Consider the following 57,671-nt stretch of genomic DNA (forward strand, 5'->3'; position numbering starts at 1 on the left):
TCCTTCAGATTCGACCTCGCGGTCGACACCCTTGTCTTAAGCTATGGCTACTACTGCCTTCGCCATTCGGGACTTGAACCCTAAAGATAGCGCCCATGCTGGGCGCACTACAAGAAAAAGCACCTGCAGAGGGTGCTTTTTTCATTCGGATTCTAAAAAAGATGCGATCTTTATATTGTCCCAAGGATATTCCCTAGGCGCTTGCCCTCATCTATTCGAGTTTTTCGGCATGCAAACTTTCATTTTCTATTCTCCTACTGTTTCCCTTCTCGATACTTTTAGGTAAGAGGACCATAGTCATGGCTGCCGTTACACAATCAAGCGCCGCTACAAAAATAAAATTAACCGGCAGACTATACATCAAGGCTAAAACAATCGTAACCACACAAACGAACATTCTACCTGCGACCGTTGATTTCGCAAATTGAATGTTATTTTCCAAACCCGACCTCACATAGTAAAAACCAATACATACTAGCAGCATCCCAAAAAATTGAAGCCATACTGTGGCATCATCCATAAACTGAAGCATTGGCTGAATGAGTTTTGGAAAAAAGAGAAGAGATCCACCTAAAACAAGAATGTATAATCCATAATAAAACATTAACTTTGAAACTTTGTACATGAGGCTGACCACCTTCAATTATAATTTTAATCCATTAATTACCATTGTAATTGCTGTGTTGCTTATATACAACTCCGTTTGTTACGATTGTTCTCTGCTACCTGTATGACATAGATCGACAACGCATCTGACGCGAATTCATTAGCGAAAATTTGAAACATGCCGCTTCAATTTTATGGTAAAGTAAGTGTAATCGACATTTTTTGGAAACATCCGAAATTACTAACAGTCAGATGAGGTTCGAAATGGATCTACACTTAGATATGAAAACCATGCTGCTGACATTTGTCATCGGGCACCTGTTTACTGCCGTGTTCATTATCGCCTATTGGCGTCAACATAAGAACGAAAGTACAATACGATATTTATTCTATGCAAAATGTATACAAGCCACGGCGTGGCTGATTTTAATTCTTCGTGGCGGTGTACCGGATACACTTACAGTATCCCTTTTGAACTCGTCACTTTTTATCGGTTATGCGCTTGAAACCATCTCTGTACTGAAAATTCAGAATGTCCTGAGCAAGCTGACACGAAACATGTATATCGCTTTGACCATTACCAATATTGTCGGCTTTCATGGCATCCTTCTTTTCTACAATGAAGAGAAGTTCAGAATTGCCTTTGTTTCTATGGGTATAGCTGCGGGACTCCTACTTCCAGCCTACAGAATGATTCGAAGACAAGCCTCATCCACATTGACCCAGATGATCGGCTATTTTTATCTAACAATCTTTGCTTTGCTTCTAGTTAGGGCCGTCAGCGCCTTATTCTTCGATACCTTGATGAACTTTTATCCTACTAACGGCAGCCAGACCATCATACTGCTAGCCCAATATTTCGCTATGATTGCGGGAAATACAGGGATCATTCTCTTGATGAAAGAACAAACAGACCAAGCCTTGCTTCGACTGGCCAATTATGACGATCTGACGGGTACATTGAACCGCAGGACGTTCATCTCACGTACCAATCAATACATTGCCGCTTATGCGAAGAAAAAGAAACCGATCACCTTGCTGCTTTTTGATATTGATAATTTCAAATCGATTAATGATACGTTCGGCCATGACGTAGGGGATCGGGTGCTTGTTGATCTCACAACACGAATGAAGGAACAGTTGGGTCCAGATGATCTATTCGCTAGATATGGCGGAGACGAATTTGCCATTATCCTGCCTGGCATGGATGAAACGGAATCCTCGCGTTATTCCGAACAGCTTAGACAAGCCGCAGAAGGAGCGCACGTTCCCGGATTAAAACACTCTTATACAATCAGTTTGGGTGTTCTCACGATCATCCCCGATGAAGAGACACATCTCGAGGAACTTTACTCCACTTGTGACAAAGCGCTCTATCGCGCAAAAAGAAACGGTCGAAACGGTGTATTTCGAGGCTCTATGGAAAGACAAGTTGTACATGCTTAGGTAGGATTGATGTTCAGGGCATAGATTTGAAATCAGGCTGTCGCTTATTAGCGGCAGCCTTTTGTGACAAACTATCAAACACTTCCCTTTTTGATAACATGGACGACAATTTTCCTGATACTTTTCAATCCATTCTTGTTAATTTAATCCTAAGCACAACTAACCCTGACAGAGAGTAGGTAGGTAGGATGATTTCTCTCAATGATAAGCCCATGTATCTAGCGCAATTCGCAAAGTTAATCCAAATGGATGAACATCGGCTATTTCGTATATGCAAGGGGATCGAGGAGAATGGGTATAGATTTAACCGAAACGAACACGGGCACATCGATCTGTCGGAGAATGATATTACGGTCGTGTTGAGTTTTTGTTGGTGAAGGCGGCGGAGCGGAGCATATAGAGGTGGTGCGGCTGCGTTATAGCTTGGATAGCTTTGCAGAGTCCACTTATTTGATATATTCTGTACTATGTACAATAAAAAAATCAAAGGGGCCCTTGTATGTCAACAGTTATCGGAATCGGCACCAAAGAAAATCCTTGGAAATTACAGACGCCTCCACAAACTTCAGAGTATGAGATGTATAAAGACGAAAAAGACGGCAAAGCCATTATTGTTTGCACGGTAGGTAAAACCGTTTTGCATTACGACTACCGCTGCATTGATGACCTACACGCCATGCTCAAGCAGCATGGGGATTGGATCGAACTCGGCAGCGCGGATGAGCAGAAGCCAGCCAAAGAAGGCACCGTCGAAGCTTGGGGACGCTCTCCAGAAAACCCAATTGGCGGTTGGTACGGCTTGAAGAAAGGTTTTCGCGGCAGATTCGGCATGTATGTCCCTCCGTTGATGGAGGCATTAGGGCTTGCCGAAGTTGAGCATAATCCAAGGAACAATCGTATACGAGCCTTGTAAGAAAGAGGGAGGGAACGAGGATACGCTATTTGCGGCTGATTCCGTGAGAATGGACATCGAAGGGAACTACAGTACCTTATTTTGCCGATAACCGCTATAAATCGCTAAAATCGAACAAATAGAGCATCCACGTTCCGCTTGGAGAAAATTTTAACCGTTTTCGGCAAAATAGAGCATCTACGTTCCCTCCGCTACCTTATCATGCACCATGTGATCAAATATTGAGAGGGGCTACCTCCCTGATATCGGTTAACCAATCGATCGTTTACCAAAATAAACGGCTACGCCGTCCTCTTAGGACGGGAGCGTTTATCTAGAAATATAGCCAACTTATTGTGTGAAACACATAAATTCTTATATTTTAAAATAAGGCTGTCCTGAAAACAGTAGAGCCTGAGCGCTAACTCGGTCTATAGGACATTTTTTGAAAAATTAAACATTTTTGAATTGAGCCAGTTGGAAGATATATGACATTTTTGACTAAACTTCTCTTTTCTTGATTGGGTGAGTAAAAAACTGAAATAAGCAAAATAATAGACCTCCTTAGCCGATTGGCCTGCCGAGGTCCTTTTAACTTGTTCCGAACTGCTGCCGAACTACAACAAATCGCTCAATTCCCTTATTAAGTTGAAACTTCACTTCTCTACCAATATGTTTTTTATATAACTGGGTAATACTAAGGAAGCCTGAAACGTTTCAGGGTTGATATACTTCGCATCCTGCCACTGCAAACGATTCAAATCTGCCTGAAGAGGATCCCCCTTTTTTGAAGCAAGGACAAAGCTCCATATCCCGCCGGGAAATGTTGGGATAGAACATAAATAGGGTTGTACGATTGGAAACAACTTGTTCAAGCTGCGAACCGTATTCTTAAAAATAGTCGAGTTGTAATAGGGAGAGCCTGACTGAAACACGACTATGCCGTCATCCGTCAAACTATCGTAAACATATTGATAAAATTGTTGTTTATACAGACTGGTTGCTGGTCCGTAGGGATCTGACCTGTCGACAAGAAGTACATCAAACTTATTTTTTTGTTCTTGAATCCACTTATACCCGTCCCTATATATCATACGGATACATCCTTCCCGCTCATGGGTGCCCTCTTTAGTCATCCATGTCCGGCATATGTCAACAACTCTCTGATCAATTTCCACTACATCGATCTGCTCCACACTTTCATACTTCAGCGCTTCGCGGGACGGGCCGCAATCGCCCCCGCCGATCATGGCCACTTTTTTCGGTTCGTTATGCGTGGTCATAGCAATGTGCGTAATCATTTCGTTATAAATAAAGCCATCCTTGGTCGTGACCTGAGGGGTTCCATCAAGAACAAGCATACGGCCGAAACCTTTCGTATCAACGATACTTATTTCTTGAAACGGCGATTGTTCGTAATAGAGCAGCGCTTCGACCTTATAGCCGACCTCCATATCAAGCTCCGGTATATCGTCCCATAGCCAAAGGTCTTCATTTGGTTCTTTGTAATAGCCCGTCAATGAATACTTTTTGTTCGTCACGAGCTCGTCCCCCTGTTCGACCATTTTGAAACTCTATCCAGTAATAGCCCGTCAGATCCGTTATTTTCACCTGTTACGAAATCTTTCATATAATAAGAAAGGTATTTGCCATAACCGCTGTCCGTTTGTGAAAGCAGTTCCTCAACAAAATAAATACCGTTAGGAATCTCATCAAGAAGCAGTGTGGATATGGCCCCATAGATGCCGCATGCTACTTGGAAATAGGTGGCGTTCGTCTTATACTCGGAAAATATGTGTTTATTGCTCATGACGTTGTACATAAAACGTTCCTTATCTTTATAAACGAGAAGCACGCCTACCAAATCTTCTCCCTCCAGTTCGGCTTCTGCAGGGTCTAGCACCTTATGATTCCAATTCCAAAGATCGTCAGCATTGCTGAGATTGGTTCGGATTATTTCCGTCGTATAATCATTCACTCGATAAATAAAGCCTGTCTCCATGTTATAAGCATTTCCCAAAGAAAGAACCTCTTCATGGGGCATCAAACATCCGTAAAACTGTTTGTTTCCGAGCGATACTTTAAACTCTAGCTCATATACATCATGATAAAGAACTATAGGCATATTTTGTTTCATAAACATCGGATAATTTAATATGGCTTCATCTAAGAAGCATTCGGGAGACCATGTGGAATACACTGTTTTTTTCTGAACTAGCGACCGATCGACATAAAATGAATTATCATGCTCGACGATATAGCAGCCAAGCGGTGTTTCGCCGGGAACTTGCTTCATCATGTCCAAAGCCATCCACTGCACGACGCCTGGATTCATGCCGGATCCGATAATCGCTTTCATATTCGTGAAGCGTCCTCTATTTTCTTGGAAAATGCGGTATCGTTCCAACAATGTAAATCCTTCAAGCTCTTCGTTTTCGTCTACCATTGCATTTTCTAAGGCAGAATTAATATACGGAATGCCCAATGCATCGCAGCACTCCAGCATCTCGACGGTATCTGCCCAAGATATGTCGACGACAAGCGTTGTCTTCGTATGGGTTAAATGCTGTCGAAACATTTTCAGATTACTCAAATCGAACTGATGTAACGTAACTGCATGGCTTAAATGGGGAAGAAATGATTCGTAATAGGCCATGTCCTTTTGTTTTCAATCGATCAAATGAATCTTACAGCGACTGATAAACCGATAGACAGGATCATTGACATCCTGAAACGACTTGTCTAATATAGCAAGAATGGATTTAGCAACTCCCCCAGCGCTGCCAAGAATACTAATGATTAATTTTTGATTGTCCACATCTGCTCATCTCCTGTTTATCCAAAATTTTCTGGCATTCAGTAATGTCCCCTCTCTCCTACTATTCTTTGTTGTTATCATTCATAGAATATGTAAAATTAGTATGATTCGACAGAGTCAGCTATCTTGTAAGGATTAAAATTCTTCTAAAATAGAAAGAACCCGCTCCATGAGCGGGTTCCTAAGTCACTTATTGTACATGTATCTCCATGACACATGTTCTTCCATTACTTTGTATTCGTAAGTTCATTCATCTTTTCTTGTGATTCCTTGTATATACGTACAAGAGATTGAACCTTATCAAATTCATAATCACCAGGGCCATAATTATCCATAAACATTTTTTTCAAAATTCCTGAGTAAAAGATAACTCTTTGCTCAAGCAAATCATGTTCCATTTTGATAATATCCTCAATTGAATGATTTCCAATGAATTCTTCTGTCTCATCAATGGGATCTTTCCATTGACCTCCCCTGCTCTCGGCAGGATTAGCCCCCTCTAGCTCTCTCGATTGCTCTAGATCTATGGATGTTCTTAAACTCGATAATGCAATATTTTCTTTCGCAAGCATGATTTGAAAATGTTTATTTTTGAATAGATCAATAATAACGAGTCTGCATAACTCTCGATTTTGGAGAAGAATTCCGTCAAATGGATGGATCGTCCAGTTACCATGTTTCAGAAATAGATTTAACTTGAAAAGTTCGCTGCCATAGACATATTCTATGTTAATATTTGAATCCGAAATGATTTCAAAAGAGAAATCTAACATATATGAAACCTCCTGAAACGATAAGCTTTGGCAACTCCGACTAGTTGTTTTTATTTGCTTCCTACGACCCATCTTAAACCCCAGTTAAATGCCTTATCCATTTCGGGATGTCCCTGATAATGCCGGACGATTCGTTCAATACTGAACGTTTCATCCTTTACATTTTGAATCAAAGCAATTGCACACATGGGGAGACTGTTGTCGTGCTCATCGAGTTTAACAATGATGTCTGGACCGCCATTTTGTTTAATGGTTACAAGGCCATCAGCCTCAGACCATCTCGTAACACCCTCATAGATGAATGTGAAAATAAGTATACGCCTGAAATCAGCAAGCTTGGTTCCATTAATTCGAATATTCTCACCCGTTTTAACGGAACCTGTGCGATCATCACCATCGAGAGAAATATAGGGTTCTCGCGTAAGCGACCCAAATGTCTCGCCTAATGCCTGAATTAACCCTTTTCTGCCATCCTTTAGTTCATAGAGGCAAGCTAAATCAAGATCGATCCCACTAGGTGCTTTATTCCAAAATCCATGGCTATTTGATGGTTGTTGATTCCAATTCAGGTTGATTAAGATTTCCCCAAGATCTCCCGATTTCTTCTCGAGGTTGATCTTATCCCCCTTTTTTGTTAATACGATTTTAGGAAGGTTGATCTTTGGTACCTTGTCTTGTTTCGGTTCAGACGGCGTGATCAAAATTTCTTGCGCTTTTACCGATTGCTGATCATTTTTCACAACAACACCATAGCTCTCACAAAGAGCTTTAAGGCCGCCAGCGTATCCAGCACCGATGGCGCCAAACTTCCATTCACCGTTGTATCTATATAATTCTCCTAAAACAATAGCCGATTCTATGGAGAAATGGTTTCCCAAGTCATAACGAAGTATTTCTTGTCCTGATGCTTGATTAATGAGACAGATATATACGTCACTGACCCCACTGAAGTTTTGACGCCTTACTTCACTTTCATAGATCGTAAGCGTAAAAGCAATCTTGTCAACAGCTGGTAGAACTCGTTTCAGATCGATATGAAGTTGTCTTTTACTTGCCTGCTTCTCTATGTATGTGATAAAACGATTGCTCGGGTTTCCATAGTATATAAGATCTTCATCACCACGAACCTTACCGTTCTGCGCAAGCAAAAAGGCCGAAGTATTGAGCTCTATTTGATTTGGAGCATTCCAACCGATAAAGACAGTCAGATTGGAAAGCGTTGCATGTACTTTCGTTAAATCTGCCTTTTGTCCTTTGACAACAGCAACGACGGTCATGTTGACTTCACCCTTCTTTATAAAGATGTAAACATTAGGGTGGCCACCAGTAGGCTAACCACCCCATACAACGCAACTTCTAGCTCAAGCCATAATTAGTAACTAACGCAGCCAAACCACCTGCGAAACCACTACCAACCGCTTGGAATTTCCAATCGCTTCCTAGACGATAAAACTCACAGAAGACGACAGCTGTTTCAATAGAAAAGTCTTCACCCAAATCATATCTTAGAATCTCATTCTTATTAGCTTCATTCACTACCCTTACGAATGCGTGGCTAACCTGTCCAAAATTTTGAGTACGTTGATTCGCATCATGAATCGTAACCGTAATGCCAATACGAGAAATTGTTGATGGGATTTTCGAAAAATCAATCAAAATTTGCTCATCATCACCATCACCTTCACCCGTACGATTGTCTCCTGTATGAGTGACAGCACCATCATAGGCCTTAAGGTTATTATAAAAAACAAAATCAGCTGCCGATTTCGCTTTACCATCTTCATGCAGGAGAAATGCAGATGCATCGAGATCGAAATCTCCACCGCCATTATATTTATTGGTATCCCATCCAAGTCCCACAATGATTTTAGTTAGACCTGGGTTTGTTTTGGTTAGGTCAATGCGTTGACCTTTGGATAAATCGATCGACATTGTGATCTCACCTTTCAGGTAAAATGATAGACATTCGGCTTCTAAAACTAGTATATAGGGTTGTCTAAGTAAACCGCAACGATTCACTTCCTAAAATATGAATTCTGAAACGGAAAGGCACGAGAGTAACTCCACTCTCATTATCTTCACTTCTTCACCATTCACAAGCGAAACATCACTGCCTATTGCCACATTGGCCTGCACGCATTTGCACAGGCGAACATTGTATATACTCTGGAGTGTCTGATTGGCTCAAAGACAGTATTTCGCGAGCTAGATGCTGGTGATAAGCATTTTATAGTGCTACGCGGGCCTTGATACGGCTACGCCGTCCTCTTGGGACGGGAGCGTTTATCTAGACATATAGCCAACTTATTGTGTGAAACATATACAATCTTATATTTAAATAAAGGGGATAGAAGATTGAACATAAAAGGGCGAATCCGCAAGGTGAAAATAGATATGCAAGTTCTACGAAACTTAAAAACTATGAGAGCCAAAACAGACATACCGGGCGTACTGATCGACAAACGATACGCCCCTCGGATATTAAGACGCGGCAAGAAACCTGAACTGACCGGAAGAATTGTTGAATCAGGTAATCGTGAATATAACTCGGCTCGGAAGGAGTTCAATACCTTCTTTAACAAATTCCCGCGGGTGATCGTTTTTGCACAGAAGACGCAGGACGTAGTCAACGCCTTACGTTGGGCTCGTCATCATAACGTACCTCTCCGAATGCGTTCCGGCCGTCATAATTACGAGGGATTGTCGGTCGTCGACGGCGGTATTGTGATCGACGTTAGCGATATGAATCAGGTCGATGTGGACCGCAGAAACCGTACGGTCACGGTACAGACCGGACTGCGGGACTTCCGCATAGACGAGATCCTTGCGTCTGAGGGCTTAGCGATTCCGACCGGTCTTTGCCCTACTACAGGCATCGCCGGGTATACTTTGGGCGGGGGTCAAAGCAGTCTTGCCCGGCCGTTCGGTTTGGCTATCGATAATCTGCTTGAGTTGGAGATGGTCGACGCCAACGGCCGAGTTCTCCACGCCAACGCTGATCGGCATGCGGATTTGTTCTGGGCGTCGCGCGGGGGAGGAGGAGGCAACTTCGGCATCTGTACATCGTTCCGCTTTCGAACGCATCGCATCGACTCAGTCGCTTACGCCAACATCAGCTGGAATCTGACAGACCTGGTACCGGTTCTGAAAGCTTGGCAGAACTATACGGTTCCCGGCTCTAGCGAGAGGCTTACCCCCCTCCTCACAATTGCTTCAGGACAGCAGTCGACACTCTTGATGCAAGGTCTTTTCCTAGGACCGGTTGCACAATTGCGCCGGTTACTGGAGCCACTGCTTCGAGCCGGCTCACCACAAAAGGTGTATATCGAAGAAATCCCTTGGCTAGAGGCAGTGGGGAGGATAGCGGTTACCCAGCCGAGGTCTGAACCTTTCAAGAGTGTAGGCCCTTTCGTCAATCGCTTGCTGCCGGACGAGGCAATCACTACAATTCAACGCTTTATGAACAACCCGCCCACCTACTCGGCCTCCATATTTTTCCACGGTCTAGGCGGCGCGGTCGCCAAGGTGCCAAGCAAGGCTACAGCCTATTTCTACCGGAAGGCTTTATCGAACATGTCATTCTTTGCCACTTGGAAAACACAGGGAGGGGCTGCAAGAGGTATCAGATGGGTAGAGAACTTTCGCAGTGCGATGCTTCCTTATACCCAAGGTGTTTATGTCAACACACCGGACCTCTCGATCAAGAATTGGCCCAAGGCTTACTACGGCAACAATTTCGAGCGCCTGACACGAGTGAAGGCCCGCTACGACCCGAACAATATATTCAACTTCCCGCAGAGCATCCCGCCAGCCCGTCGGTAGTTTCCGACAAGAAGGATATTATCCATGCCGCTTTTGCATTTATTAAAAGAACTCGTCCATAAGCTGGTAGTAAAGAACTTTTGATTCATCTAATTCTACTAGACCATAATGATCAAGAAAGGCATGTATATGCTCATTACCAAAGTTATATGTTATACTTCTGATTGCCAAGGCTAAATCCTGATACCTGTCTGCAACCCCGGCCCTACCCCAATCAATAAATCCATGAACCTTCCCATTATTTATAATGATATTAGGTAAGCAGCAATCGCCATGAGTAAAAACCAAGTCCTCAGTAATGGGCTTTTTGCTAATTAGTTCATTAAATAATTCTTTTGCCTTTAATCCTTGTCTATGTTGGTCAAAATTTTCTTCATCAACAAGATTATTTTCTACTCGCTTTTTGGCTTCCTCTATCTTACTGTGTAATCTTTGGTTAAAAGGGCAACTTGCAACTTGTATTTCATGAACTGCTCTCAGACCATAAGCCAATTGCTTCATTAACTGTGGTAACATCATTTCGAATGACTTTTCAGAAGCATTAATACCTACGATTTCAGTTATGAGTAAGTATTCATTAGAATCGTCTTGACCGTAATAAACAACCTCTGGGACGGGCAATTTGCCTTGTAACCATTTTAATCGTTCTTTCTCATTCAATAGGCTTTCAACAGCTGTGAGGGATTGAATTTTTAAGTATAGATTAAATGAAGTGCCTATCAATAAGTACGTTTTTGATTCTGAATGACCAATAGTAATTCTTCTCCACGTATATCCGTTTGTTATTTTAGATAAGTTCTCTGGAAGTGTAAATTCCTGCATGATTGTTCCCCTCACTTTCACCGCTAAGCATCTTTCATACTTAAACAGTTCACCAAAACTTGCTGAAAATATGCTTTGTATGTCCATTCATGAATTACCTGCCTTACATTATCCCACTGTATTATATCACCAATTTACAAATTCAGACTGAAAATTGAGGTACGGGTCTACACTCTTAAGGAGCATATATATGATTAGTCTGAATGAACGCCAAATTCATCACATCCAACATGTATTCCCCTGTTTCTCTCATGTTCGCTACGAAAACTGGAAATCGGCAAATATCCTTACCATCACACCTACTACGCCACACGCCGTTCGTGAGGGTCATTTCCTTCAACATGCTATGTTTATTATTAGCGGTTCTATTCGGATATTTAAAATTAGTCCAACGGGTAAAGAGATTAGATTGTACCGCGTGCAAAGCGGTCAATGTTGTGTACTGATGATGGCGAGCATACTAGGAGAAACGGAAAACGAAGCATCTGTTTCGATCGAGACCGAGACTGTCGTCTTACTGCTCCCTGTTTTAGAATTCAGGAGTTGGATGGACACGATCAAACCAATTAGGCAATACATATACAAACAATTTATTGATCGGATGACGAATGTTACTAAACTGCTTGAAAATGTCGCTTTCGGGTCAATTCCCTATCGAATTGCGGAATTTTTATTGATAGAATCAACACTGTCTGAATCCTTACAAATTACGCATGAACAACTGGCTGTTGAACTAGGGACGGCCCGCGAGGTAATTACTCGGAGCTTAAAAGATTTTGCAAATCAGGGAGCCATTGCATTGAGACGAGGAAGGATCACCGTTTTGGACCGTGATGTCTTGAAAAATATAATGGATCAGCATTTGTGACATTGTCACTGCAGACCGATTCAAAACCCCATAAAATCAGTAGTAGATCTACTACATTTTATAGGAGGTAAACTATGAATCACTATTACGACCACTCGAATCTAAAACGAATTCCTGAGCTCATGAAGCTCGCCCCTCAAGCTGCCGCTTCCTTTTTGTCCTTCGAAAAGGATGTCTTTCATTCTACAGATGCCATACCTTTGAAGATGAAAGAACTCATTGCTGTGGCCGTTGCTCACGTGACGGGTTGTCCCTACTGCATTGATGTACATGTAAAAAAGTGCAAAGAGCTAAGCGGTACGAAAGAGGAAATCTTAGAAGCCATTTTAATTGCTACCTCTACGCGAGCGGGGACTATTCTAAGCCATGCAACACATGCCTTAATATCATTCGAGGATACATCAGAAGCTCGAAAAACAACAGACCAGCAGTCCCCAATTCTCGATTGCTTCTGTTAATGGAGTAACAGTACGGGCGGACTGAATACTTGAGGGGTTCTCCTCCAACCACCATACACAATGAAAAAAGCACCCTCATGGGTGCTTCTTCATTTTTGTATGGAGGTGAACCGTGGCTTGGTAAATCCACAAATTGCCGCATGAGCTTGATTCAGTTGTTTGGAGAAGTGGCGTAAAGTCTATACAGTGAACAATACCTATTTTTATTTTACTTGCTCTTTTGTACCAGCATGTTCAGCAGAACCGTTATAGCCTCTGCTCTTGTAGCATGGTTTTGAGGGGCGAATTGGTTATCGCCTTTCCCTTGCACAATGCCTGCTTGCTTCACGAATGCAACGCTACCCTTCGCCCACACTGGAATATCTTTGTCGTCTGCGAAGCCCGTTGCGGTATCTGCTTGGTTAGACTGACCTAGAGCATTCGCAATCATCACTGCCATCTCTGCACGTGTAATGACCGCATCCGGACGGAAAGTAGCGTCCTCATAGCCTTTAATAATGCCTGCTTGTACAGCCTGTGCGACCGCTTTCTGCGCCCAAGTTCCAATTTCCGCTGTATCTGTGAAAGTCAACGCTGGTCCTGCATCTTTTGGCTTCAACGTATTCATTAGCATGACTGCAAACTCCGCACGAGTTACAGTCTTATTCGGTGCAAATGTTCCGTCCGGATAACCCTCGACAATTCCGTTACTTACCGCTTGCTTGATGTTCGCCTCCGCCCAGTGTCCAGAGATATCGCTTAAGTTAATTGTTGGTTTCGTGTCTAATGTTGGCACAGTTACCTCGTCCCCTACAGCGAATACCGCATATTTCGTAAAGTGATTCACATCTACGGTAATGTGATCGCCATTTACCTTACTGCCGGTAACTTCTACCCAAGACTTTTTAGCTTCATCAAAATAGAAGACAGACGCTTTTTGGTTACCCTTCAAGCTTGCTCGATTAAAAGCAAAGGTCAATGTTACAGGATTACTAAAGTTCTCCGAGAAGTTTTTGAGAATTTCATAGATAGGGCTGGCTAGAACTTCTTTATTGGTTAGAAGCTTTTGAGTCTCCAGCACTTTTTCGATTGTTAATTTCAGCTCTTTGTTTGTCGCATTCGCCGGAATCGAAACTGTAACCTCATCTTTCAAACTAACATTACCTGTTTTACCAACAGGAAGCGTTAATGTACCATCTGTTGAAGTCACTTGGATGTTGATTATTGGAGCGACATACCCGCTTGGTGCTGCTGTTACGGTAATCCTTGCTGTTCCTGTTTTACTAGCATCTACGGTCGATGTTGCTGTAATCGTGTAGACGCCTGTCGCCGTATCAGCTGCTACCGTTACTAATCCATCCGCTGCAACTGCTACTTTTGAATTGCTGCTTGACCATGTTACGGTTTGAGCCGCTCCGTTTATTACTGTTACTGTAGCAGTCAGTTGCTTCGTAGCTCCTTGATCCACACTCACTGTCGCTGGACTCACACTTACGCTCGTTACGCTTGGTGCTGCTGTTACCATTACGGTTGCTGTTCCACTCTTGGTAGTATCTTCTGTTGAAGTAGCAATTACGCTTATCGTCTTTCCTGCGTCAGCTGAGTTGACAGTCAACAATCCTGTGGTTGGATTTATGGTAGTTCCCGCATTTAAGCTGGTTCCAGCTATGAACCATGTAACGGTTTGGGCTGGGTTGTTGGTCCCCGTTACTGTCGCTGTAAATTGTTTTGTTCCTCCTATTGCGGCAATTGTTGCAGTTGCTGGAATCACGCTTACACTCGTTACTGTTGGTGGTGTTGGTATAGCATCGGTTATGAAAGTATGTGTAACTCCATCACTCTCAGTGCCCTCCGTGTTAACCGATTTGAATACAAAGGCGTACGACGTGCTAGGCGTAAGACCTGAAACGCTATATACCCCTGAAGTTACGGAGTCAACCTTGTTACCACCCATATAAACGTTAACTGCCGAGAAGTTTGCATCAGTAGGTAAAGTGAAAGTAAAGTCTGCTGTTGTCGTTGTATGACTTTCTACCAAATTAGTAATATCAGTAGATGCAGCTGCATACTTACGTGTTGCATTGATGGAGTAGGTCTTCTTTGTACCATCTTCTGCAGTTACAACTATCTCTATAGCATTAGATCCCACTGTTAAAGGAACAGCCATAGAAGATAAGCTTGGCTCACCGTTTATCGTAATAGTAGAAGTACTATACGTTGCAACTGGAGTTACATTCAGACTAGTTACATCGTTTTCAACCGAAGTCGTATAAGATGTAATCGTAGAATCAAACTCACGATTCAATACCTCAGATGTGATAAGACTGCTTAAACTAGCGTCATTCGAACGTCTAGTTACATAGATCATGTAGTCTTTCGTCGTTTGACCATCTTGAGCAACTACATGCACATCGATGGTGTTTACACCGATAGCAAGATCAATTTTAGCTGACTGATCACCTTGAGCCACAACATTACCATTAATAGTAACAGTAGCATGACTGTCATTGGCTGAAGGACTAACATACATCTCAGTAACAGTACTACCCACATTCATTGAATACTCTGTAACTAATGAGTCGAAAATAGGATTTAAATCACCAACCGAAGTAGACAAGCTATTTAAAGTACTATCAGTTGAAGCCGCTCTAATTACAGTGATTACGTAATTGCTGACTGTTTTTCCATCTTGTGCAGTTACTACGATATTGATTAGGTTCTCCCCCGTATGAAGTGGAAGATCTCCGGATTGTGAACCTATAAGTATGTCAGGTGTCCCAGGGGTTGGTGGCATTCCGGGAAAACCTCCCATTGGTGGCATTCCGGGAAAACCTGGTATCCCTGGGATAAAAGTCTGCGCAACTACAACATCATTTACCTTAACTGTCGCATATCTTTCGGCTACAGTAGGTGTAACATTTACATGATCAATATCATTAGAAACATTAACAGTGTAATTTAACACCGTAGGATCAAAGGAAGGAATAAGACTCCCACCCAGCAGGCTTAAACTGGCTAATTTAGCGTTATTTGATACAGGAGTAACTGCTATGATTTCGCTGGTAGACGAATTCAAACCGCTTGAGTTGAATGCAAGTAATGAAACAGAATAGTTTACGTTATTTGTTAACCCTTGGATATCATAGGATGTAGCATTTGTACCTACTGTACCTACTTGGTTACCATTGTTGTAGATGAGATAACCTGCTATATCGGATTCACTATTCGGACTCCAAGAAACAAGTGCATGACCATTTCCTGCTACAACAGATATTCCTGTAGGTGCTGTAGGAGGATTTGGATTAAGGGGAGTTCCCATTACGCTATCACTCATTAATGATTCTTCGTTCGCTGTGTCCGTAGTCGTTACTTGAAAATTATATTGGGTAGCATTCTTTAAACCTGTAACTTCATAAGTGGTAGCTGTTACAGACGCTGATGTAACTTTAACCCCGTCTACATAGACATCATAACCTTTTATATCCTCTCGATTGTTTACATTCCAAGTTACGGTTGCAGAACCATTAGTTGGAGAAACAACTACCCCATCGGGTTTGACAGGCGGATTTGAAGGTATCACAGTTATAGCGTCTGACATTTCAGATACTACACCTGAAGTATTTAAAGCTTCTATTTTAAAAATATATGATGTACCATTTGATAACCCAGGAATTGAGAGGGAAGTAGCTGTTAGTAAATCATCGTTACTCTTTGCTCCATCTTTATAGAGATTATATCCTGCAATGTCTGCCTCAGAATTGGCTGTCCATGTCAAGGTTGCACCACTATTAAGAGATATACCAGCAAGACCAATCGGTTTAGCAGGTGGGGTGTTGTTTAAAGGCATCAAGGCTGTAGCCTCACTCATACCTGACTCGTTACCTGCTGCATCAAAAGCCGATACCTGAAAACCATAACTATGGGCATTACTTAAGTTCTGTGCTGTAAAGCTTGCTGTGTTTGCGCCAACAGAAGCTATTTTCGTATCGTCTCGATAAATGTTATACCCCGATACAGCAGTATTATCAGTTGAAGCAGACCAGTTGAAAGATACTTGACCATTTCCAACAGATGTGCCAGTAATTGAAGGTACTGACGGTGGAGTAGTGTCCATCTCATACGCTTCAAAAGCGTATAGCTTAAGCGGATCGCTCTGAGTTACAGTGCTCTCTACGCTAACTAGAATAAAAGAAACATCTCTAATGTTGACTACTTTCGTCATATCGTTAGAATCCACACTTACATCATCATAGCTGTAGTCTGGATGCCAAAATCTAATTGCTACCCATTTGTAGAACTTATGGAAGTCATCAGACTTCACTCTAATCGTACCAATATTTGTTGACTGTGGGAGGTTAATTCTATAGGAATGATAAGCCTCCCCCATGTCCGTTGAAGTTGTATCGTCCCCATCTGTAGCATTAGATGGGTTAACGAATTGGTAACTGTTATTGTAACTAATCGGAATACCCGCTAATAAATCTGGCTCTGATGCTGCACTAACATGTACCTGAGGTACAGATGAGAATAATAAAGCAACCATTGTCATTATTGCCATGAATCTACGAAACCAAGATGAACCTAATCTTGAATTGACCATTTTACACACTCCCATTTAGTTTTATATATTTAGTATCAGCCATACACTGTGCCGTCACTGCCTACTGACACTATGCTGCTGGGAAAATCATTTCGTATCGTGATGACAAACCAAGCTTTGGATACTGGTGTTAGGAAGATCTATATAACCAAATAATCTCGAACTTCGACCCTTTCATTCCATTATCTTCGTGATGGAAATAATCATTTTTATAAAGATGCTTCACGTTTCGAATCATCTACAAAATTCTCACACAAGATTAAATATAGCTCCTGCCTACAAAAAAAGAGTCTAACTAAAGTTATATATCAGTCAAAAAATGTCGAAAAGCATTCACCGGGTCTGTCAAATCTTTTGTGTAAACTCTTTTAAAAGACTTCTCCCCGAGGGGAGAAAAATGTTCAGTACAGGTGCTGACCGATGCGATCTGGATTTTCAAACACGTTTAAACAAAATTCGCCATATCTCGTTCTTATTTTAGGGTTATTATGGCAATAAAAAAATCCCCTTAATAGGGGATAGGGTAGGGGGATATCGTTACAGGATATGCAATTTCTTCCCTCGCTGCAGAGCTTCAAACCTGCTGTTTACGCCCAGCTTGCGGTATATATTTTTGATATGCGTCTTCACGGTTTCATCTGTAATGTTAAGCTCTACAGCCATCTGTTTATTTGACATTCCTTGCTCCATAAAGCGCATGATGTTCAATTCCTGCTTAGTGACCAATGAATCGAGGTCCAAATCCCCCTGTTTATTCTCGTTCATCATGAGAAGCAGTTTTTTGACGTAGAGCAAAGAAACTTTACCTGTCCGACTAATAGAAACGTTATTCTGCCTATTATGAAGATACAGACGCAACAATGCGCGCATCGGTTCTCCTTCATCAATAAAACTTCGAAGATACTCGCTTGGTTCTGCTAATTGCAAGGCTCCTTCCAACTTCAATAGAGCTTGCACTTCATCTCCCTGTTGATAAAAAATCACACTTTGCAGAATGCCCACCCTAATTTGATCTCGATGACGATTGTCTTTCATCGCCAGGACATACATGTTTTCTAGTAGTGGCAAGGCTTCGACATATGACCCGCAGGCTTGAAGGACTCGGGCATATAGCAGATACTCCATGAAATAAAATTGTGTGACGGTATCCGTATGCGTGAGCCCACACGATTGCATCCACGCGACGGCATCGTCCAAAGAGCCGCTTGCTAGTAACAAATTGCCTTTCTCTCTATCCAGCTTTTGTAAAAACATACGTTTATCCGGCGACTGAATTTTCGACTTCGCCAGCTCCAGGCATTGAAACGCTTTTTCCGTGTCCCCATTGGCCCGGTAAATCCTTGAACCACTAATGGCGGCACCTACGATAATGTTCGCATAGGGCTGCATGCATGTTTCCAGTTGCGCTCTTTCTGCATACATTGCAGCTTCTTCCAGTTGATTCCATTCATATAAAAGCCGGCTATATTCAACGTAAAAGAAACCGACGTAGGGGTAGTTTTCTTTGTTCTCCCACACCTTGATCCATTTGAAAAAGAATGTTTTCGCTTCATGCAGATGATTAAAAAAAACAAGCAGCGAATCGAAGTTCGTCGTCAACGTGTTCGCTTCGATCATCTGGACATAGCTGCCTTCGGGCATATGCTCATTAAACAATTCAAAGTAAGCCATCGTTTTTCCAAAGTCTCTCTGGTAGAGATGCACGATAGCGCTTATGTAAAGAATTGTTTCTCTATATGGCTCCCACACCGGGTCCGTCATCTTTTTCTCGATCTCTGAAAGTTTCTCCGTCGCTTGTTTTACATTTCCGGATTCAGCCAAAACTTTAATATGCCGAATTTGAATGCGTGGCATTTGTTTAATGCAGGCATCCGGCAGTTCAAGAATCCATCGACTCAGAACGCCATTCTGCAAGGGCATATTAATCAATTGCGTATCGATTAAATTTGCCGCCAGCTCATAGTGTTTTCCCGCAAGAAGATGGTCAACCGCTTCCTCGAGGAGACCTTCCTGCTCCAGACAATTCGCCGCAAGTACATACGATTGTTGGAATTTCGCAGGGTCCTTCTTCCGAAATTGCTTCCGCAAAAAATCCGAAAACAGATGGTGGTAACGATACCACTTCCGTTGTTCATCCAAGGGAACGATAAACAAGTTTTGCTGCTCCAAAAGCTCCAATCGTTCCTGACAATGGGATTGGCCGGTAATAGCCTCACACAGCGTTTCGCTCATTCTGTTTAATATCGAGGTTTGCAAGAGGAACGACTGAACTTCCTCTGACTGGTGACAAAGAACTTCCTGAAATAAATAATCGGAAATACCACGAAGCTCTCCGTTAAAAATTTGAATAAAATCGGCGGGATCCTGGTTTCCTTTTAATGAGATTGCCGCCATATGCAGTCCGCTAATCCAGCCCTCCGTACGCTCCACCAGCATCGAAATATGCTTTTCAGATAAGGTAGACTGCATACAATCACGGAAATAACGGATCGCCTCATCGATTTGAAATCGCAAGTGCTCGCTCGTAATCGTAATGGCTTGGTTACTCACACGGAGTTTGGACGTAGGAAACGGCAATTCAACACGACTTGTGATGTATACATGCATATGCGCGGGTAGATGTTCGAGGAAACGCAACAACGACGCATGAATGGAAGAAAGTTCAATCGTATGGTAATCGTCCAAGATGAGAACCAGTTCATGCCCGCGGCTGAGCTCATGCATCATGGCCAGAAGCAAGGGTTCGAATGTGCCTGTTTTGAGCGGGGATAAATAAGGTTTCATCGTGTCGGCAAAATTCGGAATCTGGTCGTCAACCCCCGCAATGACATAGCTCCAGAACTGAATCAAATCATTGTCATGTGAATCTAAAGACACCCAAACGGCGGGTTTTGTTATTTGCTGGACCCACTGGCTTATCACCGTGGTCTTGCCGTATCCTCCCGGGGCCGTGACCATGGTCAGTTTTGTAAGCAACCCCTTATTCAACATTTCAAGAAGCAGTGGACGTTCCATGTGTCTACTGTACCTGAAATGTGGAATACTTAATTTTGTCTTTAAAATCATCACGAGCCCCCCGACTGATGTTGCTTCTTTCGATATAATTCACTTGAATTGTATCATGGATTAAAAGTATCGTCATAACTGATGCAACATACGATGCCGCAACACTTAAATGCTGCTTATGTACAGATCTCCCCAGGTAAGAACGCTATCTTCCTCTCCATCTATCTGCTTCATTTACTTTCGCACGCACGCTATGATGGGTAATGCCAAGTTCAGTGGTCGGAATAAACTCAAATACGTTACCTATCGCTGCAGTAATAGAGATCGAACAAAGGAATGTAAGAACCCTGAGCTTCTCCGTGAGTACATCGAAAGGATGGAGGTGAGGGGAGTATTGAAATGTCCATCTAACTTACTAACGCAGCCTACTCACCGATGACTACCTTAGCGGTACATTTCAATGCCGTGCTCCCTCCGCTCACGCTCCGCGCGGACTGAACCCTCGAGGGGTTCCACTCCCAATCCACCCATACAAAAGAAAAAAGCACCCTCGAAGGGTGCTTCTTCTTTCTGTATGGAGGTGAGGGGAGTCGAACCCCTGTCCGAAAATATTGCCACACAGGCATCTACGGGTGTAGTCACAGTTTTGATGTCACCCGAGCAGCGCCCCGTAACCGGCTATGCGTTGGGTCAGCCTGATTGTCTTCCTACGTCCGACCCCAGGCGGAGGCCAAACGTCGTATCCCACTATAGTTGAGCCCCTATCCCAGTCACATGGGCGATGCTGAGTAGAAGCACGCTAACAGGTTATTAAGCTGCTAAAGCGTAGTTGTTTTGTGTTTTGCCATTTAATAGGCTTTAGCGTTTTATAGTGGACGCGGCCCCACTACCCGCAACCCGCGCTCAAACTATCCCCGTCGAATCCAAGAACACCCCCGGATTGCCTTCATAACCGTCATAGACGGTGAAGGTTAAAAGGACAAGCTTTAGAGCCAAGTTACTCTTGAAATCTCTTCGTTACAGTTATTAGTATACCATAAGTACGAGAAATATGAACACTAGGTTCATGGAAGACAAGGTGTTACCTTCCAATACAACCAGCTATCTTGCAATCTTCTGCTTTTCACGCAAAGCACGTTGAATATCGCGTTGTGCGTCTTTCTTGGCAGCGGACTCTCGCTTGTCATACTGTTTCTTGCCTTTACCAATGCCAATGAGAAGCTTGGCGTAGCCATTTCGGATGTACACTTTCAATGGAACGAGTGTATACCCTTCTTGCTTTGCTTGGCCTAACATTTTGGCAATTTGCACTTTCTTCAGAAGCAGCTTCCGCGTCCGTGTTGGATCATCGGGATTGCTGCGATTCCCTTGATCGAACGGGCTAATATGCATATTGTGTACAAAAGCTTCGCCATTCCGAATCGTCGAAAAGCTGTCGCCAATGTTGGCTTTACCTGCCCGTAAGGATTTGATCTCCGTGCCGGTCAGGACAAGACCGCATTCATACGTATCTTCAATGAAATAGTCGTGTGACGCCTTTTTATTCTGGGCGAGTAGTTTGCCATCGGCCTTTTTAGTTGCCACGTGAGATCCTCCTCCCGCACGCTAAAATGCAGGTAAATCTTGCTACAATGTGCAACCTATTGTAGCAAGATCAAGCCCGAAAAGCAAGAACCGGCGACTATCTCCGCCGCTTCTTGCTACCATCGCCGTCGTCACTCCGACGACGGCCGCCCTTGGCAAGCGCGTTCACGCCGCTCGCCCAATCCATGCTGCTGCGGTCCGCAGCAGCACCGCCACCACCCGCTTGGGTTTCGCCCCCAAGCGCAATCCCTCGGCCACGCTCGCCGCCTCGGCCAACAACCCCACTGTCGGTCCGCCCGGCGCCGACAGCCTGCAACCGCTGGCTCAAGCTGCCGCCTTCGCCAATCTTAGCCCCTCTACCGCCTTTGCCGCGTTTGTCACTCCAAGGCGTGTTACCACCCTTACCGCGGCGTGACTTTCCTTGTCCCCCCGCACTACCTGTGAACCCTCCGGATTGGCCTGCTCCAATTCTTTCAATGCTTTCAGCTTTGCCATCTCCACCTTCAATGGAGCCTCCAGCTCTTTCTCCACGGCCGCCTGCTTTACTCGCACCAGCATCCGCTCCACCTTGACTTCTGCCTCTGGATCTTCGACCACCAGCGCGCCCAGCCCCATCACTTAAAGCTTTCTCTGTTCCTTCCGAACCTTCTGTCCGTCCTCGAGCCGCCATCTCAATCCGCCTGGCCGCGCCACTATCCGCACGCCCACGCTTTTTCCCTTGATTTCCCGTCCCTGTGTCTCCACGTTCTTGCCCTTGGTTCTGCCCGCCTTGCCCAACCACAACACCGCCTGGTTGCGTCTTAGCAAAGCCACCTTTCCCTTTGTAACCACCCTTGCCTTTCTCTGCTCGGCCCCTGCCTTTATCGGATGCTCCCTTATCGGTTCTGCCGTTATCCGACTTACCGCGGAACCCTTTAAATCCACCTGCGCCATTGAACTTGCCGCCACCGCCACCACCACGGCTGAATCCCCCTTCTTTACGAGGCTTCATATCCAGCAATTCAAAATCAATCGTATGATCATCCATATTCACGCGGGCAACCTTTACTTTAATACTGTCACCAAGGCGATAAATTTTGGAGGTGCGTTCACCGATCAATGCATGTTGCTTCTCATGATGATTATAGTAATCGTCCGTTAAATCACTTAAACGAATTAGGCCTTCTACCGTGTTATCCAGCTCGATGAACATCCCAAAGCCTGTCACGCTCGAGATAATACCCTCGAACTCTTCACCCACTTTGTCCAGCATGTACTGTGCTTTCTTCAATGCTTCAGTATCACGCTCTGCATCGACAGCAACACGTTCACGCTCGGAAGATTGCTGTGCAATATCATTCATACGCGAAGCTAAATAATCATGACGTTTATCCGTTAAGGTACCACCGTTCTCCAGTACTTCACGAATAACACGATGAATAACCAAATCCGGATAACGACGAATCGGTGATGTAAAGTGAGAATAAAACTCTGCCGCTAAGCCGAAATGCCCTAAGCTCTGCGCATCATAACGAGCCTGCTTCATGGAGCGCAGCATCACTTTGCTAATCACGGTTTCTTCCGGTGATCCCTTGATATCTTCTAATAACGTCTGTAAGGAACGCGCATGAATCGTATTCCCTTTGCCCCCTCGCATCGTATACCCGAACGTCGTCACAAATTCCATGAAATTCATCAACTTCTCGGAATCTGGATCTTCATGGATCCGATATAGGAATGGTACTTTCAACCAGGAGAAATGCTCCGCAACAGTCTCATTCGCGGCAAGCATGAACTCCTCGATCATCATTTCCGCGACAGAGCGCTCTCTTTTAACGATATCCGTTGGCTTACCATCTTCATCTACAAGGATTTTGGACTCTTCAAAGTCGAAATCAATGGCCCCACGCTTCATCCGTCTGGAACGCAGTCTAGCTGCTAACTCTTCCATGCGTTTGAAGTCGTCCATCAGGTACGCGTATTTCTCCACGATTTCTGGCTCTGCCTCGCCTGTCAGCAACTTGCGTACATTCGTATAAGTCATACGCTCGCTTGTTTTAATCACACTTGTAAAAATTTCATGGTTAACGACTTTCAAATCCTGGTCGAATTCCATCTCACAAGACATCGTCAAACGGTCTACACGCGGGTTCAAGGAACAAATCCCGTTCGATAAACGATGCGGCAGCATCGGTATCACGCGATCTGTCAAATACACGGAGCAACCGCGATTGTACGCTTCGATATCCAGTGCCGTACCTTCCCTGACATAGTAACTCACATCAGCAATATGAACGCCTAGGCGAACGTTACCATTTTCCAATAACTCCACGTTAACGGCATCATCCAAATCCTTCGCATCTTCACCGTCAATCGTCACAATGGTTTTCGCGCGAAGATCCCGACGCCCTTGACCGATGATTTCTTCTTCCGTAATCGAATCTGGTGCCGCATCTGCTTCCGCCAAAACTTCCGCTTGGAAAGCCTCCGGCAGCTGGTGTTTACGGATAATAGCTAGAATATCTACACCCGGATCATCCTTATGACCGAGAATTTCAATAACTTCGCCTTCCGCCGCGGATCGTCCCTCTGGGTAGTTAACGATTTTTACAACAACCTTCTGCCCTGTGACAGCTCCCATAAAAGCATGCTGCGGGATGAAAATATCTCGTGTCATCCGCTTATCATCGGCAATGACGAAGGCATACGTCTCCTGACTCTGAAATACACCGACAATCTGCGTGTTCGCCCTAGTTATGATCCGCACAACTTCACCCTCAAGGCGCCCGCCGCCTTGGCTCCGTGCGGTTACCTTCACGAAAACAATATCACCGTTCATCGCGGTATTCAGATCGTGTGCATTGATATACACATCTGGGTGCTCACGGTCTTCAGGAATTAAGAACGCAAAGCCCTTCGCATGAGCCTGCAGTCTGCCTCGCACCAAATTCATCCGTTCTGGAACGCCATAGCGGTCATTTGCGGCCCTAACAATGTGGCCACTTTCTTCTAATTTATTGAGCATTTTAATAAAATCTTTAAACTCATTCGCGCTTCCTATCCCAAAATGCTTCTCAAGCTCTTTGTAGGACATAGGCTTATACGCCTCTTCTTGCATGAAACTTACAATTTCATTTTCTTTTATCATTAATCATTTCACCTTCTTGTTGTTGTTGAGCCAAGCTATTTGATCGCCGTACCGATTCCCTCACTCCATAGTATGCCACTTCCAAAGAAAGGATAAACCCAGCGTGCATCAGCCTTGCCCTGCTTTCTTTCGTAATGAATCGGCGTTTTGGTATACGCACATGACTCTTCTTCTAATGGAGATTAGTTTCCCCAGCACATGCCCATACCAATCCGTCTATCCTGTACGTCTATGTAATCTTCTTGCTATCTGCACCTTACACTCGATTAAAATGAAAAAACAGCAGGAGTATAGTTCCCCTGCTGTTATCGTTTTATGTGTGTTAGGCTTTCACTACGTATGCTACAACAATGGAAAGAATAAAGAATGCAGCAGCAAGCCCCATAGTCGTACGGGACAACAATAGTTCCAAACCACGTGCTTTTTGTTTACCAAATAAGTGCTCTGCGCCGCCGGAAATGGCACCGGACAAGCCCGCGCTTTTCCCTTTTTGTAAAAGGACAATCGCGATTAATCCAACCGAAGCTATGATTAACAAAATTTTCATAAAGATTAACATATTAGCACCCCAATTGCCTATACTTTGCCTTATACAACTAGCATAAGTATTTTAACATAGTTCGTCCAGGAACACAACCAATCGCCCAACTCCAGCTATCCACGCATCACTCAATCGCGATACGATGACATTGCCGTAGACCGGCTCACACGTCTCGCACCTTTGTTTCGCCCTAAGAAGGCACTCACCGCTTGCTTCGCACACCATAGCGCGAATACCGTAAAACCAATCGCCCACACGATGGCAGGTATCCCCGTATGATTTGCTAAATTAGTTGCATCCCCAGCACTCCCGCTACTTCTCAAGGCATATACAATCAAAGAAGCTGGTCCAAACACCGACTCCTCCAAGCATAGGAACGCGAGTAACAGGTAGTAGAAGTCACGCAGCCACTTTGGCGTAAGCGCCAGCACCACGACAGTCAGTATAATAAAACCGACCAAGAACATGACCCCATAGCCATTGCGTACAAATAACACCAGCGATAGGATCGACAAGACCGCCATCACCTGTAACCCAAGACGCTGCTTGCCTCTTGCGTAGGCCGAGAACAGAAACCAAGCAAACAACGAGGCCGTCATATAACCCGCTAGTGACACAGGGATGATCGCCCAAGACTTTGTGATCGTTGATAAAGTAACACCGCTTTGATTACTGTACAGCTCAATATACATGACCTTACCGGACAGCGCCAAGGTTACTGCTGCATGACCGAACTCATGTACCATCGTGTCCAGGTTCCGGAAAAAGGAAGAAGGGAGCCAGTGCGTGAGCACCGCAGAACCTATCAGAAATAAAATAGTTTTCACCCAGTTGCTCATACAGACGACGCCCCCCTGATTGCATAAACGAGCAGGTGACTTCATCACCTGCTCGCCAATGGTCTTATTTTATTATTATACGAAACAGATTATTTGAAGTTTCTCAAGTTGTAGAATGCTTTTTTACCAGCGTATTGAGCTACTGTGAACAACTCGTCTTCGATACGAAGAAGTTGGTTGTATTTCGCTACACGGTCCGTACGGGACGGAGCACCTGTTTTGATTTGACCAGCGTTTGTAGCAACCGCGATATCAGCGATTGTGCTGTCTTCGCTCTCACCAGAACGGTGGGAGATAACTGCTGTGTAACCAGCGCGTTTTGCCATTTCGATCGCATCAAAAGTCTCAGTAAGTGTACCGATTTGGTTAACTTTAACCAAGATGGAGTTACCGATGTTTTCTTCGATCCCTCTGGAAAGACGCTCAGTGTTCGTAACGAACAGATCGTCACCAACGAGTTGAACTTTGTTACCCAATTTCTCAGTAAGCAATTTCCAACCTTCCCAATCGTCTTCGGAACAACCGTCTTCAACTGTGATAATTGGGTATTTATCAACCCATGCAGCAAGGAAGTCAACCCACTCAGCGGATGTGAAGGATTTGCCTTCGCCTTCAAGGTGGTATTTACCATCTTTGAAGAATTCTGTGGAAGCAACGTCCATACCCAAGAATACGTCAACACCTGGTTTGTAACCAGCGTTTTCGATTGCTGTAAGGATTGTTGTGATTGCTTCTTCGTTGGATGTGAAGTTAGGAGCGAATCCGCCTTCATCGCCAACTGCTGTGTTAAGGCCTTTTTCTTTCAATACGGATTTCAAGCTATGGAAAATCTCAGCGCCGATGCGAAGAGCTTCTTTGAATGTTGGAGCGCCAACTGGCAGAACCATGAACTCTTGAACGTCAACGTTATTGTCGGCATGCGCCCCACCGTTGATGATGTTCATCATTGGAACTGGAAGTGTTTTCGCATTGAATCCACCAAGGTAAACGTACAATGGCACGTCCAAAGCGTCAGCAGCTGCGCGAGCAACAGCCATGGAAACCGCTAGAATTGCGTTAGCGCCCAATTTCGCTTTGTTAGGCGTACCGTCAAGCTCGATCATTTTGTGGTCGATGCCAACTTGATCAAGAGCGTCAAGACCGATGATTTCTGGAGCGATGATTTCATTTACGTTCTCAACAGCTTTCAGAACGCCTTTACCAAGGTAACGACCTTTGTCACCATCACGAAGCTCAACAGCCTCGTATGCGCCTGTGGAAGCGCCTGAAGGGACGATAGCGCGGCCGAATGCGCCGGACTCCAAGTATACTTCTACTTCAACAGTTGGGTTACCGCGGGAATCCAATACTTCGCGTGCGTAAACATCAGAAATAATTGTCATTGTGAATAAACACTCCTTCAATAATATAAATTGGTTATTACTTTTTTAGAATTGTTGCGCCAGTCATTTGTTCCGGTTGCTTAACTTCCAAGAAGTCTAGCATAGTTGGTGCAATATCTGCCAGAATGCCGCCGTCTCTTAGTGTAACAGATTTGTCCGTCACAATAAAAGGCACCGGATTCGTTGTATGCGCTGTGTTACGTGAGCCGTCTGCGTTTGTAACCACATCCGCGTTTCCGTGATCCGCTGTGATACAGACTACGCCGCCCTTAGCTAGAATCGCTTCAACGACTTTACCAAGACACTCGTCTGTCGCCTCGATCGCTTTAACCGTTGGCTCAAGCAATCCAGAGTGACCTACCATGTCAGGGTTCGCAAAGTTCAAGACGATCACGTCATGACGCTCGGCTTCTACTTCTTTCACGACCGCATCCGCTAATTCGTAAGCGCTCATTTCCGGTTGCAAATCGTACGTCGCAACCTTCGGTGAAGGAATCAAAAGACGGGTTTCACCTGGTAATTCGGCATCCCGACCACCGCTGAAGAAGAACGTGACGTGCGGATACTTCTCAGTTTCCGCTGCACGAAGCTGCTTCAGACCATTCTGAGCAAGTACCTCGCCTAGCGTGTTATCGAGATCCTTCGGTTTGTAAGCTACGAACCCATCTACGGACTCACTGAACAATGTCAGACATACGTAGTAGAGGTTCTTGGCCACTTTAGGACCACGATCAAAGCCGCGGAAGTCTTCATTCGTGAAGACTTGGGAAAGCTGAATCGCACGGTCAGGACGGAAGTTAAAGAAGATCACCGCGTCGCCTGATTCTACAAGTCCTACCGGCTGACCATCGTCACCAACGATTACCGTTGGCATTACGAACTCGTCATAGACGGATTTCTCATAGGATTCAACGATGGCTTGCATCGGATCCATGTAGGTTGGGCCATCGCCATACACCATGGCACGGTAGGATTTCTCTGTCCGCTCCCAGCGTTTGTCGCGGTCCATCGCATAATAACGACCTTGTACGGTCGCAATTTTGCCTACGCCGACTTCTTTGATTTTGTTCAGCAAGCTTTCCATATAACCCTTCGCAGAATCTGGAGCCACGTCGCGGCCGTCCAGGAATGCGTGGATGTAAACTTCGCTAAACTCTTCTTTCTTCGCCAAGTCCAATAGAGCAAATAAATGCTGAATGTGGCTATGTACGCCGCCATCAGAAAGCAAACCGTACAGGTGAAGCTTCTTGCCATTTTCTTTGGCATGACGAACAGCGCCTAGAATCGTTTCATTGTCGTAAAATTCGCCATCACGAATCGATTTCGAAATCCGCGTCAGATCCTGATACACGATACGGCCCGCGCCGATGTTCAGGTGTCCTACTTCAGAATTCCCCATCTGGCCTTCTGGCAAACCTACAGCCTCACCGCAAGCGGTGAGGGTTGTATGAGGGAACGTCGACCAGTAACGGTCGTAGTTCGGCTTTTTGGCATGAGCAACCGCATTCCCCTGCTCTTCTGAGCGGAGTCCGAAGCCATCGAGAATGATGAGTGCTACCGGTTTCGGTCTGGACATGTTACTTCGCCCCCTGGACGAGTTGGATGTAGGAAGCAGACTCTAAGCTCGCTCCGCCTACAAGTGCGCCGTCGATGTCAGGCTGTGCCATGTACTCAGCAATGTTGTTCGGCTTTACGCTGCCACCGTATTGGATGCGAACTGCATCAGCAACGGATGCGCCGTAAAGACCACTCACCAATGTACGGATGTAACCGATCACGTCTTGTGCATCTTCAGCTGTTGAAGATTTACCAGTACCGATCGCCCAGATTGGCTCATATGCGATAACCACTTGTGCAGCTTGCTCTGCGCTAAGACCAGCAAAAGCTGCTTCAGTTTGTACTTTACAAACTTCTTTCGTTTGACCCGCTTCACGCTCTTCCAACTTCTCGCCTACGCAAAGAATTGGTTTCAAGCCGTATTTGAAAGCCGCAACGACTTTCTTGTTCACGATTTCGTCGGACTCAGCGAAGTAAGCTCTGCGCTCGGAGTGACCGATGATGACATACTCAACGCCAAGGTCTTTCAGCATAACGCCGCTGATTTCACCTGTGAACGCGCCATTATCTTCAAAGTGAAGGTTTTGTGCGCCAACATGAACGTCTGTACCTTTTGTAGCTTCAACCAGTGCTGGCAAGTTAGTGAAAGGGGAGCAGATTACGCTCTCTACGCCTTGGACTGTGCTGCCTTTCACTTCGTTCACGAAGCTGATGGCTTCGGAAACGGTTTTGAACATTTTCCAGTTACCCGCGATAATCGGTGTTCTACTCATGAGTTAGGCTCCTTAAAGTTATTCGCCAGCATAACTGGCATCGTGAGATTAAGCTTTTTTCGAAAAATAATTACTTATTTGTCGTTCAAGGCTACTACGCCTGGCAATGCTTTACCTTCCATAAACTCCAAGGAAGCTCCGCCGCCTGTGGACATATGGTTCATTTGATCAGCCAAGTGGAATTTCTCTGTTGCTGCAGCGGAGTCGCCACCACCGATAACGGTATAACCCTCAGTAGTTGCACAAGCTTGTGCTACTTCACGTGTACCGTGGGAGAAAGGCTCGATTTCGAATACGCCCATCGGTCCGTTCCAAACAACCAGCTTGGATTTCGCGATCACGTCTGCATAAAGCTCACGTGTTTTCGGTCCGATGTCAATGCCTTCCCAACCCGCAGGAATGCTGTCGATGTCAACAATTTGCACGTTTGCATCAGCGGCGAATTTATCTGCCACCACGATATCCACCGGAAGCAGGAAGTTCACACCTTTTTCTTTTGCTTTCGCAATAAAGCTAAGCGCCAAATCAAGTTTCGAGTTATCCAAAAGTGATTTACCGATTTCATAGCCTTGTGCTTTCAAGAATGTATAGGAAAGTCCGCCACCAATCAAGACGTTGTCTGCAATGTTCAAGAGGTTTTCAATGACAGCAATTTTATCTTTTACTTTGGATCCGCCAACGATCGCTGTGAAAGGACGCTCAGGGTTGTTCAGCGCTTTGCCTAGAACATCAAGCTCTTTCTCCATCAATAGACCGGAAACAGCTGGGATATAAGCTGCAATGCCTGAAGTCGATGCATGTGCACGGTGAGCAGCACCGAAAGCATCATTCACGAACAGATCAGCCAAATCAGCGAAAGCTTTTGCCAACTCAGGATCATTCTTCTCTTCGCCTTCGTTGAAACGAACGTTTTCAAGCAAGAGAACGTCGCCATTCTCAAGCGCATCGACTTGTGCTTTCACGATTTCACCAACGGATTGATCCGCTTTGATCACGTTTTGACCAAGAAGTTCAGCCAATTTTGCAGCAACTGGCGTTAAACGAAGCTCTTCAACCACTTGTCCGTTTGGACGACCAAAATGGGCAGCAAGAATGACTTTAACGCCTTGCTCTACTAAGAATTTAATCGTAGGAAGCGTTTCTTTGATCCGTGTATCGTCGGTGATTTGACCGTTCTCTACAGGTACGTTGAAATCAACGCGAACAAATACTCTTTTACCAGCTACTTCAACATCGCGAACACTTTTCTTATTCATCGTAAAAGCCTCCTAAAAGTTTTCGTCAGAAAACTGACCTCGTAAGCATAAGCTCTGGCGTGTATGGTTATCTTCCGGTTCTATCTTTTTCTATGTGTAAATCGCACATAAAGAGGAGAATCGCTTCTCCCCTTCATGTGGTTTTTTATGTGTTAATTATGAAATTACAGACCTTTTTTCGCGATGAAAGCTACCAAGTCAACAACGCGGTTGGAGTAGCCCCACTCGTTATCGTACCAGGAAACAACTTTCAACATGTTGTCGCCAACTACCATTGTGGACAAAGCGTCGATTGTGGAAGAAGCTGGGTCACCATTGAAGTCGCTGGATACAAGTGCATCTTCTGTGTAGTTCAGAATGCCTTTTAGAGGGCCTTCGGAAGCTGATTTCAAAGCTGCGTTTACTTCGTCAACGGTTACGTTAACTTTAAGCTCAACAACCAAATCAGTTACGGATACGTTAGGTGTAGGAACACGCATAGCCATACCGTTCAATTTGCCTTTAAGCTCAGGAAGAACTAGACCGATTGCTTTAGCTGCGCCAGTGCTGGAAGGAATGATGTTCTCAGCTGCTGCACGAGCACGACGAAGGTCTTTATGTGGAACGTCAAGAACGGATTGGTCATTTGTGTACGAGTGAACAGTTGTCATCATACCTTTTACGATTCCGAAGCTATCGTTGATAACTTTCGCGAAAGGAGCTAGACAGTTCGTTGTACAAGAAGCGTTGGAGATGATAGTGTGAGCAGCTGGATCGTATTTGTCTTCGTTAACGCCAAGTACGATTGTGATATCTTCGTCGGAAGCAGGAGCGGAAATGATTACTTTCTTAGCTCCACCTTTCAAGTGAAGAGCTGCTTTTTCTTTCGCTGTGAAAATACCAGTGGACTCGATTACGATTTCAGCGCCTACAGATGCCCAAGGCAGGTTCCCAGGGTCACGCTCAGCAAAAACCTTGATGGAACGACCGTTAACGATCAATTCACCTTCGCCAGCTTCAACTGTAGCGTCTAGTTTACCGTGAGTAGTGTCATATTTGAGCAAGTGCGCCAAAGTTTTAACGTCTGTCAAATCGTTTACTGCTACTATTTGTACATCTGCGTTGTTCAATGCTGCGCGGAATACGTTACGACCAATACGTCCGAAACCGTTAATACCTACTTTTGTTGTCATAGTCATTTCCTCCTAAGATTACATAAATATTATATTTCAAAACGCAGCCATGAAAGACATACGTTATGATGTCAACTTTTCTGTTAAACATGCTTCATAATTTCTAAGGCCGCTGCTTCATCGGTCACAAGCACATCTTCCTGCCCATGTCTTAGCACCGAAGCGATCGCTTCCCCTTTGCTCTTCCCGCCGGCAACACCAATCACAACCTCAACACGCTGCAGATCTTCCAGCCGTAGTCCGACTGTCGGCATCTTATGAACCACATTTCCTTGACGGTCAAAATAGTAACCGAGCGCCTCAGCAAGTGCCCCGTCGTCCCTCAGACTACTGGTAGTCTCAGTATCGACTTTACGTCTGCGCGCCATGACCATAGCATCTCCGATACCATGTACAACAATTCGACAACTGCGCACTGCGTTCACAACTTCCTGAATCTGTGGATCCTGAATGAGCGATTGATACGCTTCTTCTCCAAGATGATCTGGGACATGCAGCAGTCTGTATTTCCCGCCTGTCTTCTTGGCCATAATGGATGCAATCGTGTTCGCTTGCATATCCACGCTTTCACCAAGTCCACCGCGTGCAGGGACGAACCAACTGCCCTTCATCGAAGAAGATATCGCCAAGTTATTAGCTATCTGCGCCATGGTTGATCCACCAGTTACTGCGATGATATCATCTTTGGCCACATATTTACGTAGAGCGGCCGCGCCAGCGCGTCCAAGCTCCTTCTTCGTAAATACCGAAGTATCAGAATCCCCTGGAACGATAATCACATTGGAAATGTGAAAAGCTTTAGCAATGCTGTCTTCCAAATCCGTCAGTCCAAACGCCATCTTAATGATCGGTTGCATATCCTCTAGCAGCTGACGACCAGACTCGCTGATCTTCATGCCGCTTGCGTCAGATTCCAGAAGCCCAAGCTCCTTCAGGAAGTCTACTTCACCGCGGAGCACACGCTCTGTCATGTCGAGTGAGGACGCTAACGTCCTTCGTCCGACAACGCCGGAAACCAAGATGTGCTGCAGAATCGAGTACCGCTTCTTCATGATGTCCATAAGATCAGGCATGAGCTGTTTCTGAATGTCTAGAATCTCTCTCATAGGACGACTTCTAACGCTCCTGATCCATTGTAGGACGTTTTATGTCCCGGGTATACATTTTGCGTCCCACCCGGGCGAAAAAAAAGTTCCTTACACAATTCATTGTTTCGTTTCACATTTACATTTCTTATTATAACCACTTTCTTCGCAACATTCAACATTTGTTCAAACATTTTTCTTCAATTTGGGCTGTAAGGGCTTTCCACCTTGCTTTTTCTGGAAGGCTGCCTTATAATAACCCTTGCTTCACTTTTTCTAAACTATGCGCCCGTGGTCCAATGGATATGACGTAGGCCTCCGAAGCCTGAGATAAAGGTTCGATTCCTTTCGGGCGCGTCCAGCACAACACCTAAGAATATACGTATTATCACCCAAATCAGCTCTGAAGCTGATTTTTTTTGCGTTTAGTTTGACCTTTCTTGACCTTCGGACGTTTTTTCGTTATCATACTTGTAGATACTGTAAATAGTATGTAACCCAACCCCAAGGAGGTCATTCTCATGAGTTTTATTCCTATGGTCGTCGAACAGGACGCGCGCGGTGAAAGAGGATATGACATCTACTCTCGCTTGCTGAAGGACCGCATTATATTCTTAGGCACGGGTGTCAACGATGTTGTGGCAAATTCCATCATTGCTCAGTTACTCTTCTTGGCCGCTCAAGATCCTGATAAAGATATCTCGCTTTACATTAACAGCCCCGGCGGATCGATCACAGCTGGTATGGCCATCTTCGACACGATGCAGTTCATCAAACCAGACGTATCCACGATCTGCGTAGGTATGGCCGCATCCATGGGCGCATTCTTGCTCACAGCAGGTGCCAAAGGTAAACGTTACGCGCTTCCGAACAGTGAAGTGATGATTCACCAACCACTTGGCGGTGCAGAAGGTCAAGCCTCCGACATCGAGATTCGCGCTAAGCGCATTTTGAAAATGAGAGACAACCTAAACACGATCCTTGCTGAGCGCACTGGACAATCGTTCGAGCGCATCGAGAAGGATACAGACCGTGATAATTTCATGAGTGCTAAAGAGGCAGCCGAATACGGACTCATCGATAAGGTCATCGAGCGCGTCTAAATTTTATAAATGAAAAAACCAGCCTGATTAACATTGCTCACCTGAGCTTTGATGATCGGCTGGTTTTTTGTTGCACTTTTTCTCTTTTTTTACTTCTTATCTTCCAATGGGTAGAAAATTAAATCGATCGGGAACGCTGAGCCCGCTGGTGGCGTGAACTCAATATCTAGCGCATCCTCTGTTCCTGTCGTACGTGCTAGTACTTCCAAGCCATCGAATGCTGTAATAACACCGGAATAAGGGACCGGAATAATTTCACCGTTGATCTTAAACGGTCCTTTGAATACGCCGCCTCTAGCCATGATCATCACAGCCATTTTGCGCGGTTTATCCGCATGGATTTTGTATACCACGCCATAATTCCCGCTATTCTCAACGTCTAACTTACGCATTACGTCATAACCTTTGATGAACGGATCCGTCTTATTATCACCAATCGTTAACACCGACGGTTTCGTGAAACTCGAAGCATCCACTTTCCATTGGATCTCTGAAACTGGGAAGGTGCCGCGAACGTGCCCGTTAAATGAGAGTAAAGGCAACTCTTTCACTGTTGTCGTTGTCAGCTTTTGATCTGTTGCGACAAAGGACATTTGCAGTTCGCCGTCCGTTTCGACATCATAGAACAAATTCACGCCTTGCCCTGGATAGAAATCAGGCAGCTTCGCATACACATAACTTGCATGAGGCAGAACTGTCATTTGATCCGTGTATACATTATTCAGCAAAAAATCAACCGACGCTTCACTGCCGATCAAGTTCGCATATACGGAAGGGTAGACTTCGCCTTTGTTTGTCGTTTTGATCGTAATCGGCTTATCCGTATTGTTTGTTGCAAAGATAGCAAACGTCATCTTCTTCTGTGTGCCATTGATATGATCCGCATACAAACGCGCTTTTCCGTTAATGTTGTCCTGATACAAAATACCATTGGTCGTGAATTCTTCCGGACTGTCACTCACGAGCAGTGTGCGACCTTGCACTTCTTTTACTTCCTTCGGAAGCAGCGGCAATTCATTGAAATGTGACCAAATCGTCGACCAGTTCGTTTTGATAAACCCGCCAACCGGCTTCATATAAATCGGATATTCGACTTCTGACAAATAGGATTCATTGACGACCGTTACATAACTTTTAAACAATTTACTCACATGGCCATGACCATCCTTAACCGTTAAAGTTACTGGATATTGTCCTGGTTTGAAGAAAGCCTCTTCTTTACCTGTCCAATCGTAGGAAGCAATCCCTTCTGCATCTGGATCATAACTTAGATCTAAATATTTGACAGGTTCACCAAGCCTGTATGTAGGCTTCGCTGTTGCAAACTTAGCAACTGGACGCGAATTGCTGTCTTGATCGATATAGATGCCCTCAGGTGCTTTAAAATACACAATCTCTACGCGTCTTAGTTCACTGTTGTACGTGTATTTCGCACCCATGTAATCAGCTAACCAAGTTAGCTTCACGAGCAGCTTGCCATTCACGATCGCAGCAACAGAATTAAAGGGGATATCCACCCCATTCGTCGTCACTGTCTTGTGATCGGAATCAAGGACAATGTTATAGCCTGGAGGAGCCATTTGAATCGTACGGGATAAATCATTCCACTCCACTTGAAAGCCTAATGTATCGCCTAAGAATTTGGCCGGAACGAATGTGCTTCCATCAATGATCGTAGCTGGGGAATCGAGATGAATTTGATCCTGATTTACGAATGCTTCGGACTTATCGATATAAAGTAAAATAAAGGACGAGCTTGTTGATACCGCATGCGCGGCCGGTGCTGTTAACGTGCTTACAAGAAATACGAGTACGGCTAGTAGTGCAATCATTTCTTTCTTTACCACATTCATTTCACTTCGGCTCCTTCTTCAAGCTAGAGATAGGCACGCCACAAAGAAATACAAATAGCCTTATCCATCGTGACCACGCTTATTAGACGTAGCCAAGTGAAAAAGGTTGCTAAATTCACTAAATGTTAACAAATTTGACACTTCTGTGGGTTTGAACTTTACTTCCGCAAACTGCAAAAAAGCCCCCTCGAAAGGTAGGCTTTTAAAGGATTATTGGTTTTCCAACTCTTCCTTACTAACTAATGTGACTAAAGCGTTTACAGCCTGCTCTGCATCCGAACCTTCTGCACTTATGAAGACTTCGGTCCCCGTGCTGATCGCAAGACTCATAATTCCCATGATGCTTTTCGCATTCACTTTCTTCTCATCTTTTTCAACAAAGATCTCCGATGAAAACTTATTCGCCTCTTGAACAAACAATGCCGCAGGTCTGGCATGAAGTCCTGTTCTCAACTTCACAACGACTGGACGTCTGGACATGGAACTAATTCCCCCTAGTGTGGAGCTTATATGGATTACTATTAATAACAGCGTTTACCTTATGTTTTAATATTATAGCATTTTTCCTTCAAGTACACTAGAAAAAATGCGAAAAACTTATACAAGCGTTGTACTGCCCTAACTTATCTACGAATTTCGGTGTTTTTCGGCCAATTCGTCTATTTTCCGCAGACGATGATTCACGCCAGACTTGCTGACACTGCCCGAAAGCATGTCGCCAACTTCCTTCAAATTCAAGTCAGGATGCGCTAGTCTTATCTCCGCAACCTCTCTTAGCTTCTCAGGTAAGCTGTCGAGACCGATCTCGCGCTGCAGTAATCGAATATTCTCGATTTGTCTGACAGCTGCTCCGATCGTTTTGTTCAAGTTGGCTGTTTCACAGTTCACGATCCGATTCACCGAGTTCCGCATATCTTTCATAATCCGGACATCTTCGAAGCGCAGCAGCGCCTGATGAGCCCCAATGATATTGAGAAACTCAATAATTTTCTCGCCTTCTTTGATGTACAGCACGAACCCTTTCTTGCGTTCAATGAATCGTGCGTTCAAGTCAAACTTGTTCGCTAGCTGTGTTAATGCTTTGCAGTGCTCTTCATAAATCGAAGCAATCTCCAAATGATAGGAAGAGCCTTCCGGATTATTCACTGAGCCGCCGGCCATGAAGGCTCCCCGAAGATAAGCACGCTTGCAGCAATTGCCGCGAATAATGTCCTTATTGATGCCTGTCGTAAAAATAAAACCCTCAGAGACGATTTTCAAATCACTGAGCAGCTCCTGCACTTGACCAGGCACCCTAACAATGTACACATTATTCTTCTTTAGACGCATCTTCTTACGCACAAGTAACTCCGTGTGTGTATTATACGTCTTCTTGATCAGCGAGTAAATTCGCCGAGCGATGGCTGCGTTCTCCGTGGATACATCCAACACGACACGCTGACTCGTTAACTGTACAGCACCATTCATGCGAATGAGCGCTGATAGCTCCGCTTTTTCACAACACGCTTCCGAATCATTGATTAATGTTAATTCTTTTTTGGTTGTTGCCGCAAAGGACAAGGGACTCACTTCTTCCTTAACAGCCAGCTTTCGACGAGCTGATAGATATGGTCACTCAATTTCTCTGCATCATGACGAAGATAGGTACGGAATAGCACAAGTCGATCTGCAATGACCCGATAGCCTCTTTTCGTCACTTCATCCAAATCTAAATGGACCGCTTTCGAACCTTTTTCCGCATATTTGGCTTGCACCTGCGGTGGGATCTCACCATTGTTTACAATCACATAGTCAAACAAATGCTGACCTAGGTGGTCGTAAATCGCATCCAGATGGTCACTGACGGAATAATCGTCGGTTTCACCTGGCTGTGTCATGACATTACAGATAAATAATTTCACAGCGTTAGAAGCGACAATTTCCTCAGCAATCCCTGGAACAAGTAGATTCGGCAGCAAGCTTGTATATAAACTCCCCGGACCGCACAAGATGGCATCTGCCTCGCGTATTGCTTGAACCGCTTCTGTGAGTGGTGTTACTCCAGCTGGTTCAATAAATACTTTCTTGATCCGTCCATCGGCCTTCGGTATTTTGGACTCCCCAACAACTAAAGTCCCGTCCTCCATAATGGCTTTCAACACAATGGCTTGATTCGAAGCCGGAAGTACTCTTCCGCGAACAGCGAATACCCGGTTCATTTCTTGCACGGCGGTAACGAAATCACCTGTAATATCCGTCAATGCCGCTAGTATTAGATTCCCCAGACTATGCCCGGCTAAACCTGTGCCGTTCTGAAATCGATACTGAAGCATTAAAGATAATAAGGGCTCGACATCAGCTAACGAGGTTAACACATTTCGAATATCTCCCGGAGGCGGCATCTGCAGTTCACTTCGCAAAATGCCTGAACTTCCTCCATCGTCTGCAACGGTCACGATAGCTGTGATATCAACCGGCTTTTCTTTCAGTCCTCTCAGCATAACCGAGAGCCCTGTTCCACCGCCAATAACGACTATTCTGGGCTTACGTTGTAATTGTCCAAGCTCCATACTTCTTTCACCCTCTTAATGAGAAAACCTCAATCGAAGCCACTCAAAGATGAGCGACCGCGTTTATAGGAAGGTTATATCGCCAATTAGAAAGCAGTTTTCGAAAACCGAAAACTTATACTTTCTAATGTGGTCGCATAGCCGCCTATAAGCGGTCCCGCTCGGCATCTCGATGACTTAGACGCACGGTCTCGGTCTCGCTGTTCCCCATGACCTTACCTAAATATTCTGTAATCGCAACCGATCTATGTTTGCCTCCTGTACAACCAATGCCAACAACAACCTGGCTCTTGCCTTCCTTTTTATACTGAGGCATTAAGAAATTCAGCATATCCAGGAGTTTCGTCAGGAATTCTTGTGTCTCCGTCCACTTCATCACATAATCATAGACATCTGGATCTTGACCTGTCTGCGGGCGAAGCCCCTCAACATAATGCGGATTAGGCAAGAAACGCACATCAAAAATGAGATCAGCGTCAATAGGAACACCATACTTGAACCCGAAAGAGATTACATTTATAGATATGCGATTAGCTTCTAGATTGGTGAACCGGGAAATAATTCTTTCTTTCAATTGCACTGGCTTCAAGCTGCTGGTGTCAATCACCTGTGTGGCTAGACCTTTGAGTTCTTCAAGCAGCTTGCGTTCAAGACCTATTCCTTCAAGCGGTGCTCCGTCTGGTGCCAAGGGATGGCGGCGGCGGCTCTCTTTGTACCGCTGTACCAATGTAGCGTCAGTTGCGTCCAGGAATAGAATTTCGTAGCTAAGCGTGTAATTCTCTTGAATGTACCGCAATGATTCTTGAAGCGCAGTGAAAAATTCACGTCCGCGCAAGTCAATCACCAGAGCAACTTTAGCGATTTTACCCATGGACTGCACGATCAATTCGGCAAACTTCGGAATAAGTACGGGAGGTAAGTTATCAACGCAGAAGAATCCCAAATCTTCCATGCTTTGAACAGCAATTGTCTTGCCTGCACCCGACATTCCTGTGATGATGACCAGTTTCGGTAAAGGGTGGTTTTCTTCCATGAATGACACCTTCCTTTGGGGTGCTTTCGCAGATTAACTGCTATTCTGTTCATCTGCGAACCCGGTCTAGCTTTCTATCTTAAATTCAGTCCCGCAGCACCAACAACGCCTGCATCATTGCCAAGTGTAGCTGCAACAATCTCAACACCTTCAGCAGCCGCTTCTGGTGTAAACTTGATGAACGTTTCACGAATAGGTTGGAATAAGATCTCCCCAGCCTTGGATACGCCACCACCGATGATAAAGCGCTTAGGGTTAACTACAACAGCTAACGCTGCCATGGAACGCCCGATATAATAAGCCGCACGATTCACGATGCGCAGGGACACTTCATCTCCGCTTTTCGCATCATCAAATACATGCTTAGCTTCAATTTTCTCATGGAGGGCTAGTGACGTACGCTCACCGCGTTCAACTGCTTCCTTCGCCATACGAACGATGCCTGTCGCGGAGGATACCGTTTCAAGACAACCCATTTGACCGCATCCGCACTGAATCGCTTCAATGTCAGGCACAATGGACATATGTCCAAGCTCGCCAGCCATGCCAGCTGAACCTTGATAAATTTTACCGTTAATAATGATACCGCCGCCGACGCCCGTTCCAAGTGTATAGCACACGACGTTCGGGATGCCTGCTCCAGCTCCCGCCCAAGCTTCGCCTAGTGCAGCTACGTTCGCATCGTTATCAATTTTAACCTGTTTACCCAGAAGTCCTTCAAGCGTCTTCTTCGCTGGTACGTTATGCCATTGCAGGTTCGGAGAGAATTTCACAAAACCTTCTGGAATATCCATAAATCCAGCCAAACCAGCGCCAATACCTGCTACTTGCTCCCATGTAAAATCAGATTCTTCGACAATTTGACGTACATATTGCGCAATACGCTCAAGAACCGACTCTGCACCTTGTTCTGGTGAAGTAGGACCTTCTAACGTTTTAAGCAGCTTACCTTGCTCGTCACAAATACCTACTTTAATATTCGTGCCGCCTAGATCTACACCGATATAAATTTGATTGGACATTACAAGGTCACCTCATGAATAATCATAAAATTTTCGGGCAAATGCTCCTGTTCCCACTATAAGACAAGCCTGCAGGGAGGTCAAGATTCATCAGCACCCTGCTTAAATGAGAAAACGTGGAAAGCATAGCCCTCCACGTTAACTGAAATGCCATAACGACTTACAAAGAAATGCTCCAGTCATGCACGCTGTTACCTTCAAGGAACTTCTCAGCTTCCAACGCTGCTGCGCATCCGCTTCCCGCAGCTGTAATAGCTTGACGATATTTCGTATCTTGCACGTCACCACAAGCAAATACGCCGGGGATGTTCGTTTCTGTTGTACCTGGCTTCACGATGATGTAGCCATGCTCATCCGTGTCGATTTGTCCACCGAGGAACTTCGTGTTCGGCGTATGACCGATGGCTACGAAGATACCGTCCGTTTCAAGGATTTCATCTTCACCTGTTTGGTTGTTTTTCACTTTAAGGCCAGTAACGCCTTTGTCACCCGCTACAACTTCTAATGGTGTATTATTCAGCGCCCATTTCACTTTCTCGTTGCCACGAGCACGGTCTTGCATAATTTTGGAGGCGCGAAGCTCGTCACGGCGATGAACTAAACGCACTTCCGTAGCGAAGCGAGTAAGGAAGTTAGCCTCTTCCATAGCCGAGTCACCGCCACCAACGACGATAATCTTTTTGCCACGGAAGAAGAAGCCATCACATGTTGCACACGTGCTTACGCCGCGACCGATGTTTTCTTTCTCATTCGTGATCCCAAGCAATCTAGCAGAAGCACCTGTTGAGATAATCAATGTTTCTGTTTCGATTTCGCCCAGACCTTCTACTTGAAGTTTAAACGGGCGGTTCGTCAATTCTACGGAATTGACCCAACCTGTTTTGAATTCAGCGCCAAAGCGTTCAGCCTGCTTGCGCATGTTTTCCATTAATTCAGGTCCCATAATCCCTTCGGGAAATCCTGGGAAGTTCTCTACTTCGGTAGTTGTGGTCAACTGTCCGCCAGGTTCTGGTCCTTCAATAACAAGTGGGCTTAAGTTCGCACGCGCCAAGTAAATAGCTGCTGTTAGACCAGATGGTCCTGTTCCTACTACGACTGATTTATACATATGATTTCCCTCCTAGGTGCTTTCCTGAGGAAAGCTATCTTTAATTTGCAATGGCAATCCGGATTGTTCCACAGTCATTACGATGTAGTGCAACCCGTTCATCTATATGTATGAAAGCCGAGACTTTCATGTGGCATCAAGCTCGGCTGTCAAAGGCTAGTAAATTTATTGAAAATCGCATCCATTTTCTCACGCAATCCACAGGTGTCATCGATAAGCTTCACATGCCGACTAACCGTAGAAACCGTGACGCCATAGCGTGTAGCTACTTCCTGATAGGAAATCGTACGGCGGTGCATTTTGGCGATCAAATATTCTAACGCCGCTGCCCAACCCTCAGATTTATGAATCTTCGGCACATTCGGGTACACCTTCGTCAGAAATTCAACCCACAAAATTTCTAAATCATACTGTTGAACCATATCGTAACGTTTGTGCATATGCGATAGGGCTGTTTCCATCACTCGCTGCCATGCTGCATCCCATACGGGAAGATGAGGCGAGTACGGCGAAGCCTCCACCATGATGTCCTTATTCTCGAGGTAAGCAGGAAGGGACTCCCGAATGCCCATACTTCGCAGAACGAAGATGGCAACCTTCTTCAAGTAGTCGTCTTCTTTATGATCGAGAATGAAATCCTGTAGAGCATCTCTCACTTCGTTGTCCGCAATCAACCCAAAGGCTTGAATGACTTGAAGCTTCGTCTCCACATCGCCATGCCTTAACGCCCAGAAGAAGGATGACCGCACGAGCGGATCTTTCTTCAATTGATCAGGAATCCCTTGCGTTGATTTCTCTAGGGCACGGAACTGCTCTTCAAACGGCAGATGATAGTGATAACTCCAAGTTAGCGGCATCGATGACTTCTCTCTTATACGCAACTGCTCTAGATAGAACTTCGAAATTTCAGCACCTGGATCCAGCTTCTGAACCTGTTTCCACAAGCGGTACGCTTCCGCGAAACGACCGATATGGCAAGCAGCAACCGCCGCATAATGATACAAGCAAGGATCCGAACCTCCGTCACCCGCCTTCAGCAGACGCTTAAACAAATGGTATGCTTTCTCATGCTGAGAAAGAATACCCATAGTCGTTGCCAGCTTGAACACATGCTCCTGCTGGAACGGAAACGTCTTACCTAGCAGCGTGGTAAGCTCTGCAAGTTCCTTCTTGTTGCCGAAATGCTGATGGAAAATCGCCATATTACAGAGTGCATGCAGATTACCAGGATCGATAATCAGCACTTCTCGGATTGTTTCCATCGCTTTCTCGAATTGACCCATATAATAATAAGCCAGAGCCAGATTGTTGCGAGCTGCTGTGAAGTCAGGCTGATTCTTCACCAATTTCTCCAGCTGCCTTACGGCTTCTGCAAACTTACCTTCTTCCAGCAACGCACGCGCTTTATCATGCTCGAACAGCCCTTCTCGACTCTTGATGCTAGTGAGAGGGGCGGGACGATCAAGCTCGTAGCTCAGCATTTCCATCATTTCTTCGGATTCGTCCATGAATTGCCCTGTCGGGTCATTCTCCAAATACCGAACCAATGCCTGTTCCGCCTGCTCGAAGTTTTCCATGTTGGCATAGTTGTTTGCCATATAAAAGTGACATTCCGTCATCTCGGGATCAATGGTTTCAAGGATATGCTGCAAAATTTGGTTCGACTCGTCATAATTGCCCACTTCGGAGAGAACACCCGCGAGATTGCAGTGATTCACAGGATTATCCTGCTCGTACTCTGCAGCCCGCCGGAAATATTTCAATGCCTTATCATAATGAAACCGATCCAAAGATTGAACCGCTCTCTCGAAAAAGAAGGCGGCATCCATGTTAATTGAAATAACTTTTGGTTTTGGCGCTTCGGATATGCGCTTTTTCTTTTCCATAGCAAGACACCTCCGGCAATTTGATTACACTCAAATTATACCATAGATCGCTTAGAAGCCAAAAACATTATCCGAAGGTAAGATATGGGCTGTATTAAAATTTGCTTCCGCCTATACGCCGCCGTATTTGAACAGGGAGGATAGGGAACCACCGTCCGTAATAATACGAACCGCATCCGACAATAAAGGTGCAACAGAAAGTACGTTAAACTTGTCTGAATGACCTTCCGGAATCGCGATGGAATCCGTAATAATGACTTCTTTAATGCTTGGGTGATCCAAACGTTGCAGCGCTGGGCCAGAGAAAACAGGGTGTGTCGCACAGATGTAAACATCAAGTGCACCGCGTTCTTTGAGGCTTTCCACGACGTTAACGATCGTTGTTCCCGTATCGATGAGATCTTCAATAATAATCGGTGTGCGTCCCGCAACATCACCAATCACGTGAGTAATCACGGATTCGTTGTGCTCTGGGCGCTTCTTAATCATCATCGCGAAAGGCGCATCGAGAATGTTAGCCATTTTCTCAGCTGTTGTCGCGCGTCCCGCATCTGGAGATACGATGATTGGGTTTGGCAAATTCTTTCTTTTAATGCAATCACTAATCAGATCAAGCGCTGTCAAGTGATCCACCGGGATATTGAAGAAGCCTTGGATCGCTGGCGCATGAAGGTCAATCGTAACAACACGAGTTGCACCTGCTGCACCGAACAAGTCAGCAACTAATTTAGCTGAAATTGGCTCACGCGGAGCTGCTTTGCGTTCTTGACGAGAGTATCCATAGTAAGGAATGACAAGGTTGATCGTTTTTGCAGATGCTCTTTTCGCTGCATCCATCATGACCAAAAGCTCCATCATATGCTCATTAATCGGATGGGAGAAGGTTTGTACCAGAAACACGTCACAGTTACGAATCGTTTCTTCGTAAAGGCAATAAATTTCTCCGCTTTTGAAACGTGATAATTTAATTTGTCCTAGCGGCAGGTCGAGCTCTTTACAAATACTTTCCGCGAGCTTCGGATTCGAAGATCCGGAAAAAATTTTAACATTGTCGCTATGCATGGTTAATGGTTACCTCCGAAGGTTCATTAAATAGATTAATTCAGTCCTACTCATTATACATGATACGTGTCGAATTTAAAAAGTCACAAGATGTCGTTTTCGACCAGAAAATGTGGCTATTTCGTTAAATCCAATCGCTTTTAGCAGCTCCCTGGCCTCATCCAAATACTGAGACAACCGTTCCGGCTGATGCGCGTCTGAACCAAGCGTAACGGGAATTCCCACCTTATGGCAATACTCCAGCATGCGGCTGCTCGGGAACATCTCTTTGCACGGATGACGCAGGCCTGAAGCATTCAACTCAATCGCTAGCCCAGCTTCCTTCACAGCATCCAGGGCTGACTTCTCAAGCTCCCACGTATCGCGATCCGGAACATAACCAAATCGTTTGATCATATCGATATGCCCGATATAATCATACAGTCCGGTTCGGACTGCTTTCTTCACTGCCTCGTAGTATTGGGTATATACTTCATAAATATCCTTGCCTTCCCAACCTGCCAGCTGTCTAAAATCAGAAATATCCCACTCGCCCAGAAAATGGACCGATCCGATCACATAATCCCAAGGATAAGCGTGAATGATGGCCGCAATTTCAGCTTCATAGCCTTCCACATAATCGCCTTCCAGGCCAACGCGAATGTCAATCTGATCCTTGTATTTCTCTTTGAGATAGAGGCATTCTTCCACATAACGAGGAAGCTCCTCCATGGGCATAGCCATTTCCGGCCAATACGTTTGCGGATCGACATGCAAAAGCGGCATATGATCAGAAAGCCCCAACTGGGTAAGCCCGATCTCGATGCCGCGTTTGACGTATTCCTCCAGTTCCCCAGAGGCGTGACCGCAGCGCACATGATGTGTATGATAATCAATCAACACGTGAATTCACTCCAGGTCATTTACTTTATTTTTTGACGTGCCGATTTGCCAGCTCTTTCATAATATCATCCAATGGCAATTTATTATTACGCAAAAGTACCATTAAGTGAAAAATAAGATCGCTCGCTTCATAACGAAGCTCGTCATTGTCTTTATTTTTAGCTGCAATAATGACTTCTGCTGTTTCTTCGCCAACCTTCTTGAGGATTTTGTCGACCCCTTTTTCGAAAAGGTAAGTCGTATATGCACCCTCAGGACGCTCTGCATCACGGGAAGCAATGACTGCTTCAAGTTCACCTAGGATCGCAAAACGATCGGCAGTAGCGGCAGCTTCTTCTACAGAACCTTCCACCGCAATATTCGTTGTAAAGCAGCTGTACGTGCCATTGTGACAAGCAGGTCCCACTTGATCAACAAGCACAAGAAGCGTATCTGCATCGCAATCATAGCGAAGTGCTTTTACCTTTTGTGTATGACCAGAGGTTGCCCCTTTATTCCAAAGCTCCCCACGAGAACGGCTCCAGAACCACGTATCTCCCGTTTGAATCGTACGTTGCAAAGACTCGCTGTTCATGTAAGCAAGCATCAATACCTCTTTACTTACCGCATCCTGCACAATCGCAGGTACAAGCCCTTGCGCATCATATTGAATTTGATCAACTGAAAATGTCATCGAATTTCAACCCCTTTACCTTTCAGGTCTGCCTTGACCCCGTCTATCGTTAATTCTTTATAGTGAAAAATGGTTGCCGCCAGCCCTGCATCGGCCTTGCCTTCGGTAAACACATCGTAGAAATGCTCTGCTTTTCCCGCTCCGCCAGAAGCAATCACAGGAATCGTCAGCAGCTCGGATACCGCACGAGTCAGCTTCAAATCAAAGCCATCCTTCGTTCCGTCTGCATCCATGCTTGTTAACAGGATTTCACCTGCGCCCAGCTCTTCAACGCGTTTCGCCCATTCCAGTGTCTTAATACCAGTCGGTTTGCGCCCGCCATGCGTGAACACTTCCCATTCGCCCCACTCGGGATTGAACTTCGCGTCAATGGCCACCACGATACACTGTGAGCCGAACTTCCTCGCACCATCAGAAACGAGCTGAGGATTGAGCACAGCGGCCGTGTTGATCCCGATTTTGTCCGCACCTGCGCGAAGGAGACGTTTCATATCATCGACACTAGAAATCCCGCCGCCTACCGTGAACGGAATCGTAATCTCGCCAGCCGTTTGACGGACAACCTCGACCATCGTCGCACGCCCTTCAACGGAAGCCGAAATGTCCAGGAACACGAGCTCATCCGCACCTTCCTTATCATAAATCGCCGCAAGCTCGACAGGATCACCGGCATCACGTAAATTCACGAAATTTACGCCTTTCACCACTCGGCCATCCTTGACGTCGAGACAAGGGATAATTCTTTTGGCTAACATGCTCAGCACCTCCTTGAGACTGTCCATTACTTATTTACAAAGGGTTAAAAAGTTGCCAAGCAGCTGCATACCGATATCTCCGCTTTTTTCAGGATGAAACTGCATGCCGTAGACGTTATCTCGGCCTACAATCGCCGTTACAGGTTGATAGTAGTCGGTCACTGCCAACAGATCGCTTTCACGCTCAGGCTTCGCATGGAAGGAGTGTACGAAATACACATGCCCTCCTTCAATCCCTCTGAAAATAGGACTATCACTCTTCCTATAACTAAGACGATTCCATCCCATATGCGGCACTTTGTAGTCTCCGCGGAAACGCACCACCGAACCAGGAAGAAGCCCTAGCCCCTCATGCTCTCCGTGCTCTTCACTGCTAGCGAATAACAGCTGCATACCTAAGCAAATGCCTAGCAATGGTTTGTCAGACGCTGCATACTGCTTCACAACCTCATCCAGACCCGATTCGCGCAGATGCTCCATCGCATCGCCGAACGCGCCGACACCAGGAAGAATCGCACCTTCTGCTGCCAGAATTTGCGCCGGATCTCCAGTAACGACTGCTTCATAGCCGAGCCGCTCAACCGCTTTGCTCACGCTATGTAAATTACCCATTCCATAATCAATAATGGCGATCATGCCTACAGCACTCCCTTCGTCGAAGGAACCCCCTGCACACGAGGATCAATCGATGTTGCTTCATCCAGCGCACGGGCTAACGCTTTAAACACACCTTCAATCATGTGATGTGTGTTCTGTCCATAATGCACGATAACATGCAAGGTAATACGCGCTTCAAGGGCAAACTTCCACAGGAATTCATGTACCAGCTGCGTTTCAAAGCTGCCTACATTTGCCGTTGGATACGCTGCACGGTATTCGAAATGCGGACGGTTGCTGATATCAATAACAACTTGAGCTAGTGCTTCGTCCATAGGAACGAATACGCTCGCATAGCGCTTGATTCCTCGTTTGTCGCCAAGCGCTTCACGCAGGGTTTGACCTAGACAAATCCCGATGTCCTCTACCGTATGGTGGTCATCGATTTCGATATCGCCTTTGGCATCCACTTTCAAATTAAAGTGACCATGCTTTGTGAACAAATCCAGCATATGATTCAAGAATGGAACATCCGTTTGGAGCTCAGAAATGCCTGTTCCATCCACTTCGAAGGCTAACGCGATGTCCGTTTCATTGGTCTTGCGTGCTACGCTTGCTGAGCGTGTTCTTACTTGATCCTGTTCCGCCATCTAGCTCAACTTCCCTTCCTTTTTAAGTCGTATCTCAACCGCTCTCGCGTGACCTTCCAGCCCCTCATTACGAGCCAGCGTCATGATCATGTCTCCGTTCGCGAGTAACGCTTCCTTGCTATAGTGAATGACGCTTGATTTTTTGAGGAAATCGTCCACATTCAGTGGCGATGAGAATCTCGCTGTGCCATTCGTCGGCAGCACATGGTTCGGACCGGCGAAATAATCGCCGACGGGTTCTGTACTGTAGGCACCTAGGAAAATGGCACCAGCATTTTCAATGCGCGGCAGGAGGTTAAACGGCTCCTGCACCAGCAGCTCACAATGCTCCGGCGCTAAGCGATTGACCACGTCCACGCCTTCGTCCAAGCTATCCACAAGGAGTATCGCTCCTTTTGTTGCTGTCGAGACGGCGGCAATGGCTTTCTTCGGCAGCACATCCAGCTGCCGCCATAATGCCAGCCGTACCTCTTCGGCTAGCTCACGGGAAGGTGTCACCAGTATCGACGGTGACATCTCATCATGCTCGGCCTGCGCCAGCAAATCGGCCGCGACATATTCGGGATCGGCGTGCTCGTCAGCAAGCACGACAATGTCCGTTGGTCCGGCGATCATGTCGATATCGACGACGCCGAACACGAAGCGCTTCGCTAGCGCGACGTAAATGTTGCCAGGGCCGACGATTTTATCGACCGGCGCGATTGATTCTGTGCCGTAAGCCAGCGCGGCAACGGCCTGCGCCCCACCTACGCGGTAGATCTCTTTCACACCCGCTTCGGCTGCAGCCACGAGAATATGCGGGTTGATGCCCTCTTCGCCCGCGGTGGACGGTGGCGTCACCATCGCGATCTCCGGCACCCCCGCGACAATCGCGGGGATGGCGTTCATGAGCACGGAGGAAGGGTATGCCGCCTTCCCTCCGGGCACGTACAAGCCGACCCGCTTCAGCGGTCGGATGATTTGGCCCAGCAGACTGCCGTCCGGCTGCAGGTCCATCCAGGAGTTGCGTTTCTGCTTCTCATGAAACGCACGAATATTCGCGGCGGCTTGACGCAGCGCCGCTAAGAACGCGGCGTCGACCTGTGCGTACGCCGCCTGGATCTCTTCGTCGCTAACGCGTAGCTCAGCGACGTCTACGCCGTCGAACTGCTGCGCCAGGCGACGTAGCGCGGCATCCCCGTCTTGCCGCACCTCATCGATGATGCGGCGGACGGTGTCATTTTGCTCGGGTGAGCCGTATTCGACTTCACGTTTTAACTGAAATTCGGAAGCTGGCATGATCCGCATTTTCATCTTCCTCTCATCGTCGTTCTTCTTACTTCGATCTATAGTTTCACTGTAGGCAATACCGCCTGCAGCATATCACATAACCGTTGGATGGAATCGTTCTTCATCCGGTAACTCACACGATTCGCAATTAAGCGGCTCGTGATTTGAAAAATTTCCTCTTGCTCAACAAGACCATTTTCCTTTAAGGTTTGGCCGGTCTCCACCATATCTACGATGCGGTCAGCTAGTCCAATCAGAGGAGCCAACTCGATGGAGCCGTTCAGCTTGATCACTTCAACCTGCTGTCCTTGCTCACGGAAATACTGAGACGCTACGTTCGGATACTTGGTCGCAACCCGTGGATTGATGACTTGCTTCCAATCGGGCAATCCAATCACCGACATACGGCAGCGTGCGATACCTAGATCAAGCAATTCGTAAACGTTCCGATTTTCTTCCATCAGCACATCTTTACCTACAACCCCGATGTCGGCTACGCCATACTCCACATAGGTCGGAACATCGACTGGCTTGGCCAGAATAAATTCCATTTTCGCCCCAGGTACTGGAATGATTAAACGGCGTCCTTCTTCCAAATCCTCAGGAATGGGCAAGCCCGCTTTTGTAAACAGCTTCGCTGCTTGTTTATAGATACGGCCTTTCGGCATCGCTACTTTAAGAATGTCATCCACCGTTCCAACCTCCTCCAAACTTCCCTCATCTTGCTGAGAGGCTATTCCTTTATCAACCGAATTACTTGATTGTACCCGGCATTAGACGGATAGTTGATCGTCTCATCACTAATAAGCTGTGTGATAACCACGCTCGCCTCTATGTTGTTATCGCTCCGCATATTCTTCGCCAGCTGCAACGCTTCTTCGCGATGCTCCGCATCGTAGGTAATGAGCACACGACTCGGTTGTTTCACTTGGTCCTTTCCAGTTACTTCCAGGATGCGATTCGTCTTGAGTGCAAACCCTGTTGCTGGCGCTGGACGTCCAAATTGACTTAATAAATTATCGTACCGTCCCCCACTGCAGACAGGAAAACCTAAATCAGCCGCATAACCTTCGAATGTCATACCTGTATAGTAGGAGAAATCTCCAATCATCGTTAAATCAATCACAACATGCTCGCTAACTCCGTAAGCTTTCAGTACATCCCACACTTCGCATAAATGTCGAATCGCGTCCTGCGCAATTGGATGCTGGGAGACCATACGAGCCTGCTCGCAGATTTCATCCCCTCCACGGAGTCTTAGTACACCATTCAGCTCACGTTCTACGTCAGCTGTAAGGGACAACGATTTAATCGCTTCCTGATATCCGACGTAATCCCGACTGAGTAGATGTTCTTTCAGAGAAAGCTGTGCATCTGTGCGTCCGTCTAGTGTTTCCTGGAACAATCCGTTCAGAAAACCAACATGGCCGAGGGCAATCTTAAACTTCTCAACGCCCGCTGCTTGAAGTGACGCAATCGCAAGCGCCACCACTTCTGCATCTGCTTCAGATGAAGCATCACCGATCAGTTCAACGCCAGTCTGAAAGAACTCTGAATCCCTACCCGCTTCTTCTTCAATTGAACGGAAAACGTTGGAATGGTAGGAAAGTCGAAGTGGAAACTCTTGTTCCTTTAAAAGCGAAGAAGCTACACGCGCGATTGGTGCTGTCAGCTCAGATCGAAGTACGAGCGTTTTCCCTTTGCGATCTAGCAATTTGAACAGCTTTTTGTCTTCTGTGGAGCTTGCAACGCCAACTGTATCGTAATATTCAAGTGTAGGTGTAATGATCTGGTTATAACCCCAGCGCTCCATACAGGCCAACACGCGGAATTCTATATTTCTGAGTTTCGTTACCGCTTCAGGCAAATAATCTTTCACGCCTAACGGCTTTTCAAATACTTTTGGCTTCGACACCGTCTCACCTCAATAAGTAGGAATATATTCAATCTCAACTTCATGAAAATACTTTAGTGCGTTAACGTTCTACCATGCTACCAAAATAAAGAATGTACGGCTATTTTAACACGTATCGTTAGGACCGTCAATCATTTAAGTCCTGTTCGGCGGCTCATTTACTCATAATATTTCGAACAAAATATTATGAAATTCGCTTTAAGAATGGCATATAAACCCATACGCCGTCAACTGTATTCGGAGTAGATAGAACAGGCATGCTGTCGCGGCAGCATGCCTCATTACCACCGCCTAGGCCCTTGCTCCACCTATAAGCCTTTTTTATTAATCGTTTTCTTCGACATCACAAAAAATGGCCCCAACATCGCAATGATGTTGAGCCCATCTTATATCCCAAAACTTAGGTTACACGCTATTACCTGAACGAATAACCTGCAACGGATTGCCGGCCACAAAGCTATGCGGCGCCACATCTTTATGAACGACGGAGCCAGCGCCAATAATCGCATAATCTCCAATTGTCACACCTGGCAGGATTGTCGAATTGGCTCCAACCATGACATGAGATCCAATACGTACGTCACCTAGACGATACTCCTTAGTTAAATACTCATGCGCCAGAATCGTCGTATTATATCCAATAATCGTATTGCTTCCAATATGAATCTTCTCCGGAAAAAACACATCCACCATCACCATTAACGCAAAAGCAGAGTGCTCTCCCACCGTCATGCCTAAAACATGGCGATAAATCCAGTTTTTCATACGTAAGGAAGGCGAATAACGCGTGATTTGGATAAAGACGAAATTACGTATGGCCTTCCACTTACTAACGGTGTGGTAGATTTGCCATAGCGCATTCGGTCCATCTACAGGATATTTCTCAGTATTCCTCAATCAGCCTTCACATCCGCAGAAATCCCAACTAGCGGCAGCAGGTCAAACATATCATCGACGATATGATCTGGGTTATACTGCTCTAGATAGGAGCGCCCCTTCCAGGACCAAGATACACCGACAGATGTCACACCTGCATTTTGAGCAGCCTCAATATCATAGTGACTATCACCGACCATCATCGTTTCATCTGCTGAACTACCTAACTCTTTCAGCGCTGCGAAAATGCCCTCAGGACTCGGCTTTGGCTCCTTTACATCATCCACTGTCACAATAGCACTAACATAAGAATCTAACCCACAAAGCTTGAGCCCCATCAACGTGGTAAGTCTGATTTTACTCGTTACGATGCCAATTTTAATCCCTTTTTCGTGAAGCTTCGCCATCACCGTGCGCACATTCGGGAATTCCCTCACAAGCTCATCGTGTTTCGATAAGTTGAACGTACGATACTTATTGATGAGCGCTTCAACCTCTTTCTTACCTGTAAAAAATTCCATTTGCTCAACGAGTGGACGCCCCATGTTCGGGATAATGAGCTCCCGACTAATTGGCTCCGGTGTTTCGCCTTCCAAGCTATGCAAAAATGATTGCACAATCAATTCATTTGTATCTACGATCGTGCCATCCAAATCAAATAGTACGGTTTGAATCATAGTCGACTCCTTTATCTATCTCTTCCTCTTGGACTACTTTGTTTTTATCAATCGCGAGCGTGGACACAATCGGGTCCGAATACCGCTCATTCGCATAACCTTTTTTCCTTCTCACAATAATCGTAATCACGGCCCCAATCACGATCAGCAGAGCAAGCAATTGTGAGAAGCGAATATTCCCACCATACGTAAGTACGCCTGGTTCAAATACGATCTTCATTGGGGACCATAGCGCATTCATCAGTGAAGCTAGCCAAGCCGGCCCTGAGATATCCAAACTGTCTGTACGTATCCCTTCAATGAAGAAGCGTCCAATCGAATACCAAATGAAATAACTAAAGAACAACTCTCCAGCCCGTAAGAACGGTCTACGACGTAGCCAGAATAAAACCAGTAACCCTACAAAGCTCCATAGAGATTCATACAAAAATGCCGGGTGGTAGAACACACCATCAATATTCATCTGATTCACGATAAAATTCGGTAAATGCAGGGTATCTCTCAAGAATGACTCCTCTACCGGACCCCCATGAGCTTCTTGATTCATGAAATTTCCCCAACGACCGATCGCTTGTCCGATAATCAAACCTGGCGCAAGAATATCCGCAATACGGAAGAAATTATATCCCTTAGCTCGAATGTAGAAGGATGTACCGATAATCGCCCCGATCAACGCGCCGTATATTGCAATCCCACCATGCCATATCATGAATACTTCCCATAAATTATCCTTATAATCAGCCCATTGGAAGCCAACATAATAAATTCTAGCACCAATAATGGCAGAAGGAACCCCAATTAACAATAAATCCATGAAGAAGTCTGGCACGATTTTGAATCGTTTTCCTTCTCTAATCGCCAACATTAAACCTATTAATGCGGCTGTTCCTAAAATAATGCCATACCACCGGACATGAATCGGTCCTAAGGAAAATGCTATGCTTTCTAACATGGTTTCACTCCTTCTTTAAGTAAACTTTGCATACCTATTATCAATCAAAATCCTCAAAATCTTCATTTAACGATTCGGTCAGTTTATTCGTAAATTGCAACGCTGCATTGTAGCCCATTCGTTTCAAACGATAATTCATCGCCGCAACCTCGACAATGACGGCCAAGTTTCGCCCTGGTCGTACAGGTATCGTAACGAGCGGCAAATCAGTATCGATGATCCTAGTTAGCTCTTCATCCAAGCCTAAACGATCATATTGCTTCTCTTGCTGCCAATTTTCCAATTTAACAACAACGGAGATTTTCTTTACATTACGGATCGCGCCAGCACCAAATAACGTCATCACATTGATGATGCCTACGCCGCGGATCTCAAGCAAATGGCGAATCAACTCAGGAGCATTTCCCGTCAGCACCTTATCTCCATTTTGCCTGATTTCTACCGCGTCATCCGCGATGAGTCGGTGACCTCTTTTGACAAGCTCAAGTGCGGTTTCGCTCTTCCCGATTCCACTGCTTCCCGTAATTAGCATACCTACTCCGTAGACATCTACCAGTACGCCATGAATCGTTGTACTTGGGGCAAGCTTATTTTCCAGAAAGCCTGTTAACCGACTTGCAAAAATCGTAGTCGATATTTGCGTTCTTAGCACCGGCAAGTCACGCTTCGTCGCTTCTTCAAGCAACTCAACCGGAACATCCAGCCCTCTAGTGACAATAATACATGGTGTTTCTTCTGGAGCACACAGTTGCTCAACCCGATTTCTCCGAACACCTGTCGTCAACATTTCAATAAATGTGATTTCTGTTTTACCCAGCATCTGAATACGCTCTTTGGGATGGTAATTGAAATAACCGGCCATCTCAAGACCAGGACGGTACAAATCACCCGTTGTTATAGGACGCTTCAGTCCAGCTTCACCTGCTAGTACTTCCATATGTAGCTGTTCCATCATCTCAGAAACCCTTACTTTTTTGGCCATCGTCCTAACTCCTTCGAATTTGCTTATGTACCATGTGCTCGTAGTGCAGCACGCAGGCTTTCCAATAGTTTCATCGTAATAGAATACCTAGTTTAAATCAACTACTGTGTTCATGAAGTTTATCATACACAAAAAGGCCAGCCGATAACGGCTGGCCTTTCAGTACAATCCTATAGGTTAGGGTTAACCAAGATGGAAAGTGTTGTTTCTTTATCGAAGAAATGAACTTTGTTCATATCTAGTGCCAATTTAACGTTTGTACCTTCTTTGATTCCGGAACGACCGTCAACACGAGCGATTACTGTGTTAGCACCGATACCGTTCAAGTACAAGTACATTTCGTGACCCAAGTTCTCAGTCAATTCAACGTTAACGTTGAATACTGTGTTCGGGGAAGCTTCCAAGAATACTGGCTCTTCGTGAATATCTTCTGGACGAACTCCCAGAATCACTTCTTTGCCAACGAATCCTTTGTCTTTCAGAACTTGTGCTTTACCAGCTGGAACTTCTACATTTACGGAACCTGCTTTGAAGAAAATTCCGCTGCCTTCTTGTGTCAATGTTCCAGACATGAAGTTCATGGATGGGGATCCAATGAAGCCTGCAACGAACATGTTAACTGGGAAGTTGTAGATTTCTTCTGGTGTAGCAGCTTGTTGAATAATACCTTTATCCATAACAACGATACGATCGCCCATTGTCATCGCTTCGATTTGGTCATGCGTTACGTAGATTGTCGTAACACCAAGACGTTTTGTCAATTTAGTGATTTCCGCACGCATTTGTACACGAAGTTTCGCGTCCAAGTTGGAAAGCGGCTCATCCATTAAGAATACTTGCGGCTCACGAACAATCGCACGACCCAAGGCAACACGTTGACGCTGACCACCGGAAAGTGCTTTTGGCTTACGATCAAGCAAGTGAACGATATCTAGAATTTTCGCTGCTTCGCGAACGCGAGCATCGATATCAGCTTTTTTGAATTTACGAAGTTTCAATCCGAATGCCATGTTTTGATAAACAGTCATATGCGGATAAAGAGCGTAGGATTGGAATACCATCGCGATATCGCGATCTTTTGGAGCTACGTCATTTACAAGGCGGTCACCGATGTAAAGTTCACCTTCAGTGATTTCCTCTAAACCTGCGATCATACGAAGAGTTGTGGATTTTCCGCAACCGGATGCACCAACAAGAACTACGAACTCTTTGTCAGCAACTTCAAGATGGAAATCTTTAACTGTTGATTCTTCTGCACCAGAATATCTTTTAACAATATGATTTAAACGTACGCCTGCCATGATTTCATTCCCCCTACAATTTATCGTTCAAATGCTTTCTTTATCAACATTTCTATATACACATCTTACCCTACGAACGGCGGACTGACTATGCACAATCCCTACAAAAAAATCACTTTCTTTTCGTTACTTTGTACAATAGCAAGGCCAGACGTACTAAAACTGCATGATTAAACGTCCGAACGTCCAGTCCAGTCTCGTTTTTGAACTTGTCCAATCGATATAACAATGTATTTCGATGGATATATAGCTTCTTCGCTGTTTCACTCACATTACAGTCCAGTGTAAAGAAATGCTCCAGCGTCGTTACAGTCTCGCTATCCAGCACATGATCCGTGCCGCGGAGTACCTGCTCTAGGAATTCCGTTTTCTCCTCTTCTTCAATGAGGTGCAACAACTTCTCAAGGCGCAGTTCCCAACGTAGATGAATAAAGCTGCCTACATGGAAGGATCGGCCCAGCATAATAGTCTCACGCAGCTTAAGTACTGTAGCGAACATCGACTTTGCTGGCTTCACAGGGAAATCAATAGCTAAGTGGCATTCGCCTACCCATTCATTCGCCAGCATCTCATACAAACCTGAGCCTAATGCATCGAGCGTTTGCTCAACACTTTCTTCCTCGTCTCCATCGCGTTCTTCAATGCCACTGGTAATAAGGACTTCTGGCGCTAATATCAGCCATTCCTTCTCTAACAAAGGAATAAGAATAATTTCCGCTTCGAAAAAGGACTCTAGCAGCTTCTTAAGCTCTGTGTAAGATACGCGTTGATTCTGAGGATAGTCCCCATATAACAGTAGCGGAATTTTAGTTGAATACAGTGAAGATTGCGAAGCAAGGGCGTCAGGCAGCTCGGCATGGCTTGTACCACGTTCCATTTGCTGCAGCAACCACTCTCTTAATTGGTTCGACTTTCTTTCATCTTCGGAAAGAAAAGAACCGAATTGCTTCTTCTCCAACGTTTGTTTGGATTCAATTGTTAGTTCAACAAGTTTACGTTCAGATACAGACAGCTTACTCCCATTCATTAGCAGGACTCGAACTTCTTTATGTTCCTGGGAAACGAAGAAAAGGACTTCCTGACCCCGGTTAACACTTCGACTGAATCCTTCCTGATGCTC

The 57,671-nt window shown here is 45.4% G+C and carries 47 protein-coding genes, 1 tRNA gene, 1 other RNA gene and 1 pseudogene (1 of these 50 running past the window's edge); 7 read left to right on the forward strand and 43 right to left on the reverse strand.

The genetic code is table 11. The features are described 5' to 3' along the window. Positions 1–211: 211 nt before the first annotated feature. Positions 212–625, reverse strand: a complete 414-nt coding sequence (locus tag AC58P7_RS29335) for a hypothetical protein (RefSeq protein ID WP_497349379.1) — start codon at positions 623–625, stop codon at positions 212–214. A 245-nt stretch (positions 626–870) separates the two neighbouring features. Between AC58P7_RS29335 and AC58P7_RS29340 the strand changes: the two genes are divergently transcribed. After that, positions 871–2,052, forward strand: a complete 1,182-nt coding sequence (locus AC58P7_RS29340) for a GGDEF domain-containing protein (RefSeq protein ID WP_497349381.1) — start codon at positions 871–873, stop codon at positions 2,050–2,052. Positions 2,053–2,551: 499 nt separating this feature from the next. Next, entirely contained in the window at positions 2,552–2,965 is a 414-nt protein-coding gene (locus tag AC58P7_RS29345; RefSeq protein ID WP_497349383.1) for a DUF6855 family protein, read from the forward strand. 635 nt (positions 2,966–3,600) lie between these two features. Here the strand turns inward: AC58P7_RS29345 and speE are convergent. The 5 genes and pseudogenes from speE to AC58P7_RS29370 form a co-directional block, all read right to left on the reverse strand. Next, positions 3,601–4,485: a polyamine aminopropyltransferase gene (gene speE / locus AC58P7_RS29350; protein ID WP_497349385.1), complete on the reverse strand. Its 885-nt coding sequence runs from the start codon at positions 4,483–4,485 to the stop codon at positions 3,601–3,603. Further along, positions 4,482–5,762, reverse strand: a pseudogene (locus AC58P7_RS29355) (S-adenosylmethionine decarboxylase related protein). Before AC58P7_RS29355 ends, speE begins: the two are co-directional and overlap by 4 nt. 227 nt (positions 5,763–5,989) lie before the next feature. Then, complete coding sequence (locus AC58P7_RS29360; RefSeq protein WP_497349387.1) at positions 5,990–6,535, reverse strand: hypothetical protein; 546 nt, start codon at positions 6,533–6,535, stop codon at positions 5,990–5,992. Positions 6,536–6,585: 50 nt separating this feature from the next. Then, a complete protein-coding gene (locus AC58P7_RS29365) occupies positions 6,586–7,812 on the reverse strand; it encodes a TerD family protein (RefSeq protein ID WP_497349388.1) in 1,227 nt (408 codons plus the stop codon). A 79-nt stretch (positions 7,813–7,891) separates the two neighbouring features. Then, complete coding sequence (locus AC58P7_RS29370; protein WP_497349390.1) at positions 7,892–8,467, reverse strand: TerD family protein; 576 nt, start codon at positions 8,465–8,467, stop codon at positions 7,892–7,894. Positions 8,468–8,890: 423 nt separating this feature from the next. Here AC58P7_RS29370 and AC58P7_RS29375 point away from each other — a divergent pair, with 423 nt between their 5' ends. Beyond that, positions 8,891–10,357 carry an FAD-binding oxidoreductase gene (locus AC58P7_RS29375; protein WP_497349392.1) on the forward strand — a complete coding sequence of 489 codons (1,467 nt, stop codon included), beginning with the start codon at positions 8,891–8,893 and terminating at the stop codon, positions 10,355–10,357. 42 nt (positions 10,358–10,399) lie between these two features. Here the strand turns inward: AC58P7_RS29375 and AC58P7_RS29380 are convergent, their stop codons facing one another. Next, a complete protein-coding gene (locus tag AC58P7_RS29380) occupies positions 10,400–11,266 on the reverse strand; it encodes an APH(3') family aminoglycoside O-phosphotransferase (RefSeq protein ID WP_497349394.1) in 867 nt (288 codons plus the stop codon). 103 nt (positions 11,267–11,369) lie between these two features. On the opposite strand from AC58P7_RS29380, the gene AC58P7_RS29385 reads away from it, so the two are divergent. Both AC58P7_RS29385 and AC58P7_RS29390 read left to right on the forward strand, forming a co-directional pair. Continuing rightward, positions 11,370–12,047 (forward strand): Crp/Fnr family transcriptional regulator, encoded by a 678-nt coding sequence (locus AC58P7_RS29385; RefSeq protein WP_497349396.1) that lies wholly within the window; start codon positions 11,370–11,372, stop codon positions 12,045–12,047. A gap of 74 nt (positions 12,048–12,121) precedes the next feature. Next, positions 12,122–12,505, forward strand: coding sequence for a carboxymuconolactone decarboxylase family protein (locus tag AC58P7_RS29390; protein WP_497349398.1), 384 nt, complete (start codon positions 12,122–12,124; stop codon positions 12,503–12,505). Positions 12,506–12,713: 208 nt separating this feature from the next. Here AC58P7_RS29390 and AC58P7_RS29395 read toward each other — a convergent pair whose 3' ends face one another. The 13 genes from AC58P7_RS29395 to AC58P7_RS29455 all read right to left on the reverse strand — a co-directional run bounded on the left by AC58P7_RS29395 (position 12,714) and on the right by AC58P7_RS29455 (position 33,427). Further along, positions 12,714–16,706, reverse strand: a complete 3,993-nt coding sequence (locus AC58P7_RS29395; protein ID WP_497349400.1) for a cadherin-like beta sandwich domain-containing protein — start codon at positions 16,704–16,706, stop codon at positions 12,714–12,716. 915 nt (positions 16,707–17,621) lie between these two features. Next, positions 17,622–20,150 (reverse strand): winged helix-turn-helix domain-containing protein, encoded by a 2,529-nt coding sequence (locus AC58P7_RS29400; RefSeq protein ID WP_497349402.1) that lies wholly within the window; start codon positions 20,148–20,150, stop codon positions 17,622–17,624. Positions 20,151–20,662: 512 nt separating this feature from the next. Further along, positions 20,663–21,027: a transfer-messenger RNA gene (ssrA, locus tag AC58P7_RS29405) on the reverse strand. Between the two features lie 164 nt (positions 21,028–21,191). Next, positions 21,192–21,674 (reverse strand): SsrA-binding protein SmpB, encoded by a 483-nt coding sequence (gene smpB, locus AC58P7_RS29410; RefSeq protein WP_497349404.1) that lies wholly within the window; start codon positions 21,672–21,674, stop codon positions 21,192–21,194. A gap of 97 nt (positions 21,675–21,771) precedes the next feature. Then, positions 21,772–24,801, reverse strand: coding sequence for a ribonuclease R (rnr, locus tag AC58P7_RS29415; RefSeq protein WP_497349406.1), 3,030 nt, complete (start codon positions 24,799–24,801; stop codon positions 21,772–21,774). Positions 24,802–25,123: 322 nt separating this feature from the next. Further along, on the reverse strand, positions 25,124–25,360 hold the full coding sequence (secG, locus tag AC58P7_RS29420; protein ID WP_314800891.1) for a preprotein translocase subunit SecG: 237 nt from the start codon (positions 25,358–25,360) through the stop codon (positions 25,124–25,126). A gap of 110 nt (positions 25,361–25,470) precedes the next feature. After that, complete coding sequence (locus AC58P7_RS29425; RefSeq protein ID WP_497349408.1) at positions 25,471–26,181, reverse strand: M50 family metallopeptidase; 711 nt, start codon at positions 26,179–26,181, stop codon at positions 25,471–25,473. An 89-nt stretch (positions 26,182–26,270) separates the two neighbouring features. Beyond that, positions 26,271–27,563, reverse strand: coding sequence for a phosphopyruvate hydratase (eno, locus tag AC58P7_RS29430; protein ID WP_171641369.1), 1,293 nt, complete (start codon positions 27,561–27,563; stop codon positions 26,271–26,273). Positions 27,564–27,600: 37 nt separating this feature from the next. Next, complete coding sequence (gpmI, locus tag AC58P7_RS29435) at positions 27,601–29,139, reverse strand: 2,3-bisphosphoglycerate-independent phosphoglycerate mutase (protein WP_497349410.1); 1,539 nt, start codon at positions 29,137–29,139, stop codon at positions 27,601–27,603. Position 29,140: 1 nt separating this feature from the next. Then, on the reverse strand, positions 29,141–29,893 hold the full coding sequence (gene tpiA / locus AC58P7_RS29440; protein WP_497349412.1) for a triose-phosphate isomerase: 753 nt from the start codon (positions 29,891–29,893) through the stop codon (positions 29,141–29,143). A 74-nt stretch (positions 29,894–29,967) separates the two neighbouring features. After that, positions 29,968–31,149, reverse strand: coding sequence for a phosphoglycerate kinase (locus AC58P7_RS29445; RefSeq protein ID WP_497349414.1), 1,182 nt, complete (start codon positions 31,147–31,149; stop codon positions 29,968–29,970). A gap of 164 nt (positions 31,150–31,313) precedes the next feature. Beyond that, positions 31,314–32,321 (reverse strand): type I glyceraldehyde-3-phosphate dehydrogenase, encoded by a 1,008-nt coding sequence (gap, locus tag AC58P7_RS29450; protein ID WP_497349416.1) that lies wholly within the window; start codon positions 32,319–32,321, stop codon positions 31,314–31,316. A gap of 83 nt (positions 32,322–32,404) precedes the next feature. Continuing rightward, positions 32,405–33,427 (reverse strand): sugar-binding transcriptional regulator, encoded by a 1,023-nt coding sequence (locus tag AC58P7_RS29455; protein ID WP_497349418.1) that lies wholly within the window; start codon positions 33,425–33,427, stop codon positions 32,405–32,407. Between the two features lie 264 nt (positions 33,428–33,691). Between AC58P7_RS29455 and AC58P7_RS29460 the strand changes: the two genes are divergently transcribed. Further along, positions 33,692–33,763, forward strand: a tRNA-Arg gene (locus AC58P7_RS29460). 164 nt (positions 33,764–33,927) lie between these two features. Next, positions 33,928–34,509 carry an ATP-dependent Clp endopeptidase proteolytic subunit ClpP gene (clpP, locus tag AC58P7_RS29465; RefSeq protein WP_065851305.1) on the forward strand — a complete coding sequence of 194 codons (582 nt, stop codon included), beginning with the start codon at positions 33,928–33,930 and terminating at the stop codon, positions 34,507–34,509. 89 nt (positions 34,510–34,598) lie between these two features. Here the strand turns inward: clpP and AC58P7_RS29470 are convergent, their stop codons facing one another. From AC58P7_RS29470 to AC58P7_RS29580, 23 genes are all read right to left on the reverse strand, one after another. Next, a complete protein-coding gene (locus AC58P7_RS29470; RefSeq protein WP_497349420.1) occupies positions 34,599–36,362 on the reverse strand; it encodes a stalk domain-containing protein in 1,764 nt (587 codons plus the stop codon). 210 nt (positions 36,363–36,572) lie between these two features. Next, a complete protein-coding gene (locus AC58P7_RS29475; protein ID WP_028555561.1) occupies positions 36,573–36,842 on the reverse strand; it encodes an HPr family phosphocarrier protein in 270 nt (89 codons plus the stop codon). A 147-nt stretch (positions 36,843–36,989) separates the two neighbouring features. Then, positions 36,990–37,922, reverse strand: a complete 933-nt coding sequence (gene whiA / locus AC58P7_RS29480; RefSeq protein WP_436239428.1) for a DNA-binding protein WhiA — start codon at positions 37,920–37,922, stop codon at positions 36,990–36,992. Positions 37,923–37,927: 5 nt separating this feature from the next. Further along, complete coding sequence (locus AC58P7_RS29485) at positions 37,928–38,911, reverse strand: gluconeogenesis factor YvcK family protein (protein WP_497349422.1); 984 nt, start codon at positions 38,909–38,911, stop codon at positions 37,928–37,930. Positions 38,912–39,056: 145 nt separating this feature from the next. Then, complete coding sequence (rapZ, locus tag AC58P7_RS29490; RefSeq protein WP_497349424.1) at positions 39,057–39,944, reverse strand: RNase adapter RapZ; 888 nt, start codon at positions 39,942–39,944, stop codon at positions 39,057–39,059. A 74-nt stretch (positions 39,945–40,018) separates the two neighbouring features. Beyond that, a complete protein-coding gene (locus AC58P7_RS29495) occupies positions 40,019–40,966 on the reverse strand; it encodes an ROK family glucokinase (protein ID WP_497349426.1) in 948 nt (315 codons plus the stop codon). Positions 40,967–41,126: 160 nt separating this feature from the next. Next, positions 41,127–42,074, reverse strand: a complete 948-nt coding sequence (trxB, locus tag AC58P7_RS29500) for a thioredoxin-disulfide reductase (protein WP_497349428.1) — start codon at positions 42,072–42,074, stop codon at positions 41,127–41,129. 149 nt (positions 42,075–42,223) lie between these two features. After that, positions 42,224–43,960, reverse strand: coding sequence for a tetratricopeptide repeat protein (locus AC58P7_RS29505; protein WP_497349430.1), 1,737 nt, complete (start codon positions 43,958–43,960; stop codon positions 42,224–42,226). Between the two features lie 111 nt (positions 43,961–44,071). Next, positions 44,072–45,022, reverse strand: coding sequence for a ribose-phosphate diphosphokinase (locus tag AC58P7_RS29510; RefSeq protein ID WP_497349432.1), 951 nt, complete (start codon positions 45,020–45,022; stop codon positions 44,072–44,074). Between the two features lie 75 nt (positions 45,023–45,097). Further along, positions 45,098–45,904: a histidinol-phosphatase HisJ gene (gene hisJ, locus AC58P7_RS29515; protein ID WP_497349434.1), complete on the reverse strand. Its 807-nt coding sequence runs from the start codon at positions 45,902–45,904 to the stop codon at positions 45,098–45,100. Between the two features lie 25 nt (positions 45,905–45,929). Beyond that, entirely contained in the window at positions 45,930–46,577 is a 648-nt protein-coding gene (gene hisIE, locus AC58P7_RS29520) for a bifunctional phosphoribosyl-AMP cyclohydrolase/phosphoribosyl-ATP diphosphatase HisIE (RefSeq protein WP_497349436.1), read from the reverse strand. Then, the gene (gene hisF, locus AC58P7_RS29525; protein ID WP_497349438.1) at positions 46,574–47,332 is read right to left on the reverse strand and encodes an imidazole glycerol phosphate synthase subunit HisF; all 759 of its coding nucleotides are present in this window, start codon (positions 47,330–47,332) and stop codon (positions 46,574–46,576) included. Before hisF ends, hisIE begins: the two co-directional genes overlap by 4 nt. A gap of 30 nt (positions 47,333–47,362) precedes the next feature. Beyond that, positions 47,363–47,968 carry an imidazole glycerol phosphate synthase subunit HisH gene (hisH, locus tag AC58P7_RS29530; protein ID WP_497349440.1) on the reverse strand — a complete coding sequence of 202 codons (606 nt, stop codon included), beginning with the start codon at positions 47,966–47,968 and terminating at the stop codon, positions 47,363–47,365. Between the two features lie 2 nt (positions 47,969–47,970). Continuing rightward, positions 47,971–48,579, reverse strand: coding sequence for an imidazoleglycerol-phosphate dehydratase HisB (gene hisB / locus AC58P7_RS29535; RefSeq protein WP_497349442.1), 609 nt, complete (start codon positions 48,577–48,579; stop codon positions 47,971–47,973). After that, a complete protein-coding gene (gene hisD / locus AC58P7_RS29540) occupies positions 48,580–49,866 on the reverse strand; it encodes a histidinol dehydrogenase (protein ID WP_497349444.1) in 1,287 nt (428 codons plus the stop codon). 38 nt (positions 49,867–49,904) lie between these two features. Then, positions 49,905–50,540, reverse strand: a complete 636-nt coding sequence (gene hisG, locus AC58P7_RS29545) for an ATP phosphoribosyltransferase (RefSeq protein WP_065851290.1) — start codon at positions 50,538–50,540, stop codon at positions 49,905–49,907. 41 nt (positions 50,541–50,581) lie between these two features. Then, positions 50,582–51,763, reverse strand: a complete 1,182-nt coding sequence (locus AC58P7_RS29550; protein WP_497349446.1) for an ATP phosphoribosyltransferase regulatory subunit — start codon at positions 51,761–51,763, stop codon at positions 50,582–50,584. A gap of 405 nt (positions 51,764–52,168) precedes the next feature. After that, positions 52,169–52,660, reverse strand: coding sequence for an acyltransferase (locus tag AC58P7_RS29555; protein WP_497349448.1), 492 nt, complete (start codon positions 52,658–52,660; stop codon positions 52,169–52,171). Then, a complete protein-coding gene (ppaX, locus tag AC58P7_RS29560; RefSeq protein ID WP_497349450.1) occupies positions 52,657–53,316 on the reverse strand; it encodes a pyrophosphatase PpaX in 660 nt (219 codons plus the stop codon). Before ppaX ends, AC58P7_RS29555 begins: the two co-directional genes overlap by 4 nt. Continuing rightward, positions 53,294–54,268, reverse strand: coding sequence for a prolipoprotein diacylglyceryl transferase (gene lgt / locus AC58P7_RS29565; RefSeq protein ID WP_497349452.1), 975 nt, complete (start codon positions 54,266–54,268; stop codon positions 53,294–53,296). Before lgt ends, ppaX begins: the two co-directional genes overlap by 23 nt. Before the next feature lie 40 nt (positions 54,269–54,308). Next, on the reverse strand, positions 54,309–55,250 hold the full coding sequence (gene hprK, locus AC58P7_RS29570) for an HPr(Ser) kinase/phosphatase (RefSeq protein WP_497349454.1): 942 nt from the start codon (positions 55,248–55,250) through the stop codon (positions 54,309–54,311). Between the two features lie 170 nt (positions 55,251–55,420). Then, on the reverse strand, positions 55,421–56,551 hold the full coding sequence (locus AC58P7_RS29575) for an ABC transporter ATP-binding protein (RefSeq protein WP_497349456.1): 1,131 nt from the start codon (positions 56,549–56,551) through the stop codon (positions 55,421–55,423). Between the two features lie 112 nt (positions 56,552–56,663). Continuing rightward, positions 56,664–57,671, reverse strand: the 3' portion of a protein-coding gene (locus AC58P7_RS29580) for a PucR family transcriptional regulator (RefSeq protein WP_497349458.1). It continues 108 nt past the right edge of the window; 1,008 of the gene's 1,116 nt are visible here — the last part of the coding sequence; its start codon lies beyond the right edge, outside the window — the gene reads right to left on this strand; its stop codon occupies positions 56,664–56,666.

Source organism: Paenibacillus sp. J22FR5, from assembly GCF_059691975.1.

Excerpts from the sequence above, each read along its gene's own strand:
- AC58P7_RS29335 (WP_497349379.1), bottom strand. The coding sequence starts at position 625 with ATGTACAAAGTTTCAAAGTTAATGTTTTATTATGGATTATACATTCTT.
- hisIE (WP_497349436.1), bottom strand. The coding sequence starts at position 46,577 with ATGACATTTTCAGTTGATCAAATTCAATATGATGCGCAAGGGCTTGTA.
- AC58P7_RS29365 (WP_497349388.1), bottom strand. The coding sequence starts at position 7,812 with ATGACCGTCGTTGCTGTTGTCAAAGGACAAAAGGCAGATTTAACGAAA.
- gap (WP_497349416.1), bottom strand. The coding sequence starts at position 32,321 with ATGACAACAAAAGTAGGTATTAACGGTTTCGGACGTATTGGTCGTAAC.
- AC58P7_RS29495 (WP_497349426.1), bottom strand. The coding sequence starts at position 40,966 with ATGTCCAATCAAATTTATATCGGTGTAGATCTAGGCGGCACGAATATT.
- ppaX (WP_497349450.1), bottom strand. The coding sequence starts at position 53,316 with ATGATTCAAACCGTACTATTTGATTTGGATGGCACGATCGTAGATACA.
- trxB (WP_497349428.1), bottom strand. The coding sequence starts at position 42,074 with ATGTATAAATCAGTCGTAGTAGGAACAGGACCATCTGGTCTAACAGCA.
- lgt (WP_497349452.1), bottom strand. The coding sequence starts at position 54,268 with ATGTTAGAAAGCATAGCATTTTCCTTAGGACCGATTCATGTCCGGTGG.
- clpP (WP_065851305.1), top strand. The coding sequence starts at position 33,928 with ATGAGTTTTATTCCTATGGTCGTCGAACAGGACGCGCGCGGTGAAAGA.
- AC58P7_RS29340 (WP_497349381.1), top strand. The coding sequence starts at position 871 with ATGGATCTACACTTAGATATGAAAACCATGCTGCTGACATTTGTCATC.
- AC58P7_RS29380 (WP_497349394.1), bottom strand. The coding sequence starts at position 11,266 with ATGGACATACAAAGCATATTTTCAGCAAGTTTTGGTGAACTGTTTAAG.
- AC58P7_RS29395 (WP_497349400.1), bottom strand. The coding sequence starts at position 16,706 with ATGACGAAAGTAGTCAACATTAGAGATGTTTCTTTTATTCTAGTTAGC.
- AC58P7_RS29575 (WP_497349456.1), bottom strand. The coding sequence starts at position 56,551 with ATGGCAGGCGTACGTTTAAATCATATTGTTAAAAGATATTCTGGTGCA.
- AC58P7_RS29510 (WP_497349432.1), bottom strand. The coding sequence starts at position 45,022 with ATGCATAGCGACAATGTTAAAATTTTTTCCGGATCTTCGAATCCGAAG.
- gpmI (WP_497349410.1), bottom strand. The coding sequence starts at position 29,139 with ATGTCCAGACCGAAACCGGTAGCACTCATCATTCTCGATGGCTTCGGA.
- AC58P7_RS29400 (WP_497349402.1), bottom strand. The coding sequence starts at position 20,150 with ATGATTTTAAAGACAAAATTAAGTATTCCACATTTCAGGTACAGTAGA.
- rapZ (WP_497349424.1), bottom strand. The coding sequence starts at position 39,944 with ATGGAAGAAAACCACCCTTTACCGAAACTGGTCATCATCACAGGAATG.
- AC58P7_RS29345 (WP_497349383.1), top strand. The coding sequence starts at position 2,552 with ATGTCAACAGTTATCGGAATCGGCACCAAAGAAAATCCTTGGAAATTA.
- rnr (WP_497349406.1), bottom strand. The coding sequence starts at position 24,801 with ATGATAAAAGAAAATGAAATTGTAAGTTTCATGCAAGAAGAGGCGTAT.
- secG (WP_314800891.1), bottom strand. The coding sequence starts at position 25,360 with ATGTTAATCTTTATGAAAATTTTGTTAATCATAGCTTCGGTTGGATTA.
- hprK (WP_497349454.1), bottom strand. The coding sequence starts at position 55,250 with ATGGCCAAAAAAGTAAGGGTTTCTGAGATGATGGAACAGCTACATATG.
- hisF (WP_497349438.1), bottom strand. The coding sequence starts at position 47,332 with ATGTTAGCCAAAAGAATTATCCCTTGTCTCGACGTCAAGGATGGCCGA.
- AC58P7_RS29370 (WP_497349390.1), bottom strand. The coding sequence starts at position 8,467 with ATGTCGATCGATTTATCCAAAGGTCAACGCATTGACCTAACCAAAACA.
- tpiA (WP_497349412.1), bottom strand. The coding sequence starts at position 29,893 with ATGAGTAGAACACCGATTATCGCGGGTAACTGGAAAATGTTCAAAACC.
- AC58P7_RS29390 (WP_497349398.1), top strand. The coding sequence starts at position 12,122 with ATGAATCACTATTACGACCACTCGAATCTAAAACGAATTCCTGAGCTC.
- eno (WP_171641369.1), bottom strand. The coding sequence starts at position 27,563 with ATGACAATTATTTCTGATGTTTACGCACGCGAAGTATTGGATTCCCGC.
- AC58P7_RS29445 (WP_497349414.1), bottom strand. The coding sequence starts at position 31,149 with ATGAATAAGAAAAGTGTTCGCGATGTTGAAGTAGCTGGTAAAAGAGTA.
- AC58P7_RS29425 (WP_497349408.1), bottom strand. The coding sequence starts at position 26,181 with ATGAGCAACTGGGTGAAAACTATTTTATTTCTGATAGGTTCTGCGGTG.
- AC58P7_RS29475 (WP_028555561.1), bottom strand. The coding sequence starts at position 36,842 with ATGTCCAGACGTCCAGTCGTTGTGAAGTTGAGAACAGGACTTCATGCC.
- hisD (WP_497349444.1), bottom strand. The coding sequence starts at position 49,866 with ATGCGGATCATGCCAGCTTCCGAATTTCAGTTAAAACGTGAAGTCGAA.
- AC58P7_RS29360 (WP_497349387.1), bottom strand. The coding sequence starts at position 6,535 with ATGTTAGATTTCTCTTTTGAAATCATTTCGGATTCAAATATTAACATA.
- hisB (WP_497349442.1), bottom strand. The coding sequence starts at position 48,579 with ATGGCGGAACAGGATCAAGTAAGAACACGCTCAGCAAGCGTAGCACGC.
- AC58P7_RS29455 (WP_497349418.1), bottom strand. The coding sequence starts at position 33,427 with ATGAGAGAGATTCTAGACATTCAGAAACAGCTCATGCCTGATCTTATG.
- hisH (WP_497349440.1), bottom strand. The coding sequence starts at position 47,968 with ATGATCGCCATTATTGATTATGGAATGGGTAATTTACATAGCGTGAGC.
- AC58P7_RS29485 (WP_497349422.1), bottom strand. The coding sequence starts at position 38,911 with ATGGAGCTTGGACAATTACAACGTAAGCCCAGAATAGTCGTTATTGGC.
- AC58P7_RS29470 (WP_497349420.1), bottom strand. The coding sequence starts at position 36,362 with ATGAATGTGGTAAAGAAAGAAATGATTGCACTACTAGCCGTACTCGTA.
- AC58P7_RS29385 (WP_497349396.1), top strand. The coding sequence starts at position 11,370 with ATGATTAGTCTGAATGAACGCCAAATTCATCACATCCAACATGTATTC.
- AC58P7_RS29505 (WP_497349430.1), bottom strand. The coding sequence starts at position 43,960 with ATGGAAAAGAAAAAGCGCATATCCGAAGCGCCAAAACCAAAAGTTATT.